Annotated in this window: 50 protein-coding genes (1 of these 50 running past the window's edge); 34 read left to right on the top strand and 16 right to left on the bottom strand. The window is 59.0% G+C overall.

The window, feature by feature from the left end:
- Positions 1 to 152: 152 nt before the first annotated feature.
- The 9 genes from HGA39_07535 to HGA39_07575 form a co-directional block, all read right to left on the bottom strand.
- A complete protein-coding gene (locus HGA39_07535) occupies positions 153 to 764 on the bottom strand; it encodes an HAD-IA family hydrolase (GenBank protein NTW29193.1) in 612 nt (203 codons plus the stop codon).
- A gap of 74 nt (positions 765 to 838) precedes the next feature.
- Positions 839 to 3,460 (bottom strand): DNA gyrase subunit A, encoded by a 2,622-nt coding sequence (gene gyrA / locus HGA39_07540; GenBank protein ID NTW29194.1) that lies wholly within the window; start codon positions 3,458 to 3,460, stop codon positions 839 to 841.
- Complete coding sequence (locus HGA39_07545; GenBank protein NTW29195.1) at positions 3,461 to 3,712, bottom strand: hypothetical protein; 252 nt, start codon at positions 3,710 to 3,712, stop codon at positions 3,461 to 3,463.
- 243 nt (positions 3,713 to 3,955) lie between these two features.
- Positions 3,956 to 5,866: a DNA topoisomerase (ATP-hydrolyzing) subunit B gene (gene gyrB, locus HGA39_07550; protein ID NTW29196.1), complete on the bottom strand. Its 1,911-nt coding sequence runs from the start codon at positions 5,864 to 5,866 to the stop codon at positions 3,956 to 3,958.
- A 119-nt stretch (positions 5,867 to 5,985) separates the two neighbouring features.
- The gene (locus HGA39_07555) at positions 5,986 to 6,534 is read right to left on the bottom strand and encodes a DUF721 domain-containing protein (GenBank protein ID NTW29197.1); all 549 of its coding nucleotides are present in this window, start codon (positions 6,532 to 6,534) and stop codon (positions 5,986 to 5,988) included.
- Complete coding sequence (gene recF / locus HGA39_07560) at positions 6,531 to 7,619, bottom strand: DNA replication/repair protein RecF (GenBank protein ID NTW29198.1); 1,089 nt, start codon at positions 7,617 to 7,619, stop codon at positions 6,531 to 6,533. The genes HGA39_07555 and recF overlap by 4 nt, the downstream gene beginning before the upstream one ends.
- A 6-nt stretch (positions 7,620 to 7,625) precedes the next feature.
- A complete protein-coding gene (gene dnaN, locus HGA39_07565) occupies positions 7,626 to 8,723 on the bottom strand; it encodes a DNA polymerase III subunit beta (GenBank protein ID NTW29199.1) in 1,098 nt (365 codons plus the stop codon).
- Between the two features lie 230 nt (positions 8,724 to 8,953).
- A complete protein-coding gene (gene dnaA, locus HGA39_07570) occupies positions 8,954 to 10,336 on the bottom strand; it encodes a chromosomal replication initiator protein DnaA (GenBank protein NTW29200.1) in 1,383 nt (460 codons plus the stop codon).
- A gap of 24 nt (positions 10,337 to 10,360) precedes the next feature.
- On the bottom strand, positions 10,361 to 11,212 hold the full coding sequence (locus HGA39_07575; protein NTW29201.1) for a histidine kinase: 852 nt from the start codon (positions 11,210 to 11,212) through the stop codon (positions 10,361 to 10,363).
- 775 nt (positions 11,213 to 11,987) lie between these two features.
- Between HGA39_07575 and rpmH the strand changes: the two genes are divergently transcribed.
- The 11 genes from rpmH (at position 11,988) to HGA39_07630 (ending at position 24,100) form a co-directional block, all read left to right on the top strand.
- The gene (gene rpmH, locus HGA39_07580; protein NTW29202.1) at positions 11,988 to 12,122 is read left to right on the top strand and encodes a 50S ribosomal protein L34; all 135 of its coding nucleotides are present in this window, start codon (positions 11,988 to 11,990) and stop codon (positions 12,120 to 12,122) included.
- 27 nt (positions 12,123 to 12,149) lie between these two features.
- On the top strand, positions 12,150 to 12,482 hold the full coding sequence (gene rnpA, locus HGA39_07585; protein ID NTW29203.1) for a ribonuclease P protein component: 333 nt from the start codon (positions 12,150 to 12,152) through the stop codon (positions 12,480 to 12,482).
- A gap of 17 nt (positions 12,483 to 12,499) precedes the next feature.
- Positions 12,500 to 12,721, top strand: coding sequence for a membrane protein insertion efficiency factor YidD (gene yidD / locus HGA39_07590; GenBank protein NTW29204.1), 222 nt, complete (start codon positions 12,500 to 12,502; stop codon positions 12,719 to 12,721).
- A 115-nt stretch (positions 12,722 to 12,836) separates the two neighbouring features.
- Entirely contained in the window at positions 12,837 to 13,565 is a 729-nt protein-coding gene (locus HGA39_07595) for a YidC/Oxa1 family membrane protein insertase (protein NTW29205.1), read from the top strand.
- Between the two features lie 38 nt (positions 13,566 to 13,603).
- Positions 13,604 to 14,350: a KH domain-containing protein gene (locus HGA39_07600; protein ID NTW29206.1), complete on the top strand. Its 747-nt coding sequence runs from the start codon at positions 13,604 to 13,606 to the stop codon at positions 14,348 to 14,350.
- A 725-nt stretch (positions 14,351 to 15,075) separates the two neighbouring features.
- Positions 15,076 to 15,795: a 16S rRNA (guanine(527)-N(7))-methyltransferase RsmG gene (gene rsmG / locus HGA39_07605; GenBank protein ID NTW29207.1), complete on the top strand. Its 720-nt coding sequence runs from the start codon at positions 15,076 to 15,078 to the stop codon at positions 15,793 to 15,795.
- A gap of 71 nt (positions 15,796 to 15,866) precedes the next feature.
- Positions 15,867 to 16,664 (top strand): ParA family protein, encoded by a 798-nt coding sequence (locus tag HGA39_07610; GenBank protein NTW29208.1) that lies wholly within the window; start codon positions 15,867 to 15,869, stop codon positions 16,662 to 16,664.
- On the top strand, positions 16,651 to 17,538 hold the full coding sequence (locus HGA39_07615) for a ParB/RepB/Spo0J family partition protein (protein NTW29209.1): 888 nt from the start codon (positions 16,651 to 16,653) through the stop codon (positions 17,536 to 17,538). The genes HGA39_07610 and HGA39_07615 overlap by 14 nt, the downstream gene beginning before the upstream one ends.
- An 8-nt stretch (positions 17,539 to 17,546) precedes the next feature.
- The gene (locus tag HGA39_07620) at positions 17,547 to 17,828 is read left to right on the top strand and encodes a YtxH domain-containing protein (GenBank protein ID NTW29210.1); all 282 of its coding nucleotides are present in this window, start codon (positions 17,547 to 17,549) and stop codon (positions 17,826 to 17,828) included.
- A 9-nt stretch (positions 17,829 to 17,837) separates the two neighbouring features.
- Positions 17,838 to 20,696, top strand: a complete 2,859-nt coding sequence (locus HGA39_07625) for a hypothetical protein (protein NTW29211.1) — start codon at positions 17,838 to 17,840, stop codon at positions 20,694 to 20,696.
- Positions 20,657 to 24,100, top strand: coding sequence for a UvrD-helicase domain-containing protein (locus tag HGA39_07630; protein NTW29212.1), 3,444 nt, complete (start codon positions 20,657 to 20,659; stop codon positions 24,098 to 24,100). The genes HGA39_07625 and HGA39_07630 overlap by 40 nt, the downstream gene beginning before the upstream one ends.
- Here HGA39_07630 and rlmN read toward each other — a convergent pair.
- Both rlmN and HGA39_07640 read right to left on the bottom strand, forming a co-directional pair.
- The gene (rlmN, locus tag HGA39_07635) at positions 24,094 to 25,155 is read right to left on the bottom strand and encodes a 23S rRNA (adenine(2503)-C(2))-methyltransferase RlmN (GenBank protein ID NTW29213.1); all 1,062 of its coding nucleotides are present in this window, start codon (positions 25,153 to 25,155) and stop codon (positions 24,094 to 24,096) included. The two genes, HGA39_07630 and rlmN, sit on opposite strands and share 7 nt — an antisense overlap.
- Positions 25,156 to 25,158: 3 nt before the next feature.
- Positions 25,159 to 25,668, bottom strand: coding sequence for a rubrerythrin (locus tag HGA39_07640; GenBank protein NTW29214.1), 510 nt, complete (start codon positions 25,666 to 25,668; stop codon positions 25,159 to 25,161).
- A gap of 147 nt (positions 25,669 to 25,815) precedes the next feature.
- Here HGA39_07640 and HGA39_07645 point away from each other — a divergent pair, with 147 nt between their 5' ends.
- The 3 genes from HGA39_07645 (at position 25,816) to HGA39_07655 (ending at position 29,515) form a co-directional block, all read left to right on the top strand.
- A complete protein-coding gene (locus tag HGA39_07645) occupies positions 25,816 to 26,421 on the top strand; it encodes a hypothetical protein (GenBank protein NTW29215.1) in 606 nt (201 codons plus the stop codon).
- A 60-nt stretch (positions 26,422 to 26,481) separates the two neighbouring features.
- On the top strand, positions 26,482 to 27,387 hold the full coding sequence (locus tag HGA39_07650) for a D-alanine--D-alanine ligase (GenBank protein NTW29216.1): 906 nt from the start codon (positions 26,482 to 26,484) through the stop codon (positions 27,385 to 27,387).
- A 124-nt stretch (positions 27,388 to 27,511) separates the two neighbouring features.
- Complete coding sequence (locus HGA39_07655) at positions 27,512 to 29,515, top strand: PAS domain-containing protein (protein ID NTW29217.1); 2,004 nt, start codon at positions 27,512 to 27,514, stop codon at positions 29,513 to 29,515.
- Between the two features lie 22 nt (positions 29,516 to 29,537).
- On the opposite strand, the gene HGA39_07660 is transcribed toward HGA39_07655, so the two are convergent.
- Both HGA39_07660 and HGA39_07665 read right to left on the bottom strand, forming a co-directional pair.
- Positions 29,538 to 30,266: a HAMP domain-containing histidine kinase gene (locus HGA39_07660; GenBank protein NTW29218.1), complete on the bottom strand. Its 729-nt coding sequence runs from the start codon at positions 30,264 to 30,266 to the stop codon at positions 29,538 to 29,540.
- Entirely contained in the window at positions 30,263 to 33,025 is a 2,763-nt protein-coding gene (locus HGA39_07665; protein ID NTW29219.1) for a cation-translocating P-type ATPase, read from the bottom strand. Before HGA39_07665 ends, HGA39_07660 begins: the two co-directional genes overlap by 4 nt.
- A 222-nt stretch (positions 33,026 to 33,247) precedes the next feature.
- Here HGA39_07665 and HGA39_07670 point away from each other — a divergent pair, with 222 nt between their 5' ends.
- The 8 genes from HGA39_07670 to HGA39_07705 all read left to right on the top strand — a co-directional run bounded on the left by HGA39_07670 (position 33,248) and on the right by HGA39_07705 (position 42,064).
- Entirely contained in the window at positions 33,248 to 36,622 is a 3,375-nt protein-coding gene (locus HGA39_07670; protein ID NTW29220.1) for an N-6 DNA methylase, read from the top strand.
- A gap of 129 nt (positions 36,623 to 36,751) precedes the next feature.
- Positions 36,752 to 38,185: a hypothetical protein gene (locus HGA39_07675; protein NTW29221.1), complete on the top strand. Its 1,434-nt coding sequence runs from the start codon at positions 36,752 to 36,754 to the stop codon at positions 38,183 to 38,185.
- Positions 38,185 to 39,054 carry a DNA adenine methylase gene (locus HGA39_07680; protein NTW29222.1) on the top strand — a complete coding sequence of 290 codons (870 nt, stop codon included), beginning with the start codon at positions 38,185 to 38,187 and terminating at the stop codon, positions 39,052 to 39,054. Before HGA39_07675 ends, HGA39_07680 begins: the two co-directional genes overlap by 1 nt.
- 161 nt (positions 39,055 to 39,215) lie before the next feature.
- The gene (locus tag HGA39_07685) at positions 39,216 to 39,458 is read left to right on the top strand and encodes an AbrB/MazE/SpoVT family DNA-binding domain-containing protein (protein ID NTW29223.1); all 243 of its coding nucleotides are present in this window, start codon (positions 39,216 to 39,218) and stop codon (positions 39,456 to 39,458) included.
- Between the two features lies 1 nt (position 39,459).
- The gene (gene mazF, locus HGA39_07690; protein ID NTW29224.1) at positions 39,460 to 39,795 is read left to right on the top strand and encodes an endoribonuclease MazF; all 336 of its coding nucleotides are present in this window, start codon (positions 39,460 to 39,462) and stop codon (positions 39,793 to 39,795) included.
- A gap of 411 nt (positions 39,796 to 40,206) precedes the next feature.
- Positions 40,207 to 41,337, top strand: coding sequence for a GNAT family N-acetyltransferase (locus tag HGA39_07695; protein ID NTW29225.1), 1,131 nt, complete (start codon positions 40,207 to 40,209; stop codon positions 41,335 to 41,337).
- The gene (locus HGA39_07700) at positions 41,304 to 41,771 is read left to right on the top strand and encodes an ASCH domain-containing protein (protein NTW29226.1); all 468 of its coding nucleotides are present in this window, start codon (positions 41,304 to 41,306) and stop codon (positions 41,769 to 41,771) included. The genes HGA39_07695 and HGA39_07700 overlap by 34 nt, the downstream gene beginning before the upstream one ends.
- Positions 41,772 to 41,782: 11 nt before the next feature.
- On the top strand, positions 41,783 to 42,064 hold the full coding sequence (locus tag HGA39_07705; GenBank protein NTW29227.1) for a virulence RhuM family protein: 282 nt from the start codon (positions 41,783 to 41,785) through the stop codon (positions 42,062 to 42,064).
- Between the two features lie 68 nt (positions 42,065 to 42,132).
- Here the strand turns inward: HGA39_07705 and HGA39_07710 are convergent, their stop codons facing one another.
- Entirely contained in the window at positions 42,133 to 42,669 is a 537-nt protein-coding gene (locus HGA39_07710; protein ID NTW29228.1) for a hypothetical protein, read from the bottom strand.
- A gap of 190 nt (positions 42,670 to 42,859) precedes the next feature.
- Between HGA39_07710 and HGA39_07715 the strand changes: the two genes are divergently transcribed.
- From HGA39_07715 to HGA39_07735, 5 genes are all read left to right on the top strand, one after another.
- A complete protein-coding gene (locus tag HGA39_07715; GenBank protein NTW29229.1) occupies positions 42,860 to 43,378 on the top strand; it encodes a hypothetical protein in 519 nt (172 codons plus the stop codon).
- Positions 43,379 to 43,429: 51 nt separating this feature from the next.
- Positions 43,430 to 43,858 (top strand): putative toxin-antitoxin system toxin component, PIN family, encoded by a 429-nt coding sequence (locus tag HGA39_07720; GenBank protein ID NTW29230.1) that lies wholly within the window; start codon positions 43,430 to 43,432, stop codon positions 43,856 to 43,858.
- Positions 43,855 to 44,121, top strand: a complete 267-nt coding sequence (locus tag HGA39_07725; GenBank protein ID NTW29231.1) for a toxin-antitoxin system HicB family antitoxin — start codon at positions 43,855 to 43,857, stop codon at positions 44,119 to 44,121. The genes HGA39_07720 and HGA39_07725 overlap by 4 nt, the downstream gene beginning before the upstream one ends.
- A gap of 68 nt (positions 44,122 to 44,189) precedes the next feature.
- Entirely contained in the window at positions 44,190 to 44,693 is a 504-nt protein-coding gene (locus HGA39_07730) for a flavodoxin (protein NTW29232.1), read from the top strand.
- A gap of 29 nt (positions 44,694 to 44,722) precedes the next feature.
- Positions 44,723 to 45,742: a M48 family metalloprotease gene (locus tag HGA39_07735; protein NTW29233.1), complete on the top strand. Its 1,020-nt coding sequence runs from the start codon at positions 44,723 to 44,725 to the stop codon at positions 45,740 to 45,742.
- 17 nt (positions 45,743 to 45,759) lie between these two features.
- On the opposite strand, the gene HGA39_07740 is transcribed toward HGA39_07735, so the two are convergent.
- Together HGA39_07740 and sdaAA are read right to left on the bottom strand one after the other, a co-directional pair.
- The gene (locus HGA39_07740; protein NTW29234.1) at positions 45,760 to 46,170 is read right to left on the bottom strand and encodes a DUF1801 domain-containing protein; all 411 of its coding nucleotides are present in this window, start codon (positions 46,168 to 46,170) and stop codon (positions 45,760 to 45,762) included.
- A 49-nt stretch (positions 46,171 to 46,219) separates the two neighbouring features.
- On the bottom strand, positions 46,220 to 47,083 hold the full coding sequence (gene sdaAA, locus HGA39_07745; protein NTW29235.1) for an L-serine ammonia-lyase, iron-sulfur-dependent, subunit alpha: 864 nt from the start codon (positions 47,081 to 47,083) through the stop codon (positions 46,220 to 46,222).
- Positions 47,084 to 47,390: 307 nt separating this feature from the next.
- Here sdaAA and HGA39_07750 point away from each other — a divergent pair, with 307 nt between their 5' ends.
- From HGA39_07750 to HGA39_07780, 7 genes are all read left to right on the top strand, one after another.
- Entirely contained in the window at positions 47,391 to 47,582 is a 192-nt protein-coding gene (locus HGA39_07750) for a ferrous iron transport protein A (protein ID NTW29236.1), read from the top strand.
- Positions 47,583 to 47,592: 10 nt separating this feature from the next.
- Positions 47,593 to 49,458 (top strand): ferrous iron transport protein B, encoded by a 1,866-nt coding sequence (gene feoB / locus HGA39_07755; protein NTW29237.1) that lies wholly within the window; start codon positions 47,593 to 47,595, stop codon positions 49,456 to 49,458.
- Between the two features lie 378 nt (positions 49,459 to 49,836).
- Positions 49,837 to 51,318 (top strand): helix-turn-helix transcriptional regulator, encoded by a 1,482-nt coding sequence (locus HGA39_07760; protein ID NTW29238.1) that lies wholly within the window; start codon positions 49,837 to 49,839, stop codon positions 51,316 to 51,318.
- A 608-nt stretch (positions 51,319 to 51,926) separates the two neighbouring features.
- Positions 51,927 to 54,185 (top strand): molybdopterin-dependent oxidoreductase, encoded by a 2,259-nt coding sequence (locus HGA39_07765; GenBank protein NTW29239.1) that lies wholly within the window; start codon positions 51,927 to 51,929, stop codon positions 54,183 to 54,185.
- Positions 54,186 to 54,200: 15 nt separating this feature from the next.
- Positions 54,201 to 54,533, top strand: coding sequence for an oxidoreductase (locus HGA39_07770; protein NTW29240.1), 333 nt, complete (start codon positions 54,201 to 54,203; stop codon positions 54,531 to 54,533).
- Between the two features lie 338 nt (positions 54,534 to 54,871).
- Entirely contained in the window at positions 54,872 to 56,299 is a 1,428-nt protein-coding gene (locus tag HGA39_07775; GenBank protein ID NTW29241.1) for a hypothetical protein, read from the top strand.
- 463 nt (positions 56,300 to 56,762) lie between these two features.
- Positions 56,763 to 57,671, top strand: partial view of a molybdopterin-dependent oxidoreductase gene (locus tag HGA39_07780; GenBank protein ID NTW29242.1) — the beginning only. 1,464 nt of this gene lie beyond the right edge of the window; the window shows 909 of its 2,373 coding nt (coding positions 1–909); the start codon lies at positions 56,763 to 56,765; the stop codon falls past the right edge of the window.

The following is a 57,671-nucleotide window of genomic DNA, read 5'->3' on the forward strand; positions in this document are numbered from 1 at the left end:
AGAGACGAGGGTCCCGGCTGTGGTGGAGCGCACGATCAGCCAGGTGGCGACGCCTGCGAGTACGAGGACGACGGCAAGGGCGATGATGGTCTTGGATCTCTTCGACACGGTATGAGATACCTCCTCGGCACGTGATGACGTGCTCCAAGTTGTTACCCGAGAACGCGGTACTTCTTCCCGTTTCCCCCGAGAAGATCGGCAAGATCGCCGATAGCTTGAATAGCATAGTCCGGTTCGGGCTCCAACACACGTTCAGGGAAAGGTCCCCAGAGGGCCGCAACCGTAAGCATACCCGCAGCTTTGCCTGCCGACATGTCGTGAGGGCTGTCCCCCACATAGACGCAGCACCGCGGGTCAACGCCGAGGCGCATTGCCGCCAGCAGAACCGGCTCCGCCCCGGGCTTGTGAGTACTGGTGTCCTCGAACCCCACCACCGTCTCAAAGAAGTGTCCCAGCGCGAAATGGTCGATCCCGCGCCATGCGCCCGGCACACTCTTCGAAGTCACCACGCCCAGCCGATATCCCGCAGCCCGCAGCGCCTCAAGAGCGTCTTCGGTGCCTGGGAACTCGCGAATGAGCTCGTCGTGCACGGTAGCGTTGTGCTCGCGGTAGATGGCTGCCAGCTCCTCCGAACGACCCGGCGCGTACTCCTCCATCTGCTGCCCAAGCGGTATCCCGACGTTGTGCTTCAGCATGTGATCCGGTAATGCCTCGCCCAGAACCACGGCTGTCGCGTACCGGGCTGAGGCCAGAATAAGATCCATCGTGTCAACGAGTGTGCCGTCGAGGTCGAAGAAGACCGCCTCGACGGCAGCCACCCGCTGCAAGATTTCCGCGTCTATTCGTCCGCCTCCGTGGCTTCCGCGTCCTCGGCGTCCTCGAACTCCTCGGCAGCCAGCTCTTCGGCTTCCATCTCGAGGTCGTCCATCGGCTCCTCGTCGACGACATCCTCTTTCTCTGTGTCCAGAAGCGAGCCTTGGCCCTCGGCTACGGGGCGTACCTTCGGCTTCTTGGCGGTACCGCCGCTAACGCGCGCTATGGCCGAGACTCTGTCCGACTCAGAGACGTTCATGACCTTGACGCCCTGCGTCGACCTGCCCAGCTTGCTGATGTCGTCGGCCTTGACGCGGATTACCACGCCTTCCTCAGAGATGAGCATCAATTCGTGCTGCGGCGAGACGATCTTCATGCCGGCGAGCTTGCCCTTCTTGGAAGTCACCTGGATCGTCTTGACTCCCTGGCCTCCGCGATGGTGCTCGGGATACTCGTCGACGGGAGTGCGCTTCCCGTATCCGTGCTCCGTCACCACAAAGAGCTCGGCTCCCGCCGGCGCGATCTCCATACCCAGCATGGCTTCGCCGTCGGCGATCGCCATCCCTTTGACGCCTGTTGTGTCGCGGCCCATCGCCCTAGCTTCGGCCTCGTTCCACTTGATCGCCTTACCGGCCGAGGAGACCATGATGACCTTCTCGCCGGTCTTAACGCGACGCACCGAGATGAGCTCGTCGTCGTCGCGCAGGTTGATTGCGATCATGCCGTCACGACGCGAGCGGTCGTAGGCTCCGATCGCGGTCTTCTTCACCATGCCGTGTTTGGTTGCGAACATCAGGTGCTCGTCACCCGCGAACGACTTCGTGTTGATGACGGCCGCGATCTTCTCCTTCTGCTCGAACGGCAGCAGGTTGACCACTGCGGTACCGCGCGCATGCCGAGACCCGACCGGCAGCTCGTGGACCTTCATGCGGTAGACCTTGCCCTTGGTCGAGAAGATGAGCACGTAGTCGTGAGTGCTGGCGATGAAAAGGTGCTCAACGAAGTCGTTGTCCTTCAGATTGACACCCTGAAGTCCCTTGCCGCCGCGCTTCTGTTGGCGATACGTGCCCACGGGAAGGCGCTTGATGTAGCCGGTCTTCGTGATCGTGACGACCATGTCTTCCTCGGCGATGAGATCTTCGACGTCGAGGTCCTTGGCCGCGCTGGTGATGACGGTGCGGCGCTTGTCGGCAAACTTCTGGCGAAGCTCAGTGAGCTCGTCCTTGATGATCTGCATGACCAGTTTGATGTCGCCGAGCACGCGCAAGTACCAGTCGATCTTGCCGAGAAGCTCGGTGAGCTCGTCCTCGATCTTGTGGCGCTCAAGGCCGGTGAGGCGGCGCAGGCGCATCTCGAGGATCGCGTCGGTCTGAATCTCGGAGAGACCAAACCTCTCGATCAGGCGGGCTTTTGCCTCGGCATCATCGTTGCTCGAGCGGATGATCGAAATGACCTCGTCGATGTTGTCGAGCGCGATGATGAGGCCCTGCAAGATGTGGGCGCGTTCCTCGGCCTTGCGCAGCTCGTAGCGCGTCCGCCTGATGATGACGTCCTTCTGGTGCTCTATATAGTAGAAAAGCATTTCCTTGAGCGTGAGTGTCCGAGGGACACCATCGACCAGGGAGAGCATGATCACGCCGAAGCCCTGTTGAAGCTGTGTGTGCTTGTAAAGCTTGTTCAGCACGACCTGAGGGATGCAGTCGCGCTTGAGCTCGATGACCACACGCATTCCCTTGCGGTCCGACTCGTCGCGCAGGTCGCTGATCTCGGTCAGCTTCTTCTCGCGGACCAACTCGGCGATCTTCGAGACCATCTTGCTCTTGTTCACCTGGTAGGGGATCTCGGTGATGATGATGCGGGTGCGTCCCGTCGAGGTCTGCTCGATGTGCGCTTTGCCGCGGATGGACAGCGAGCCGCGACCTGTCTCGTACGCCGAGCGGATCCCCTCGCGGCCCATGATGACGCCGGCAGTCGGAAAGTCCGGGCCCGGCAACACCGTCATCAACTCGTCGAGCGTGGCCTCCGGGTTGTCGATCAGCATCAGCGCCGCATCGATCGTCTCACCCAGATTGTGCGGCGGAATGTTGGTGGCCATGCCGACCGCAATACCCGCCGAGCCGTTCACCAGCAGGTTAGGAAACCGGCTCGGCAGAACGAGCGGTTCTGTCAGCGACTCGTCGTAGTTGGGGCCGAAATCGACCGTCTCCTTGTCGAGATCGCGCAGCAGCTCCATCGCAAGCCTGTGGAGCCGCGACTCCGTGTATCGCATGGCTGCCGCGGAGTCGCCGTCGACGGAACCAAAGTTGCCGTGGCCATCAACAAGCGGCGCCCTCATCGCGAACGGCTGAGCCATGCGAACCATCGTGTCGTATACCGCGGAGTCTCCGTGAGGATGGTATTTACCGATGACTTCACCGACGGTCCACGCGGACTTCTTGTATGCACGCGTCGGCGTGAGCCCAGACTCATTCATCGCATACAGAATGCGGCGGTGTACCGGCTTCAACCCGTCACGCACGTCAGGAAGCGCGCGCGAGACGATAACGCTCATGGAATACTCCAGGAAGGACTTCCGTAGCTCCGTCTGGATTTCGATCGGCAGCGTTGTGGTTCCGCTTGTGTCGATCGTTCCGTCTTCGTCTGCCACTTAGAGCACCCCTCGCTGTCGTAGAGTTCTATGACCTATCTTGACTCCGGCGCCGAGAAACCCGAGACCGGTCAGAAGCAGCACGAGCGCTGTGATCGTGCCCATGATGCCGCCTCCGGATTTAGCGATTGCCGCAGTCCCCCATATGGAGCAAAGCAGCCCTACCACTACAATAACGCCCGCCGCGGCAAGGTTCATTTTCCAGAGGCTCTTGTTCTCTGAAGGCTCTTGAGCCTTCAGTTGTGCCAGCATTTCTTCAACCTGCCGATCTTCAACACCCACGCCGGTTGTGGTACCCGTTCCTTCAGCCTGAGCTCTCTCTTCTGAAGGAGATCCCTCCTCGGCCGCTTGCTCTACTTCTTTCTCAGTGTTAGCGGAGGAGGCTTCCTTCTCCCAGGGTGGAGGCTCAAACCGCCGCGTTTCTCGGCGTTCAACCGGCTTGAACCTGAACTCACCCTCCACCAAGATCGCTCCCGATCTTCTCTGCTGCGCACACTAAATGTCGAGGAACCTGACATCTTTGGCGTGCCTTTGAATAAACTCCTTACGTGGTTCGACCAGAGAACCCATAAGATCTGTGAACGCCTTCTCGGCTGCGAGCCCGTCGTCCATCGTGACCTGCAGAAGCGTTCTACTCGACGGGTCCATCGTGGTTTCCCACAACTGCTGGGGGTTCATCTCGCCGAGACCTTTGTATCGCTGGATTGAGGTCTTGGTGCCTTCTGGAAGCTTTGCGAGCACTTGCTGCATTTGGGCATCGTTGTAGGCATATTCATGCTTCTTACCAAAGCTGACCTTGTACAGCGGAGGTTGAGCAATATATATGTAGCCCTGATCTATCATCTGCGGCATGAAGCGGTAGAAGAACGTGAGGATCAGGCACCTGATATGTGCCCCGTCTACATCGGCGTCGGTCATGATGATCGCCTTGTGATACCTCGCCGAAGTGATATCAAACTCTTCGCCGATGTTCGTCCCGATCGCCGTGATCATTGCTTGGATTTCTTCCGATGACAGCGCCCGGCTCAAGCCAGCCCTCTCGACGTTCAGAATCTTGCCTCTCAGCGGTAGAATCGCCTGGAACGACCGATCGCGAGCCTGCTTTGCCGAGCCGCCGGCCGAGTCCCCCTCGACGAAATAGATCTCTGCGAAAGCGGCGTCTTTGATTGAGCAGTCCGCAAGCTTTCCGGGGAGAGTTGAGGACTCGAGAAGACCTTTGCGACGAGTCAGTTCACGTGCTTTTCGCGCAGCGGCGCGCGCTTTGGCTGCCTGAGTTGATTTTGTCACGATCTGCCGAGCAGGTCCCGGATGTTCTTCGAGGTACTCGGCCAGTCCTTGCGTGACGACGGATTGTACAAGCCCACGCATTTCGGTATTGCCGAGTTTAGTCTTGGTTTGACCCTCGAATTGCGGATCCCGAAGTTTCACTGAGATGATCGCGGCCAGGCCTTCCCGGATGTCTTCTCCTGAGAGATTGTCGTCCTTCTCTTTCAGGATGCCCTGGCGCCGAGCGTACTCATTGATGGTTCGTGTGAGAGCGTTCTTGAACCCATCGAGGTGAGTTCCGCCCTCATGGGTGTTGATGTTATTGGCAAACGCCAGCACTGAGTCCGAGTAGCCGGTGTTCCACTGCAGAGATACCTCAACCTGGCCCTCGGGGCTTTCGGCCTCAAAATAGATCGGGCGCGCATGAAGCGTCTCCTTGTTCTCATTGAGGTACTTCACGAAGTCGACAATGCCACCCGCATAGCGGAACTCCTCTCGCCTCGGTTCAAGCTCGCGCTCGTCTGTGAGGGAGATCTTGAGGTTCTTGTTGAGAAACGCGGTTTCTCTGAACCTGGTCGCAAGGGTGTCATAGTCGTAGACGGTGGTTTCGAAGATCTTTGAGTCAGCCCAGAAGGTGATCGTGGTCCCAGTGATCTTCGTCTTGGCTCCCTGCTTGAGCGCTTCCATGGGTTTGCCGTGGTCATAACTCTGTGTCCAGATGAACCCGTCGCGCTTCACTTCAACATCAAGACGTGAAGATAGAGCGTTGACCACCGAGACGCCGACTCCATGGAGTCCACCTGAGACTTTGTATCCTTCGCCGCCGAACTTGCCACCAGCGTGAAGAATCGTGAGAACGACCTCGAGCGCCGGCTTTTTGAGTTTTGGGTGCTTGTCTACCGGAATTCCTCGGCCGTTGTCTACGACACTGATCGCGTTGTCGACGTGTATCACCACATCGATGGTCGTGCAGTACCCGGCCAGAGCTTCGTCGACTGAGTTATCGACAACTTCATAGACTAGATGGTGAAGGCCTTTCGGACCTGTGGATCCGATGTACATCCCGGGACGTTTGCGAACGGCTTCGAGACCTTCCAACACCTGGATATCTTTACCTGAATATGTAGGATCAACAGACACAAATGGCTCCTTTGTCGGCCATATACGTCAAATCTGCGCCAATAAGGGCAGACGACATCTAGTGGTTGCCTTTCGGATTGTACCACAACCTCTAGTGGTGAAAGGCTAATAGAGGCGCCTTAGACGCCTTCTGAGGGCTTCTGAGGGCAGTTCTGTACCCGTATACCCTTTTTCCACTCAAGATCTTTTACCGCGGCCCTTATCGCCGCCTCTCGGAGTCCGTTGTCAAGTATCATTGAGGTGGATGAGATGACATCCTCCATCTCTTTATCTGAGAGAGAAACCGAGACAGTTTGGTCTGGGGCGTAGAACTCCTCGAGTTCAAATTCTTCCTTAGTGATCCGGCGTGCTAGCGCAACGCTCTTTGAGACACTGAAGCGCACTTCTCTTACGAGTTCCTGAGCAAGATCTGAATTTACACCGCATCTGTATCCTTCAGCCATAGATGAGAGTTCATTGGCCCAGACCGGACTGTCGACGTAGACAATCAGAGTTCCTTCACGTAAATGGGCACCCGTTGTGTGGCTTGACACCATCGGCCCGGCCACCCTCTCCCATGAAGCCATCACTCGTGCCGACGAATATGCCCCGCCGCTCTTCCGGTCGAGTTTATGGACCAAACTGTCTAGCGCAGAGGATAGTCTCGTCTGCTTACCTGTCCTTTTCACGGGAGGCTGATCACTTCCGCCCTTTGTATCAGGCTTTCATCAAAATAGCCCAAGTTTGTGGTTGTAATGAACGTCTGTACTTCCTTAATTGATTCAGTCAGGGCGTACCTACGTTGCTCATCGAGTTCAGACATAACGTCGTCAAGAAGAAGAATAGGTGGTTGTGAGGTAATTTCTTTAATTGCCATCACTTCAGCAAGTTTCCAGGACAAAGCAATGGTTCTCTGTTGACCTTGTGATGCAAAAACACGAGCGTCTCGCCCGTTTAATGTGAAAATAATCTCATCGCGATGAGGCCCAACAAGACTCATACCTCGTGACTTTTCCTCAGAAACCCTTCTTGATATTTCATTTCTTATTTGCTCTTCCTGATCTATCTTTGAACTGTTTTCGATATCTTTTAGCCATGCTCTCTGATAGAAGGCCTGCAAATCTTCTCCTACAGTGAGAGAAGTGTAGATTTCTGTCATATGGGCGACTATCCGATCAAACAGCCGTTTTCGATGACCGGAAAAGGCTGCCCCTTTTTCAATTAGTTGGTTTGTCCAAACTGCTAGTACTTCTGCTTGAGTCGACGGATCTCGTAGTAAGAGATTCCTTTGTCTGACAATTCGCTCATATTCAACTCTTCTAGCGCGATAGGTTATTGAAAGTTGATCTCCAACCCCATCCAGTGTTTCTCTGCGTTTATCCGCAGAATCTTTGACCATCTTTAGGTCGTCCGGCGTGAAAACTACACATGGAATGATGCCAGCCACATCTATAGTTCGGCGACGCTTCTTTCCATTTATGTAGTACTCCTTCCTTCTTGATTCCCTGACCTCCATTCGGATATCTAGTGACCGCCCCCCACCCTCAGCCTTCATCTCGGCAAGAGCATAGGTTTCTCCCCACCGAATAAGCTCATTTCCTTGAGGCTTTCTGAATGATTCGGCAGCGGTAAGTAACTGAAGGGATTCAATGATATTGGTCTTACCTGCCGCGTTTGGCCCCGTGAGTAGAGTTATATCTGTCCCGGGAACTATCTGAAACTCCGAATAGCTCCGAAAATTCTTCAGGAGAAGATGTCTTAAAACGAGAGACATTACTGTCTAGTTCAAACGCACAGGCATCAGAAGATAGAGAAAACCTTCATCTCCTACAGTCTTGATAATACCTGGCTTTAGCGGGCTCTGAAGCTCTATACGAAGATTCTGTGTTCCTGCCGAGTTAAGCCCATCAATAAGAAACGTATGATTGAAAGCGATATCTATATCATTACCTTCTATTTTCACCATAATATCTTCAGATGCATCACCTATATCTTGACTTGCTGATGATAGTGATAGTGTCTGATCTTCACTGTTTATTGTGAACTTTATAGGTGTATTATGTAGAGCCATTAGTGATACTCTTCTTACAGCAGATATTATTTCTTCGCTTGAAACAACTATTGCTGTGTTTGATTCTTTAGGAATTAGTTGCCTATAATTTATGAAGTTTCCTTCCACAACTCTTGTGATGAATGTTGTGTTTGAGAAGTCAAATACTATTTGATTCTCAGAAACACCGATTTTGATATCTTCTGAAGAGGTGACCATGCGGGTCACTTCTTCTAGAGCTTTTCCGGGCACTACAACTTGAATATCTCCTGCCGGCTGTACTAGAGACATCTCACTGACAGCTAACCTATAAGAGTCTGTCGCCACCATCCGAACAGTGGAGCCTTCAACCACAAAAAGTATTCCCGTAAGAACAGCTCTTGTCTCATCTCTACTTACAGCTCTTGATACTTGTCTCACCATGAGTGAGAGAATAGATGAAGGAAGAATGATGCTTTTTTCCACAGGAACAGCGGGAAACTTAGGAAAATCGGCCGAATTTAGAGTTCTCACAGTGAATGAAGAGTGTTGACAGCGTACTAAGGCTACCTCCCCTTCAGTTTCGATGGTTACTGCAGCTTCAGGAAGATTTCTGACTATATCCATCAGAAGTTTGCCAGGAAGAACGACTTTTCCTTCCTTTTCGATCAAGGCCGGAGAGGATCGGCGAACTGATACTTCGAGATCGGTCGATTGTAGTGTTATCTCTTCGCCATGAGTGGTTATGAGAATTCCTGAGAGAATAGGCAGGGTGGATCGGGCAGACATCCCCTTACTTACGACCGAGAGAGTTTCAAGGAGTTCGCTTCGGGCGACTGTAAACTTCACTATTAATCCCTTCTTTAAATATCTAGTAGTAACAGTAATAAGTGCTGTGGATATGTGTATAAAGGTAGTTAGTGCTGGTCAGAAAGGGCGTTCCCATCTCTTGAGTCTTGTGGAACAAAAAAGAACATAGTGTCCTATTTCAAACAGAGTCTCTTTATCCACTGATCATAATCTCTTTTCCACCAGCTATCCCGGGCTTTATCCCCAGAAGGCTTCCAAGGAAACCCTCCTCAACTCTTATGTTTGATCGAGTTTGTAAGCTGTTGTACCTGGTTGTAGGCATCTCTTTGTTCACTCATAAGCTTCTGTATTTTAGCTGTTGCATGCATGACGGTAGTGTGATCGCGTCCACCAAACTCGTCCCCAATCTTTGGTAAAGAAAGATCAGTCAGCTCCCTAGAGAGATACATAGCCATCTGTCGTGGATATACGATCGACTGGGATCTCTTACTACCAATTAGGTCGGTTGAAGACACACTGAAGAAACGACAAACCTCACGCTGAATAGTAGTCACAGATATTGGCCGAACGGAACGCTCGGGGAAAACATCTTTAAGCACGTCTTTAACCATCACTAAATCGACAATAGGTCGTTTAGAGAGATCACGGAAGGCGCCGATGCGGATCATAGCTCCCTCCATCTCTCGAATATTTGGCGAAGCAATCTCTGCAATATAGGCAAGGACGTCCTGCTGGACAGGAATATGTTGAGACTCCGCATATTGTCTGAGAATGGCAAGACGCGTCTCAAAGTTCGGAGGCTGAATATCAGCCGGTAGGCCCATAGCGAAGCGGCTCTGATAACGCTCCTCCATATTAATGTCTTTTGGGGGACGATCAGATGCGAGAATAATCGCCTTCCCTCGGCGCTGTAATTCATTGAAGGTATTGAAGAACTGCTCCTGCATCCCCTCCTTCTTTTCGAGGAATTGGATGTCATCAATAAGGAGAACATCTGTAGTTCGATATTTCTGCCGAAATCCGTCAATCCTCTTAGCTCTCAAGGAGTCAACATAGTCATTAGTAAATTGCTCTGAAGTGACGTAGAGGACCTTCTTATGAGGGAAGTTCTGTGTCACATAATTCCCAATAGCTTGAAGGAGATGGGTTTTTCCTAGTCCCGGGCCTCCCCAAATAAACAAAGGATTGTATTTGAGCCCCGGCTGTTCAGCGACTGCAAGAGCTGCATTCCGAGCAAAACTATTGGATTCCCCAACCACAAACGAATCAAAGGTGTACTTAGCATCAAAATCAGGAGTGGTCCTCGAGGGGTGAGCTACGTATGGTGGCTCTGGCTCGAAGTCATCATCCTTCGCAGTCTCCTCTTCTAGTTGTCGTTCCAGAGTGGAAGCAGTCTTATCAACAATAAAGCGGACAGTCATATCCATACCGATTACCTGATGAAGTGCCGCTCCAAGACGCTGGGAATAGCGCTCTTCAAGCCAGGTCCGAGCAAAGTCGTTTTGCACACCGACAATGAAGTACCCATCGTCAGTCAGTTCGATCGGAGTCGTGTGTTCAAACCATGTCTTAAAGCTTGGCGTGTTGAGCTCTTCTCGCACAATCTCCAGCACTTCAGTCCAGATCGCAGAAATATTAGTAGTAGTCGACATATGTGGGTCTTTTCTATTGGAGTTCTATCGGCCGGTCAGTTCATCTATATAAGAGAGTCCTTGGGTGGTTAACGCTCGCTTACCCCCATCCGAAGAGATCAAACCAATCTCTTCAAGGAAAGCGAGATCGCGGTAGGCAGTGGATATCCCCACACGCAGCTCTTTAGCCACCAAGCTCGGACCGGCCAAACCGGATTCCAAGACGAGGGCGAGCACGTTCTTCTGACGTGTGGAAAGCCTGGGATTTACGTTTAGTCCCACGAGTTGAGACTGGCAGGGTTCGTCCGCAGGAGTCCCATTGGTATCTTCGTGCGAGAAGACCTGTTTATCGGTGGAAGAAACTTGAGGAGCCGCGGTTCGAATAGTCACCACTGATCCGGATCCGAGATTATCTTCAATAATCAAAGAGCCGCCAGAGAAACTTAAATAGTCCGAGACAATCGGTAGGCCGGATCCGACGCCCCTAATGTACTGTTTCATCGCGCCTCGTGCGGTCGTAAATCCAGGTAGAACAGCCCTTTGTTTGTCTGAGATGCCTGGACCCTGATCAGCGAAACGCACAGTCCTTCCCGAATCCAGAATTGAAACCACAGGCTCCGCAAAATTCGCGTGAATGAAGTTCTCGGTTACTTCACGTATGACTGTATAAGGAATCGTGCTGCCCTGTTCGCGGGCTAGTTCATAGACGCGCGAAGCCAGGGCTTCAATGTACTCATTAACGGAAGTCGGACAGATTTCCTCAACCCTCGGAGCTGCTCCAGCGGCGTCATACACAGCGATCAAGGCCCGTCCGTGAACACAGGAGATAGAAGATGAGTCGCGCATCTCTTCAGTAATAATGGGAGGTTCTGTTTGTTGCGTATAAAACGGTTTCATATCCCCCCACTTTCCAAGATCGATCAATCATCCACATTTCTTTCCACAAGCACATGGGCGCTTCAAGAGCCTCATCAAGCGCCTGTTTTCTCATAATGAGTGGGTCTTTCCACCACCAACCCACCACGCTGACCGCTTCCGACAAGGTCTTTTCTCGTTTGTCCACACGACTTTCCACATATGGGGATAACTTTGAACGAACCATTGCGAAGAATCGCGATATAGCTGCTCAAAAGAGGCGTTTACGGTCAGTGATTCTTGGGGGTCTGTGGAAAGTGCATTAGTGAATCAAAGATGCAGACAATGAAAGGATCAAGCCGCTGGAACATTCGCTGCGAAAAAGATGACCTAGAACAAGCGTCCTAAGCAAACGGCCAGTATTCCAGATAAACGGTCGAAATATGATGCCAGAAGGGGCAATTTCAAGGGAAGTAAGCTGTCTCTGGTGCGTATGTAGAACGTCGCTGATAATAACAAAGGCGTTAGGGCGCAACAACGAGCGGGTCATGGTTTTCCACAGCTTCCACAAGCTTGTATCCTGCGTTTTCCACAGTATCCACAGATGCGAGAGCTATTCCCTGTACACGAAACAGGACCAGATATTCGGCAGTTTACGGACGACTGAATCAGGGAACCCCCAACCGGCCATCGCGGCCTAATGAGAATAGGAAATATGTGCCTTCACGAAGGGATCAACCCTAGTTGACACCGACATGGAGGCATACGTATAATCGTCCGACTTTGCTCCAGAATAGGAGCGAACCAAGGAGGAACCATGAAGAGAACTTACCAGCCCAACAATCGGAAGCGTGCCAAGAGCCATGGCTTCCGTGCACGTATGGCAACTGCGGCCGGACGTCTGGTTCTTGCCGCGCGCAGGCGCAAGGGACGCAAAGACCTCTGCGTCTAGGATGTCGTCCATTCGGGAGGCGATGAGATGAACATCATCAAGTCCTCGCGAGAGATAGAAATGGTCTTTCGGGCCGCAAGAAGAGGAGCCCACCCAATACTGGTAGCTCTCGTCATCAATACACCCAAAGGACGCGGCCCACAGGGCCGCGTTGCGTTTGTTGCCGGCAAGAAACTTGGTGGTGCGGTACAGCGAAACAGAGCCAAGCGAGTCGTAAGAGAGGCAACTCGTCGAGTTGGAGGTCCTTGGGCTGGCTTTGACGTCGTCTTGATTTCGAGAGAGAAGACGGGGGACTCATCTCCTCGGGCACTCGACTCCGCGCTCAAGGTCGTTCTCGGTAAGACCGGGGTTATCACGTGAAATCTGTCGGGATAAGGATTCTTTCCCTCCCCCGCTTGGGATTGATTCTCCTTATTAGAATCTATCAGAAGTTCATCTCTCCAGCGTTTCCCCCGTCGTGTAGATTCAGCCCGACGTGTTCCACATATGCGCTAACATCTATTGAGCGTTATGGTGTGTTCAAAGGCGGGTGGCTTGCGCTAAGACGGATCGGGCGCTGTCATCCATGGAATCCTGGCGGTTATGACCCTGTTCCATAGAGCAGGCCGTAGACAAAGATAGGGAGGCTCCCTTTCCGTGAACCTCTGGACGGGTTTTCAGCAGTGGATCTTCGAAGCGCTGAAGTGGATTCAGCTGCTTGTAGGTGACTGGGGGTTGGCTATTCTGCTGCTCACAGTTGCAATTCGAGTGTTACTGCTTCCTCTTACCGCAAAACAGACGAAGTCGATGCTCGAGCTTCAGCGTATTCAACCCAAAATCAAAGAACTGCAGGAGAAGTACAAGAACGACAAAGAGAAGCTGCAAGAAGAGACGCTTACATTCTACAAAGAGAACAAGGTCAATCCGTTCGGGGGATGTCTTCCGGTTCTTCTCCAGTCCCCCATTCTATTCGCCCTGTATGGAGTTCTCGCAGGAGGAACCGGGGGCACTAAGCCCGGATTGATGATCCAATATTTCCAAGATACGAATCAAGTCGGACACTTCTACTCCATTTTGCCAGATCTTTCCATTACCCCCCAAGCCGCCTGGGGATCAGGCTTCTTGGGCGCGATCCCCTACGTTCTTGCCGTCATAATATTCGGAGTCAGCATATGGCTGCCCCAGGCATTGATGCCGGGAGACAAGCAACAGAAGTCCCTTGGCGCCGTTATGGCGGTGGTTATGCTCGCCTTTGGCTGGAGCACCCCTGCCGGCGTTCTTCTGTACTGGGACATCTCAAGCATCTGGGGTATCGCTCAGCAGCAACTGATCATGGTGATGGCCAAGAAACGGGCTGCGGCCGAAGATGCAGTGGTTGCGGCAAAGAAGGCTGAAGAGGCCGAGGAGAGAAGAGCCACTTTGGCCGCCAAGAAAGCATCCAACAAAAAGACGCGAAAGCAGTAAGTTCGCGCTGCCAAGAGCTATTTGAATGGAGAGAGGCCATGCGGCAGGAGTGTATCAAGGAGGCGTCCAGCGTTGCCGAAGCTTTGGACGCTGCGCTCGAGGAATTGGGAGTACAACAAGACACTGTTGAGTATGAGGTACTGAAAGAGCCGAGCAGGGGGGTGCTCCAGGAAGATAAGGCAGCTCAAGTTCGAGTCTGGATTCGTGCGTCCTATTTGCAGGCCATTGAGGCGGAAAGAGAGAAGGCGAACGATCCAGAGAGCGTCGATGAAAAGGTTCCGGTTGAGCTGCATGCGGTTCAAGAGGAGGAACTGAGCGACGAGGAGCTCGATCTCGTTGCCGATACTGCTGTGGAAACACTGCGAACGACCTTAGGTTACTTCGGCATCACGGAATGCACTATTGAAGAGTACGAAGGGGATGAAAGGGAAATCATCCTTGATGTTGTCGGCGGTGGAGATCTGTCGATGTTGATTGGCCGACATGGGCGGACACTGGATGCGCTTCAGGTTCTCGTTTCGGCAATCACAAATCGTAAGTTGGGGTTCAGGTACCCGGTTGTTATGGATGTCGAAGGTTATCGGCATCGTAGGCGCCAGAAGGTCGAAGAGACGGCGCGTCATGCTGCAGAGCGTGCTGCAAAGCAGCGGCGTCCAGTAAAACTGCGTCCGATGACTCCATACGAAAGGCGTATCGTTCATGTTGTGCTAAGAAACGACCAGCGGGTTCGGACCGAAAGTGAGGGCGTTGAGCCGTTCCGTCTCGTAGTCGTAAGACCTCGTTAGGGGCATAACGCCAAGATTCAAGGGGAGCGCCTAGGCGCTCCCCTTTTTGGTTGCGTGGCTCAGACAATTCTACGCGACAGGCGGTTACTTAAGACTTAGGGTCGATAACTGGTCGCTGTGCTGATTTGTACTTAGGGATCGGGTGAGTCTTCAGCTCATGCGTAGCCAGGTAGAACCTGTGGGCGCACTTCCCGTGAGTTGTTCTGTTTGTCTCCTATCTGGCGTGATGTTTGAGCAGAGGCGAGTCAGAGCCATTTCCGTCGTTCTAGCTTCCCTCGGCGAGAACCGCAAGACAATCCTGAAGCGCGGACCCTGGGCAATGGGGTCAGCTCGACCGAGAACAAGCATCCGCTGTATTCAACTACCATCTGACGATGATATTCCCTCCGTTCTCATTACCGGGGCTCGCGCGTTCTGGAAGTCGTCAGCGGGCACCAAAAGGGGCGCGATCCTGCGTGGCTTCAGGGACGTTCGTACTTCGGGCGGCTAGAGACCCCTTAGCGTGCTTCGTTTGCGGAAATGCTCTAGCAGTGGCCAATGCGCAGGTGCTAGGTTTTTCTTGTCGCCGCCAAAGACCTACGGGTCAAGGGTTTCTGTCAGCTTGTCCAGGAATTGGACGTGGAGAGTGGTTGCGGCACGATCTGGACGTTTCACGTGAAACATCAACGCGTGAGGTTCACTGGATGGTACAATCGCCCGAACAAGTTCGGAGGTGGATGTTTCACGTGAAACAAATCGACAGACGAGCAATTGCCGAAGCCTTGGCAAGAATTGGCCTTTCAACAACGGGGGACAAGACGCTATTGCTTGCGCAGCACCTCGCACTCGTGCTCGAAGCGAACGAGAGGCTCAATCTAACGCGCATCACAACTGAGGAGGAAGCTCTCCGACTTCACATCGTCGACTCCTTGGTGCCCATGCCTGAGCTAACAGACGCGCCCGCGGGAATGATCGTGGACGTCGGCACGGGAGCGGGATACCCGGGAATTCCGCTTGCTATCATTTCTGGCAGGCAGTCAGTCTTGTTGGACTCAGTCAAGAAGAAAGCTGCGGCTGTACAGGGCATGGTCGACAGGCTGAGCCTGTCTGAGGCAGTGCAAGTAGTTGCTGAACGAGCGGAAGAGCACGCCTTCAAGAATTCAGGCGTGTACGCAGTTGTAGTCGCGCGCGCGGTCAGCTCCTTACCTGCACTTGTGGAACTAGCCTCGCCGTTGCTCTCTGCGGGAGGACACCTGATTGCGCTGAAGGGCGCTCTTCTAGAGGAGGAGATCGCCCGAGGGCAGCTGGCCGGGAATCTCGTCGGAATGGCAGAGAAGTCAAGGCGCACGATAGCGCTTCCCGGTGGAGGGGAAGTTCGCACGGTCATAGTGTTCGAGAAGTCTACAGAAGCCAAGATCGCCCTTCCTCGGCGGTCCGGTCTAGCGCAGCGTGCTCCCCTCGCATAAATGCTCACGACTATCACGCGAACACTCGCTGGGCTATAATCCGCATCGATGCACATCGGAGGGCAGGAGGGGTGGATTTGGATCCTCTAAGGGAGCCCCGTTCGGGTTCCGCAAGGGTCTTGGCCGTCGTCAACCAGAAGGGCGGCGTCGGAAAGAGTACAACCGCGGTGAATCTCTCGGCCGCCCTGGGGGCTTCGGGACACAAGACTCTCCTTGTTGACCTTGATCCGCAAGGGAATGCGACTTCGGGATTCGGACTGAACAAGAATCAGCGAGATCTGTGCATTTACGACGCATTGTTGGGCGACGTGGACATCGCGAGCATCATCGAGCCGGTTGAAGTCGAACATGTGTTCGTGATTCCTGCAACAATTCAGTTGGCAGGTGCCGAGATCGAACTGGTGTCTGCCATGAGCCGCGAGAACAAGCTCAAGGCCATACTGCGTTCGGTAAGGGACGAGTTTGAGTTTGTGATAATTGACTGCCCTCCGTCACTCGGACTTCTGACCATCAACGCACTTACCGCGGCCGATGGTCTCCTCATTCCAATTCAGTGTGAGTACTACGCGCTCGAAGGTCTGTCAAAGCTTCTCGACAGCGTTCGCCTGGTCAAGACCCACCTGAACCCTGACCTAGAGGTGTTTGGTGTTCTCATGACCATGTATGACCCTCGGACCCGGCTTGCCCAGCAGGTCGTCGAAGAAGTCAGGGACTTCTTTGAAGACAAGGTGTTCCGAACTCTCATCCCTCGTTCGGTTCGTCTTTCGGAAGCGCCAAGCTTTGGGAAGCCGGTAACCCTGTACGATCCAAACGGCAAAGGTGCGGTGGCCTACACAGAGCTTGCAAAGGAAGTGGTTGAACGTGTCTAAGCGAGGGTTGGGTCGTGGTCTCTCGGCGCTGATTCCTAGTGCTTCGCAAGAATCGCCGACAAACGGCGAAATACATGAGCTTCCGATCGCAATGATCTCCCCAAATCCGGGACAGCCGCGTACTGACATTGCTGATGAGGGTATTTCCGAGCTGGCGGACTCGATCGGCAAAGTGGGATTGCTGCAGCCAATCATCGTACGGCCCTTTGGGGAGGGCTACCAGATTATTGCCGGGGAGAGAAGGTGGCGCGCTGCTCGGCAGCTGGGCCTCGAAGTGGTTCCCGTGCGGGTTCTCTCGAAGAATGAGACCGAGTCTTTAGAGATTGCGCTCATTGAGAATCTTCAGAGGCAGGACTTGAATGCCATTGAAGAGGCGCGGGGCTACAAGAAGCTTCTGAGCGAGTACCGTATGACACAGGCCGAGTTGGCTGATCGCGTTTCAAAGTCTCGCTCGGCAATTACCAACGCGCTGAGGCTGCTCGACCTGCCCGAGGAAGTCCAAGAACTTGTCTACGAGTGCAAGATGTCGGCGGGTCATGCGCGCGCGGTACTGTCGGTTCCTGATGAGGAGACCAGACTCAAGCTTTCCCACAGGATCATCTTCGACGGTCTGTCAGTGCGTGAAGCCGAGAATCTTGCTCGGCTGTTTGCGGCAGGCCAAGTCGATCGGCAACCACGACCTGTGGCTCCCAAATCCTTTAAACTCGTCGCCCGTACGTTGCGTCGTCAACTGGGAACAAATGTCAGAGTCAAGCTGACCAAAGACAAAGGGAAGATAGAGATCGATTTCCAAGGGGAAGATGATCTCAGCCGAATAGTAGCCATCCTGACTGCGGGTGAACCCGTCAGCGTATCCGGGAGCGCGGAAGAGTGAAACAGAAACTGGAATATCTTGCCATTGGGCTTGTTATTGGAGCAGCCGCGGGTTACGTCGCAGGGCTCCTGTTTGCACCCAGTAGCGGGAATAAGACCCGCCAGAAGCTCGCCGTTGAGGCGCGTCGCGCTGCAGAGGTGGCGCGCTCAGTGGCGGACAAGGCAGAATCGGCCGCAGAGGTTCTCGGCGGGCGAGTCGACCACTACTTGGGGCGCGAAGAGGAAGTGGCGTGGCGCAAGGTCCGCGAGATCCGCGAAGGCGTTCAGCGCTACACGCAGACCCAGGCCTAGCGCGGGAGCATGTCGCCGCTCAAGTGCGTTACCGGTCGCGCGAACGCCGGCAAGACCGGGGTGGCGTACTCCTACGTTCGGGAGGCCCTTCGTGAAGGAAGGGCTCCTATTCTGCTGCTGCCCGCTGATCCGGATGTGGAGCGCGCCGCAAGGGAGATATCGAAGGATTTTCCGCTCGGGGTAAGGATAGTGACCTTTGAGCAGCACATCCGACAGGCGTGGGAGGAGTTCGGGGACGGTCGCAGGATCGCGAATTCGGCGCACCGGGAGATGCTGCTTCGGCAGGTTGCCGATCAGATCCCCGAGATCACGTCGGGAATGGTTAGGCTCGCGGGGCGATGCGTGGACAAACTCGCCGGGCAAACGGGGTTCGCTTGGCGACAGGCGCAGCCGGCTCAAGACGAAACGTCGTCATCACTACTCCTTGAGACACTGATCGAGGCGTACGCTCGCCAACTCGAAAGTCATAGCATGATCGAGCAATCTGAGGCCGCCCATGTGTTGGCGCGCAGAGAAGATCAAGCTGCCGGCCCGATCGTCGCGCATCGATTCACGGACCTTACCGCCTCCCAAGAAGCGTACCTTGTCGGCCGCGCCCTTCGCGGGGCGGATGTGGTCGTGACGCTGACTTGGGAAGAAGGCTTCGCTGCGACCCAAGCGCTGGATGGTCTCGTTGACAGATTGGTCGAGGCGGGCGCGACTCTCGAGAAGGTTGAAGAGAGTGACGAGTTTGGCTCGGCGACGGAGCTTGTTGCGGTGAGTGCGAACCTGTTCGGCTCTTCGGCGCGTATCAAGAGCACGGGGGCGGTGCGTTTGTCGACGGCCCAAGGCCCGCGTGCGGAGGCACAGCGCATAGCAGAGGAAGTTGGCCGGGTGCTCGCGGATGACGAGCTTCAGCCCGAGCAGATCGCCGTGGTATTCCGGGATCCCGCGCGGCACTACTCGCAACTCAAGCAGGCGTTCGCAGATGCCGGGGTGGCCGCCGACTTCGACGTGCGCATGCCGTTGAGAACTGGGGCTTATGGCCATGCGCTTGTCAGCCTGCTTTCGTTCGCCGTTTCGCGGGAGCGAGAGCGCTTGCTGGCGTTTCTGAAGTCGGGGTATTCCGGGCTTGATTTCGATCTAGCTGCCAGCTTGGAGACACGCTGGAGGAAGACTGGCGAGAGCGATGCTCGGCGGCTGGTGCGAGACATCGGCCGAGTGTCGCCGGACACTCAACGCATCGCTGAGGCGGCGATTGTGTGCGCCGGGAAAGCTGTGGACGGCACAAGTGTGGCCTCTTGGAGAGATCTGTTCCTCGGGGTGTTCCGGCTTGCGGGGACTCGGAGCGGGCTCGTCCTGGCATCCGATTCCGAACGCGACGCCCGGACGTTTGCGACAGCGCTGCGAACGCTCGGTGACCTATGCGACGCTCAGCCGATTTCCCTGAAGGCGGGGGAGATGCTAGCCATTATTGAACGGCTGGAGCTGCCTGTAGGAGAGGTTGAGCGACCGGGGCGCGTACAAGTCGTGAGCGTGGCGAGGGTAAGGTCGAGGCGATTTGAGGCAGTGATTCTCGGCGGGCTGGAGGCGGGGGAGTTCCCGGCGCGCTTCGCGGAAGACATGTTGCCCGGCGGCGCGGTCGCTCACGCGCTGGAAATCTTCGGCGGTGCTGGTGGGGACGAACGGTCCGGATCGATGTATGACCGGCTGTTCTTCTACCAGACGGTGACCCGAGCCAGGCGTCGGCTGGTCCTCAGCTCCTGCACGACTGATTCGGACGGCGAGCCGGTGCAGACCTCATCGCTTCTCGAGGAGTTGCTCGATCTCTACCGAACGGCGGATGGCATCACTACATTGGAGTGTACACATCGGGCCCTCGCCGAAATGCCTGATCACGGGCGAGAGGCGACCGGCGAGCGCGAGACCCTGCGAACTCAAGCATTCCTCGGAGAGTGGCAGGCTCCGCGGGTCGCAGCCGCCGTGGGCCGCGCACACGGCACAGAAGAGTGCATCGAACTACCGGAATCTGCCGCGGTGCTCGCTGCGAGGGATGTGTTCTCGGCAAGCGAGATCGAAGCCTACATGGCGTGCCCATACCGATGGTTTCGCGAGCGAGTGCTGAGGCCCGATCAAGTGGACCGGCAATTTGGCGCCGCCGAGCAGGGCGAGTTTGCGCATGCCGTGCTGGCGACGTTCTACCGACTCCTGCCGGAGGCGACAGGTGCGAAGAGAGTCACGCCATCGACCCTGCGCAGAGCCGAGGATGTCATATCCGAAGCGTATCGTCGGGTTGAGCAACTGAGTCCCCCTGTCGCAAGTCTGCAGGAGCGGCTGGAGCGCCAAGAGACTCTGAGATGGATCCGACGCATTGTGGAGGAAGATGCTCAGATCTTGTCGGGCTTTGAGCCCACGTATGTTGAGTGGGAGTTCCTAGAAAAGCCGATTGATGTTGGAGGCTTTCTACTGAGAGGCCGGATAGACCGGATCGATGTTGACGGGGAGAGGAGAGCAATCGTCACCGACTACAAGCGTTCGGGCGGCTCCACAGCCGCAGATATCCTAAACAAGGGGAAGGTGCAGTTGCCACTCTACCTGCATGCCGTATCGGCCGGACTCGGACTGGATGTGGTCGGCGGGCTGTTTCGCGGCCTGAGGTCTCCAGGAACCAGGGGACTTCTGGTGGCCGGAGCCGTGGATGACTTAGGGATCACGAAGACGGACGTCTTGACGCCCGAAGACTTCACGGCGCTGCTCGAGAGAGCGCTGATGCTCGCTCGTGAAGCGGTCGCCGGGATTCGGGCTGCACGGATTCCCTGTGAGCCCAGATCACCGAAAGCCTGCACGGGATGCGCGGTTGCCGACTGCACCTTCGCGGGGCGGTCCTAGTGGCGGCCGACCTCACGCCTGCCCAACGTGGCGCCGTTGAGGCCATCAGCGGGGACTTGGCGATCAGCGCGGGGGCGGGATCAGGCAAGACGACCGTGTTGGCGCGCAGATTCGCACAAGGGCTCAGCCCCAAAGGAGGAGCTGACTGGTCTCCATCCGCCATCGATCAGATCCTGACCATCACGTTCACAACGAAAGCGGCTGGCGAAATCGCCGAGCGCGTCAGGCGGGTGGTCAACGAGGAAATCTCGCCTGAGGTCGGAAGGCGGATGGATGATGCGTGGATATCGACCATCCACACGCTTTGCAGCAGGCTGGTGCGTCGGCACGCCTTAGAGTGCCGTGTGGACCCCGATTTCTCTCAGGCCGACGAACTCGAGTCGGCATTGATGACGGCCGAGGCATTCGAGTCTGTCGCGGCACGCTTGTACTCCGCCGACCAGGATGTCGCGGGGGTCTTCCGCGAGTACTCATTCGAAGAGGTTCGTGCCGGAGTGCTCGCGCTGCATGACAACATCAGGGCGATGGGGCTCGATCCCTGCGACGTTGTGGCGCCGACGGGCGAAGAGGTGCTCGGCGAGGCGGTGGCCAGCGTGATCGGATGTGCGCAGACGCTCGCGCAACTGTCGGCCGAGTGTGGCTCGGCGGCTGCGGCAAGAAACGGGGCATGTGCTGCGGACTATGCCGATTCACTGTGGGGATGTGCTCGGGGTGACGACGCCGACTGTGGTCGGCTCGAGGAGATTGTAGCCGCGTTCCAAACGAAGAAGGTGGGGGACGATCGTGCGAAGGAAGCCGCAGGCCACCTTCGTTTGGCGAACGCAGAGCTGAGTCTCATCTTACTGGGAATCAGGGAGCGAGGCCTCCTTCTGGGATTTGAGAAGCTGGTGCGGGAGTTCGCCGCTTCATATGTGGCCGTAAAGGGGGATCGAGGATTCCTCGATTTTGATGACCTGCAAGAACGTGCCGCGCAGTTGTTCGAGAGCCATCCTCGGATTGCGGAGCGGTACCGCAAGCACTTCCGAATGATCATGGTCGACGAGTTTCAGGACACGAACGACCTGCAGATGCGCGTTCTCGGCCACCTGCGCAATGACAACTTCTGCGTGGTGGGCGACGAACGTCAGTCGATCTATGGCTTTCGTTATGCGGATGTGGGCATTTTTGAGCGGGTCAGGAGGCTGACCGACAACAAAGCGGAACTCAGGGACAACTTCCGATCTCATCCCGACGTGCTCGCTTTTGTGAACGGGGCCTTCTCGGAAACCGAGTTGTTCGGAAGCTCGTTCATGAAGCTGAGCGCGGGGCGTAAGGCTGAGGAGCCGGATTCGGCGCTCGCCGGCGGGACGCGGGTCCGCTGCATTCTGATCGATACGTCCGTGTGCGAGAAGATCGAGGTGGGTCGCAAGAGTGAAGCCGAGAGCATCGCCGCGGAGGTGGAGCGACTTGTCTCGGCGGGAACGAGGGCCCAAGATATCGCGGTCCTGCTTCGGAATGCGACCAGCGCATCGCTGTATGCCTCTGCGATTGAGGCTCGGGGACTGCCGGTCTGGGTCAGCGCCGGGCAGGGGTTCTTCGACACGCGAGAGGTTGAAGAAGCCCTCGCGCTGCTGAGAGTCATCGCGCTGCCGTTCGACGACGATGCGCTCGTGTCGGTTCTCGCGGGTCGCCTGGTCGGCGCATCAGACGACGCGCTCCTGGCACTGAGGACTACTGCAGGCTCGCGTGGCAGGCTCTACGACGCGCTGAAGGCGCAGGCATCGGCAGGTGAGCCTGACGGGTGGCTGTCGGAGGAGGATTCCGCCGCGCTGGCTCACGCGTATCGCGCGATCGAGGTTCTGCGGAACGCCCAAACCGGCATGCGGCTCGGCGAGTTCGTCACGTATGCCTGCGAAGCGTTCGACTACGATATCGCGCTGTTCTCGGCGGGGGCCGAAGGCGTCCGGGCTTGGGCGAACATCCAGAAACTCGCACGCTTTGCCGAGGCGTTTGAGGCTGCGGAGTCATCCGACGTCGGAGCGTTTGTGGAGAGCATGCGCTTGCGGAGCCGTGAGGCCTCGCGCGAGAGCACGGCGGCTATCGAGACTGGAACCCAGTCCGTGCGGATTATGACAATCCACAGCTCGAAAGGTCTTGAGTTCCCGGTCGTATTCGTCGCTGACCTCGGTACCCAAACGGTCCGTGCGGCGAAAACATTTCTGGTGGGCGCACGTGAGATCGGGGGAGTCCGACGGCCCGTGGTGGGCGTGAAGCTTCCGGATGGGACGGGCAAGACGAAAGGAACGCTTGAGCACTTTCGGCTTGCCGAGGAGCTGCGCGAGCGTGAGATCGAGGAGCAGAAGCGCTGCCTCTATGTCGCGTGCACAAGGGCGCGTGAGATGCTTGTGCTCTCCGGAGCCTCAAACCTCCTGAAGGAGCCCAGCGGGGACCACCTGATCGACTGGGTGCGCATGGCACTCGGGGATACGACCGAGAGCGGCATGGTAACAGTAGGCTCGGTCGAGGTTGCTGTTGATGTGGTCACCCCGCCCGCCGCCGAGATGCAGCCGACGGTTGACCTGCAGGCTGAACCAGAGTCACGACTTCGAGTTCAGCAGGCGCAGGCGCGGGTGCCTCATGCGCCAATCGATCTTGCCCGCGGCCGGCAGGACGAACCGGTCCGTCGGAGAAGGACGGTCTCATATACGGCGCTGCATCAGTTCGAGACGTGTCCCTACTCCGTCTACGTGCAGTCGATCCTTGGGCTCAAGGAGCCGGCGGGACTCTCCGGCCCATCTGCGGCTCGATTTGGCTCGGCGGTCCACGGGGTGCTGCAGACAGCAAACGCGTCAGGGCCAGGAGCCGAGTCGCTCGACGCCGCAATCAGGCGCTACGAACTCGATGGAGTAGAAGCGGAGCGGTTGGTGGCGGCCATCGCCGCGTTTCTCGGCAGCCCGGTGGCTGAGAGGGCGTATGCGGGGGAGCGCGTGGATCGCGAGCAACCGCTGCGTGTGTGCCTCGGCGAGGCAGATCTGGTGGGCAGCGTTGATCTGATCTCATGGCGGGGGAGCAGTGCGTTTGTCGTGGACTACAAGACGGGCAAGGCGCCCGACGGGGCCCCAGAAAGACGTGCGGGATACAGGCTCCAAGCGTCGTGCTATGCCTTGGCGGCGTTGCGGGCTGGGGCAACCGACGTCGAGGTCGTCTTCACCTTTGTTGAGCATGAAGCCCAGACGCTCTCCTTCTACTTCGATTCACGGGATGCAGAAGAGATCGAGAGGGACCTCAAGGAGCGGATTGCTGCTCTCGCTGAGGGAGAATATCCGCACAGGGATTCGTTCTCGGCCGAGGCGTGCCATGGGTGCTTCGCGCTGGGCGGGCTGTGCCCAGTCGACGACCCACGCCCAAAGGATGGACGCTACTGAGCGACGGGTCCGTCAGCCTTGTCTCGCTGACGTAGCTGGCCGCAGGCGGCATCGATGTCGGTACCGCGCTCGGTGCGCACGGAAGCCGCGATCCCGGCAGCCTCTAAGCCGCGCATGAAAGCATCGATACGCCCGGTGCTTGAGCGCACGAAGCCGCTTTCGGTGACGGGGTTCACGGGGATGACGTTCACATGAATAAGCAGCCCGCTGCAGAAGGCGATGAGTGAGCCGAGCTCGGCGTCGGTGTCGTTGACGCAGTCGATGAGCGCGAACTCGAGGGACGGGCGTCGGCCGCTGGTGGCCGCGTAGGCCGCAAGCGCCTCATGCAGGGAAACGAGCGTCACCCCGCGGACTCCCGGCATCAGCCGGTCGCGCGTCGCTTGGACCGCTGAGTGGAGAGAAACCGCCAGCGTGAACTGCTCCGGCTCATGTGCGAAGCGATCGATGCCGTTGATGAGGCCGCACGTCGAGACGGTGAGGTGGCGGGCACCGATGTTGAGCGTCTGCGGCGCGTTCATGAACCGCAGGGCTCCCAATACGGCATCGTAGTTCGCAAACGGTTCGCCTTGGCCCATGGCCACCGCATTGGTCACTCGGCGACCGAAGTCCTGGGCTACGACGCGCACCTGATCGACCATCTCGCCACAGCCGAGGCTTCGGGTAAGTCCACCGGCTCCCGTTGCACAGAAGGTACATCCCATCGCACAGCCGGCCTGGGTTGAGAAGCAGACGGTGAGCCGGTCGCCTGCCGGCAGCCCGACGGTCTCTACGGTGGCTCCGTCGCCAAGATCGACCAGATACTTGCGCGTGCCGTCGGCCGACACTTGGTGCTGGACGATCTTGGCGCACGGGAGCGTCAGCCGACCCGAGAGTTTCTCCCTCAGGCCGGCTGACAAATCCGTCATCTCGGCAAACGAACTCACTCCTCGGCCATACAACCAGCGTTCGATCTGACCAGCTCTGAAGTGCGGTTCGCCCAGATCAGCGAGCAGCGCCTGCAGACCGGGGCGGTCGAAGTCTTTGATACTGCCGATAGAGCCGGTGTCGAGCGTCATCCGCTACTTGCCGAGTTCTTCGAGCGCCGCCACGTATCCGGCCTTGTGCTCTCCTTCGTAGCGCCCTACCGCGCGGAAGTACGACGCGATATCCAGATAGCCTTCTGCCTCGGCAATCTCGGCGAACTCGGGGTACATCTCAAGTGTCTCGTAACCTTCGCCTTCTGCGGCGGCCTTGAGGTTGTCAGCGGTGGTGCCGAATCCGCCCATATAGGCGAGGTGGCCCAGTGCGTGGGCGGTCTCCTCCTTCATCGCCCGGTTGAAGGCTGCAACCGCAGAGGCGGGTGCTCCCTCAAGCTCGGCGATACGGCTCCACAGCTTGTAGCGGCGGTTGGCCTGAGACTCGCCGGCAAACGCGGCTTTCAGGTTCTCAAGCGTCTTCGTGCCGGTCAGGTCGCCGGGTCCCGCATACTCCTTGAATGCGCTCTGCGGGGCTCCGCAGACAGGGCACTTCTCGGGGGCCGGACCGACGTGGAAGTAGCCACATCCGGCGCACCGATATGTCTGAACCATGGGGTCTCCTTTCGACTAATTGCTGCTCACCACTCTACGGCATGTCAGTGACATGTGAACGTGTTGGTACCCGTTTGCTGCACGATGTAGCGGATGCGTGCGATGATGCCCCCAGAGATTTCGCAGCGAGGAGTTTTCGGAGGGGCTATGACGGACGTCGCGGAGGAAACAGAACCTGTGGGGGAGATCGCTACCGAAGAGCCTGTTGCGGTCGAGACGACCGTCCCTGAGACGGTGGCGCCCGAAGTCGCGCCCGAAGAAGTCGCGCCCGAGGCCGAGGTCGAAGTCGTGCCTGAAGTCGAGGTCCCGGCGGAGATCTCTTCACTGGTTGAGGCGCTCGAAACCGACGCGCAACCCGGAGCCGGAGCTGCTTGGGCGGGGTTTGAGTCCGACTCGGCCGATCCGGTTCGGCGCAGTGTCCCGACGTGGCCGTTCCTCGTCTACCTCCTTGTGTGGCTGGTGTTGGCCGGCGTCGCGGTCTGGCAGTTCGTACAGGTGCCGCTTGGCGAGGCGGTCTACAATTCCTCTCTCTACCCGATTTCTCTCATCATAGGGACGGCAATGGTCGCATCAGGACCCGTGCTCATGCTGTTTGTCTGGGTTGTCTCGGCGGCTTGGGGCCGGGCGGGCAACTGGGGCAGCAAGTTACTTTCGTCGCTCATCAAAGGCGCCGCAGCCACATTTGTTGGGGCTGTCCTTTGGTATCTCGCGCTCGTCCTTGTCGACGTGATACGTTTGGGAAGACCGTTCTAGCAAGGTCGAAAGGGAACCGCCGTGCCGATTCATCCTGAAGACATCCGCGTGGCCGTGCTTATGGGTGGCCGTTCGGCCGAGCGCGCCGTATCGCTTTCCAGCGGTGCGCAAGTCTCGGCGGCGCTGACCAGCGCGGGCTTCGACGTGGTCGAGATCGACACCGGCGATGACGAGTTCGTGGTAGCACTCGCGGGCGCGGGAGCCGATGTCGCGTTCATCTGCCTGCATGGGCGTCTGGGTGAAGACGGGACCGTGCAAGGGCTGTGCGAACTGCTCGAGCTGCCGTATGTGGGTTCGGGAGTACTTGCGAGCGCGCTGGCGATCGACAAGGTGAAGAGCAAGCTGTTCTTCGAGGTTGCCGGGCTGGCATCGCCGGAGTATGCGGTTCTGGAGCGCGGCGAGCTGTTCGAGGTGGACGCGCTCGTGGCGGCGCTCGGCGCCAAGACGGTCGTCAAGCCGGCGAACGAGGGCTCCTCGGTGGGCATGACCATCGTGCACCAGGCCGGCGAACTTGCCGAGGCGATCGAGACGGCGTTTCGCTACGACCGGTTTGTGCTTGTCGAGCGATTCATCGCGGGGGCCGAGGTCACCGTGGCGGTTATCGGCAACGAGGATCTCGTCGCCCTGCCTACGCTTGAGATCGTTCCTACGAACGAGTTTTACGACTACGACTCGAAGTACGTCCCCGGCATGAGTAGGCACATCATCCCTGCACGCGTGAGTGAGGATGCGCGCCAAGAATGTCAGCGGCTCGCAATCGAAGCGCACAAGGTACTTGGATGCCGCGGCATTTCGCGCGCCGACACCATCGTTGAGGAAGACGGCTCCGTGTGGCTGTTGGAGGTCAACACGATTCCGGGGATGACTGCGACCTCGCTTGTGCCTGACGCCGCGCGCGCGGCGGGGATCGAGTTCCCCGAGCTGTGCCGGATGCTGGTCGAGTTCGCGCTCGAGCCGACGCGTTAGTTCCAGAAACGATACCCGCGTCCAGCGGAGCCACGATCAGCTAGACATTCTCCTTCAGCCTCTTCCGTCTTGTGCCGATAATCCTAACGAATACCGCGCAAGATGACTTGGCTGGAGATCGCCGGTGACATACACGGCTTCCGTGAGTAGCAAAGTAGCCCAGCACGTCATCGATACTATTAGCGGTCCCGTGTGCGCGGTTGATCCCGATTATCGGTACATCGCTTTCAACACGGTGTTTTCGGAAGCCATGCTGGATCGGTACGGGACTCATGTCTGCCTCGGAGGAGATGCGCTTCAAGGCATCACCGATGAATCGGATCAGGCAAGAGCTGGGGAGGACTTCAACCGGGTTCTTGCTGGGGAGGCGTTCTTCGGCCCCGCTTGGTGGGAGGACTCCTCCTTCACTCAGGGAGCCGGCCTGAGATTCACGCCGATGCGCGGCAAGGACGTTGTCTCCGGTGTCCTGGTCACTGCGATCAACGCCGCCGACAGCGCCGAGGTCGCCGCCATCAAGGAAGCCTTATCCTCCATCATCGATTCCGCCGATGATGCCGTCATCACCGAGACACTCGAAGGTATCGTCATTGGCGTGAACGCGTCAGCCGAGCGGATGTTTGGCTACGCTGCCAAAGAGGCCATCGGTAGGCCTGCACCCGAGATCATGTTTCCTGGATGCGTCGACGATGTCGCCGCGCTTCTCGCTCGCGTAGCGGGAGGCGAAAGCGACGAGCATCTGGAGACAGTCTGTGTGCACAAAGGCGGCGGCCTCATCGAAGTCCTCCTGACGGCCTCACCGATCTATAGCGAGGCGGGCGAGGTTGTCGCTGCTTCGATTGTGGCGCGCGATATCACAGCACGCCGAAGCGTCATGCGAGATCTGGAAGCCGTGCATGAGGATGCGGTGCGGCAAGAGGATGAGCTGAGAAGTGCCAACGCGATCCTCCAAAATGAGGTCTCTCGGCGTGCGCTGTCCGAGGAGAGACTCGAAAAGGCGCTTCGCGCGCTAAGGACTCTCAGCGCAAGCAACAGGAACCTGATCCACGCCGACAATGAACAGGCGTTGCTGCAATCTGTGTGCGATATCGCCGCGGAAGACGGCGGCTACCGAATGGCCTGGGTGGGCTACGTGGAGCACGACTTGGAAAGGACAGTCAGGCCGGTTGCGTTCAGCGGAGTCGAGAAAGGCTACCTAGATAGCACGCGTATCACGTGGGGGGACGGCCCAAACGGCCAAGGGCCGACCGGAAGATCGATTCGGGAGAAGCGCTCCGTGCTTGCATCTGACCTCAGCACAGAGCCCGGTTTCGGCCCATGGAAGGCCTCGGCCGCTGCGCGTGGCTTCCGCTCGTCGATCAGCCTGCCGCTTTTTGACCGTCAGGGCTCAGTCTTCGGCGCACTCGGAATCTACAGTCAGGACGTTGACTCATTTGACTCCGAGGAGACTCTTCTTCTCGAGGAACTTTCGTCAGACCTCGCATTTGGTATCGAGGCGATCAGGACGCGTGCCCAACGCACGGAAGCTGAGCGCAAGGTCGCGGAAAGCCATGCGGCACTCAAACACCTCCTGCGCGGGATGGTCGAGATGATGGGCAAGATCGTCGAGACTCGCGACCCCTACACGGAAGGGCACGAGCGTAGAGTTGCGGTGGTAGCGAGGAGTATTGCCGAAGACATGCGGCTGCCAGAGAAAGATGTGCAGGCGATTGAGATTGCAGCGCTCATCCACGATATCGGCAAACTGCGCGTGCCCGCTGAGATCCTGATGAAGCCGGGCTTGCTCACGCCACTCGAACGAGGCTTCATCGAGGAACACGCTCGTGCCGGATTTGAGATCCTGAAAGGGGTCGCTTTCCCCAAAGACGTGGCTCAATTCGTTCTTCAGCATCACGAACGCATGGACGGATCCGGCTACCCGGATCACTTGAGCGGAGAGTCGATCCTGCTGGGCGCCCGAGTGATCGCGGTGGCCGATGTGGCGGAAGCGATGTCTTCGCATCGGCCGTATCGACCTGCACTGGGCGTCGAAGAGGCGATGGTTGAGATTGCCACTCACCCGGAACTCTACGACAAGAAAGTCGTGGAAAGCTGTCTTTCGCTGTATGAGGCCGGGCATCTCGGCCTGTGACGGTGTGCGCGACGGTGGCGGTCTAGTCCGCCACAGGTAGTTCCACGTGCACGATCGTGCCGCCGCCTTCTCGGCTTTGGATCCGCACGTCTCCCGCATGTGCCTCTACGACGTCGCGGACTACCGCAAGGCCGAGTCCGGTTCCCGGAAGCGACTCATCGCGCTTCAGCCGCTCGAACGGCTCGAAGATGCGTTCGCGCTCATCGGCAGGGATGCCCGCGCCGCGATCGGCGACCTCGATGACTGCGACGGGCGTGCCATCGCTCGCGATGCCGGGAGCTACGAGGATCTCGACGACCGAATCGGCAGGAGAGTACTTCAGCGCGTTGCCGACGAGGTTACCGAACACGCGCGCCAGTGCATGAGCGTCGCCGGGAACGGAGAGGCTCTCGGCGTTCTGGGCACAGACAGTGACTTTGCGGCCAGCAGCCGAACCCTGGTCGGCGGCGATCTGCTCGGCGAGCTCGGGGATGAGGACTCGCTCGTCGGGAGCTTCCTGGCGGCTGCGAGGGGGACGGCCGGCCATGGCGTCGGAGCACATGCCGTTCGCACGCTCGATCGCACGCTCGATGCCGCGCAGGGCTGCTCGGCGCTCGACCTTGCCGAGCGGGTGGCCGAGAAGCCCGGTGTAGCCCGAGATGACCGTGAGCGTTCCGCGCAGCTCGTGCACGAAGAGTGAGAGCTCGGCGCGTGAAAGGGCGCATTCGCTCTCGGGCGCAGCGGGTGCATGGCTCTCGTGCTTCTGGCTCATCGTGCCGTCCTCCTTCGGCGGTTTGGCGCGCGGCGGGCCGTGGCAAGCTTAGCCACATCGATCACCGCAACCGCCAGTATGGCAGCGCCGGCCACTCCCGCCCACTGTGCGAGCGAAAGCGGCGCCGTATGGAAGAGACGCTGGAACGGCGGCGGGTAGATCACGAGTGCCTGCAGGGCCATGGAGCCGAGCAGGCTCAACGACAGCCAGCGGTTCTCGAGGGAGCGCGGATGCCACACGGTCGTGCGCTCACTGCGGAAGCCGAATGCATGCAGCAGCTGCATGAGCACGAGTGCGGTGAAGAGCACCGTGCGATTGGCGTCGGGTGAGGCGCCTGACATGAACGGCGCGACGCCGTAGTAGAGGGTGAGCGCCGAAGCGGCCATGACAAGCCCCTGCCACGCGATGGTGAGCTGGTTTTTGCGGGACAGGATCGACTCGCCCGGGTCGCGTGGCGCGCGGCCCATGACGTCGGGGTCTTTGGGGTCTACGCCGAGGGCGAGGGCGGGCAGTCCGTCGGTCACGAGGTTGATCCAGAGGATCTGGAGCGGCAGAAGGGCCGCCGCGGGCGAGAACAGAGCCGTGAGGAAGACGACCAGCACTTCGCTGACGTTGCACGAGAGCAGGAAGAGGATCACCTTGCGCAGGTTGTCGAAGACCGCGCGGCCCTGTTCGATCGCGTGGACGATGGTGGCGAAGTTGTCATCGGCAAGGACCATGTCGGCGGCTTCGCGTGCGACATCGGTGCCGACAAGGCCCATCGCCACGCCGATGTCGGCGCGCTTGAGGGCGGGGGCGTCGTTCACGCCATCGCCCGTCATCGCGACGATATGGCCGTGGCGCTTGAGTGCGTCGACGATGCGCAGCTTGTGCGCCGGGTTCACGCGCGCATAGACGCGGATGCTTTCCACGGCTGCGTAGAGGTCGTCATCGCTCATCGCCTCGAGTTCCGGCCCGGAGACGACGCGGTCGGTGTCGAGCAGGCCGATCTCGGAAGCGATCGCGCGAGCGGTGAGCGCGTGGTCGCCGGTCACCATCGCGACTTGGATGCCGGCGCTGTGGCACTCGGCGATGGCGGCGGGCACCTCAGCGCGCGGCGGATCCGTCAGGCCGAGGATGCCGACGTAGGTGAGGTCGCGTTCGAGGGCCTCGGCGGTGACTTCGATGGGCTCGGCGCTGTCGGGCAGGGCGCGCATCGCGAACGCCAGCGTGCGGAAGCCGGACGCGGCCAGCTCGGCGTTGAGGGCGCGGATCTCGGCGTGCAGATCCTCAGTGATCGGGACGATCCGGCCGCGCATCAGCGCGTGCGTGCACAGCGCCAGCACGACGTCGGCGCCGCCTTTCATCAGTGCCACGCGGCTGCCGTCGACCTCGTGCACGGTGGTCATGCGCTTGCGCTCCGAGTCGAACGGCACCTCGGCGATGCGCGGCGGCTGCAGATGGTCGGGCGCGAGCTGTTGGGCGGCCACGAGCAGTGCGGTTTCCGTCGGGTCGCCGACAAGCTCGCCGGCTGCGGTGATGTGGGCGTCGTTGTTGGCGGCTGCGATTTCGAGCAGCAGCGCGAGGTCGTCGAGATCGAGATCGAGATCCTCGACGAGGGGTTCGAGACTTGCGTCGGCGGCGACTGCGGCTACGTCCGTGCCCACGACGATGCGGCGTACCGACATCTCGTTGCGCGTGAGCGTACCGGTCTTGTCCGAGCAGATGAACGACGTCGAGCCCAGCGTCTCGACCGCGTGGAGCTTGCGCACGATGGCATGGTGCTCGGCCATGCGGCGCACGCCGAGCGAGAGTGCGACGGTCACGATCGCGGGCAGCCCCTCGGGGATCGCGGCGACCGCGAGCGAGATGGTGACCAGCAGCCCCGCGGTGAGCGCCGAGCGAAACGCCGGGTCGCCGAACGCCGAGGCAAGCCCAGACTCGCTGAGGCTGCGCCACGCGACGATGGCCTCTTCGACGAAGACGACGGCCGCGATGGCCAGCACGATCAGCGCGATGCGCTTGCCGACGGTGTTGAGCGTCTTCTGGAGCGGCGTGGACTCGTCCTCAGTCTGCGCGAGGAGGTTGGCGATGGCCCCCATCTCGGTCGAGTTGCCGGTGCTGGTCACGACGAGGCGCCCGCGCCCAACCGTGACGGCGGTGCCGGCGAACACCGTGCCGAGCCGGTCGCCGAGCGCCGCATCCGGCGCCGAGAGGTACTCGGCGTCCTTGCTGGACGGCTGGCTTTCACCGGTGAGGGCGGACTCGCCGATGCGCAGCGCGACCGCCTCGAGCAGTCGGCCGTCGGCGGGAACCTTGTCGCCGGCTTCGAGCAGCACGATGTCGCCGGGGACGAGCTCCTCGGCGGGGAGCTGACGTTCGACGCCGTCGCGGATGACGGTCGCGGCAGGCGCCGAGAGCTCCTGGAGGGCTTCGAGCGCGTGTTGCGCACGGTATTCCTGGACGAAGCCGAGAACCCCGTTGAGCAGCAGGATCGCAAGGATGGCGATCGACTCGGCGACCTGGCCCTCGAAGGCGGCGATGACCACCGCGACGACGAGGACGTAGATCATGAAGTCTTGGTACTGGCTCAGGAAGAGACGCCATGCGGGTGTGCGGGCCTTGCCGGAGAGGCGGTTGGGGCCGACGGTGGAGAGCCGCTGCTGCGCCTCGGCGTTGGTGAGGCCGGCCACAGGATCCGTGCCGAGCGTGCCGGCGGCCTCGGATGCAGGCAGCGTGTGCCAGGCGGGCGACGTGGTATCGGTGGCGGCTGGTGACATTAGTATGATCGCTTTCCCCTCGACTACGGAGATGCTAGCACTGCGCGGGGGAAATGCGCGTGAGAAAGTACCGCAGACTCCAGCAGGCGCTCGGGGCGGGGTAGCCCCGCTGTCACGCCCTCCTGCTATTCTGATCCCTACAGCACTTCGCGACCGCATAGGGGAGGACGCGTGCCAGATCCAGTCGAGGCCTACTTCGCCGAGCTGCGCGACATTCGCGCGATGGGCGGCGCCGTCGCCGAGATCAGCTACTACCCGGCGATCCGCCAGTTGCTCGACGAGGTGGGCAGGCACCTCAAGCCGAAAGTCCGCGCCATCATGCAGTTGCGCAACGCCGGCGCAGGCAATCCCGACGGCGGGCTGTTCACCCAGAACCAGTGGAAACTCGTCGAGGGCTCACCCGACCCGCTCTCCGGCCAGATTCCTGCGCGCGGCGCGATCGAGGTCAAAGGCACCGCCGAGGAGATCTCCAACATCGCCGCTTCCGAGCAGGTCGCGCGCTACGTCGAACGCTACGGCATCGTGCTGGTCACGAACCTGCGCGACTTCGTCCTCGTGGGCAAGGACGCCGGCGGTGTCGTGTGCGAACTCGAGTCCTGCCGACTCTCGGCGAATGAGGCCTCCTTCTGGGGACGCGCGCAGCAACCGCGCACGTTCGCCGAGCAAGCCGGCGAAGGCCTCACGGAGTTCCTCCGCCGAGTTCTTCTCCACAGCGCGCCGCTGTCCGACCCCAAGGACCTCGCGTGGTTCCTCGCGAGCTACGCGCGTACGGCGCGTCTGCGCCTTGAACACCGTCACGAGCTGCCCGCGCTCGATCAGCTGCGAAGCCAGCTTGAGGAGTCGCTGGGCCTGAAGTTCGAGGGCGAGAAGGGCGATCACTTCTTCCGCTCGACACTCGTGCAGACTCTCTTCTACGGGATGTTCGCCGCTTGGGTCCTGTGGGCGCGAGATCGCGATCACTCCAAGAAGATCGACTGGAGTGATCGCTTCCAGTGGGAGACGGCCACAGCCACGCTGCACGTGCCGATGGTCTACGAACTCTTCCGCCAGTTCGCCGACATTCGCCAGCTTGGTGCCTTGGGCATCGCCGAGGTTCTCGAGTGGGCCGAGGAGATCCTCTGGCGTGTCGACCGCGCCGCCTTCTTCGCCCGCTTCAAAGAAGACCATGCCGTCCAGTATTTCTACGAGCCGTTCCTCGAAGCATTCGACCCCCAGCTGCGCAAGGAGATGGGCGTGTGGTACACGCCCGACGAAGTGGTCAAGTACATGGTCGCCCGTGTGGATTGGGCGCTTCGCGAAGAACTCGGCATCGCCGACGGCTTGGCCGATGAGAGCGTCGTGGTGCTCGACCCCTGCTGCGGAACTGGTGCCTTTCTGGTCGAGGTTCTGCGCAAGATCGACGAGACGCTCACAGCCAAAGGGGCCGACGCGCTCACTCGCCAAGACGTGAAACGCGCCGCCATGCACCGTGTCATCGGCTTCGAGATCATGCCCGCGCCCTACGTGATCGCGCACCTGCAAATGGGGATTCTCCTCGCTGAGCTGGGCGTACCGCTTCGCGACGCCGATCAGCGCGCGGCGATCTACCTGACGAATGCGCTTACGGGTTGGGGCGACGGTCAGGCAGCTCCGCCGAAGGACAAGCGCGTGGGCGAGGGGCAGATGCACAGCACGCTGCTCTTCCCCGAGTTCGCCGAGGAACGCGATGCAGCAAACAGGATCAAGCGGGAAGAGCAGATCTTGGTGGTGATCGGGAACCCGCCGTACAACATCTACGCTGGAATGGCGGTTGATGAAGAGCGCGAACTTTCGGATTCGTACCGAACGACTAAGCGGGTGGCGAAGCCGCAAGGTCGAGGGCTCAACGATCTGTTCGTCAGGTTCTTTCGGTTGGCCGAGAGACAGATTGCCGAGAGAAATGCGCGGGGTTTGGTGTGTTTGATCTCGAACAATGCATGGCTCGATGCGCTTTCCTACACGGGGATGCGAGAACGGTATCTCGAGCAGTTCGACTCCATCTGGATTGACAACCTGAACGGGGACAAGTACAAAACCGGTAAGGTCACCCCAGACGGCGCTCCCGATCCGAGTATTTTCTCCACGCCGAAGAATCGTGAAGGCATTCAGGTTGGAACTGCGATTGCGTTGCTGGCTAGGAAAGGGGTATTGCATGACGGTCAACCTTTGGTGCAATACCGCGACCTTTGGGGCAGCGACAAACTTCACAAGCTTGATGACGCAGTTGGGACGACCGGACCAGAGTACCTGACGCTCGAACCCTCCGTCGATCTTGGGCTGACGCTCCTACCCCAATTCGCGAATGCGGAGTACTTCACGTGGCCGCGGCTACCCGAGCTGATGCCGACTTTCTATTCCGGTGTCATCACGGCGCGTGACGAGGCACTTGTCGACATTGACCGCGCCAGGCTCGAGTCACGGATGCGCCTGTACTTCTCCGACGTGTCCGAAGCGGAGGTAGCCAGAGTCGCTCCCAGCCTCTTGGTGAAGAACGAGACCTACGACCCACCCGTCGTCAGACGAGTCCTACAACAACGCGGCTTCCGTTCGGACTGCGTCCTCCCATATGCCTACCGGCCCTTCGATATCCGATGGCTGTACTGGGAGGACGAGACCGCCTTGGTCATCCGGCCACGTCGCGAGTACAAAGCTGAGTTTGATGCGTCGAAGCTGTGGCTGGTGGCTGCGCAGCGATATCGGAAGTGTTACAGCCCTCCAATGGTCGGCTACAACGCATTCGCGTTTCACGTGATCGAGTCGGGTGCGAACGTGTTCCCAACCTCAGTCGCCGGCCAAGGGACCTTGATCGAGTCGGTGCAGCCGCTAGAGAACGTAAGCGGTCACACGGCAGTTTGGCTTACCGCGATCAGGCGAGAAGCCCAGGCCGAGTTGGTGATGCACTACGTCCTCGGTATTACCCATTCATCACAGTATGCTCGTGAGAACGCTCACGCGTTGGTGCAGGATTGGTCGAGAATACCGTTGGTCGCTGGTGCCGACGTTTTCGATCGAGTCGTCGCCACGGGCGCCGTTGTTGATAGGCTGCTCGACGTATCTGCACCGTTCAGTTCTCAACTTCGCTTTGGCACTCTGACAGGAACAAATGTGGTGCTTGATCCCTCGACGGATCTTGCCATAACGGCTCGCTGGGGGCACGCCGGTCAGGGCGGTATCACTATGCCCTCCACCGGCAAGCTCATCGAGCGCGACTACTGCACCGACGAGCGCGCTGTCATCGACGAGGCAGCTGAGTCACTCGGCATGTCAGGGGAACAGACGATCGCCCTTCTCGGCGAAACGTGCTTTGACGTATACCTCAATGACGTCGCGTATTGGCGTTGTGTGCCAGCCAGCGTGTGGCGCTACACGATCGGCGGCTACCAGGTCATCAAGAAGTGGCTGAGCTACCGCGAGCGCGCGCTGCTCGGGCGCGACCTCAAGCCCGAGGAGGCGCGCTACGTAACCGAGATGGTGCGCCGTATCGCCGCACTCGTGCTCATGCGGCCTGAGCTGGATGCGAACTATGAACGTGTGAAGTCCGATGTGTGGGAGTGGGGAAGGGGCAAGTCTGATTCTTGACATCCGCAGACTGTAGAATCATCTGTTGGCCAGAACAAGCAATGCTCTTAGGGTAGAGGCCCGTCCTGCCGGATGGTATTCTTGCGCACAGGGGATTCCGTATCCATGATCAGGAACTTAGGGGGGACAGTGGACACCAGCGATTGGGAGCGGCGCACATTTGACGTCCGTTCTGGCGTGAGGCTGGATCCCCGTAATGTTCGACTTGAGGAAACCACTGCCAAGGTTGAAGCGGACATCATGGAGGATCTTTTCGCGAACGAAGAGGCCCTCCGCCTTGTCGAGGGGATCTGCACTGTCGGATACCTGACGCACGAGGTTCCGGTAGTCGTCAAGCGTGACGGGGAGATCGTCGTCGTCGAAGGGAATCGTCGTGTCGCGGCACTGAAGGCGATCCAGAATCCCATGCTCGTGCCCGACTACAGTAATCGCATTGGTTCAATCTTGAAGCGGAATCCGGGTCACCCGAAGATCGCCAGCATAGAGGCGCTCGTTGCGCCGTCGCAGGATGCAGCGGATCAGCTGATCGCTGCTCTTCATACGGGCAATCTCAGACGGCCATGGACGCCGTCGCGTCAGGCCGCGTTCTTCCAAGCTCAGATCGACGGCGGGCGAACGTACGAGGAGCTTGTCGAGCGTTACCCCATGAGCGATGTCAGGAAGTTCGTATTCCGCGCGCAGCTGGTCAATCGTCTCAAGTCCGCGCACTTCGAGGATCCGGCACTTCAGGATTTTGTGGCATCCCCGCGGTTCAAAAAAGGCCTGTCCACTCTCTCCCGGATACACGATTCTAAGGAATTCAGAGAGCTGATGGGTCTGCAGATCCGGGACGACGGCAGCTTCACCACCTCGGTGGCTGAGGACCAGTTCGATGCAATCGCCGCCGTGGTAATCAGCGGTATTAAAGAAGGTAGTCTGAACACGCGAACATTGAACAAGGTGAAGGACAACCCTCGCTTCTCGCAGCTGATGCGGGATCTTCACGCGGCCATCGGCTCCAGTGGTGCCGAGGAAGGCAAGTCTCCGGGATCCTCCGGGATTCCAGGGGGCGAGGGACCGTCGAACGTCAATGCCCCGCCGCCCTCCAAACCGCCCACAACCGCCAAGCCTCCGCGGAAGGCTCTAGTCCACTGGTTGGATGTTGTTCGGGTCAAGGTGCCGCCTTCGTACGGCGAGGGTTTCAAGCAGTGCCTTGAGGAGCTTTCAACTACGGATGTCCAGCAACGACCGGCAACCGCTTTCCTTCTCATGCGTGCCGCACTCGAGAAGGGGATCAAGTCGTATGCGGAGGCGCAGTCGGTTGACATTCGGCCTTCGCACAATCAGCAGGGCTACGTGTACCTCAGCCATTGCCTCGAGTGGCTGTCGGACACAGCTAAGGCGAACGGAGACCGCTGGGTCGTGCAGGTGGTGTCCAATATGGACAAGCTGGTCTACTATGCGGTCTCGAAGGATAAGCTGAACGCTGTGAATCACAACCACAAGCTCTATGTGACGCCTGACGAGGCTGTGGAGATGTGGCGGTCGGTGGTCTCTCTGCTTGAGTATGTGGTCCAACAGTGATGCTCACCACGCACAAACGGCTCAACGTGTCCCCCATGCGCTACCCGGGCGGCAAAGGTGCTCTCTACTCGCGCTTGAGGCAGCTGATCCGTGACAGCGATCTTGCAGGATGTACATACGTCGAACCGTACGCGGGCGGAGCCGGCGCTGGTCTCAGCCTTTTGGTCACCGGTCAGGTCAAGCACGTCGTGATCAACGACCTCGATCCCGCTATTCACGCGTTTTGGAAGTACCTGACCACATCGCCGGACGCACTTGCTTCTCGAATCATGACGACCCCACTGACCGTCAAGGAGTGGCGTGAGCAGAAGCATATCTACGGCAGCGCCCGCTCAGATGAAGTTGAAGCACTGGGCTTCGCGACGTTCTACTTGAATCGTACGAACCGCTCGGGTGTCCTCAACGGGGGGCCAATCGGAGGCCACGATCAAACCGGCAACTACAAGATCGACGCTCGGTTCAACAGAGAGCAGCTGGTGGAGCGTGTGAATCGGCTTGCCCTGTATGCCAATGACATCACTGTGACTTCAAGCGACGGTGTCGACGTCATCAAGGAGTACTCGTCCGTGTCGGATGCTTTCATCTACGCTGATCCGCCGTACTTCGAGAAGGCCGGCTCGTTGTACATGAACGCGTTCACGATTCACGACCATGAGCGACTTGCCGCTGTGCTAAACGAGCGTGCGCAGTCGGCTTGGCTACTCACGTACGACAACTCGCCGCATGTCGTTCGCCTGTACCCAGACCGTCGGCGCGAGACCTTCGAGCTGTGCTACTCGGCCAACGGCGCTTCGCGAGCGCGCGAGGTCGCGGTGCTATCGGATGCTATGGCGGACATCCCTGACGGGTGGGCGCTTTCTCTCCAGTAGGCGCGTGTCGGTCTGCCTGCAAGTTTGAAGTGCAACATCTGCATTTCTGACGCCCACATCTACCGGGCTTGAACACCACGCTATCTGCTCTCGATGCTGGCATAAGCGCTGCCGCTCTCTGATGGTATACTCATTGTAGATACCGACGTAAGGAGGTTGCCGTGAAGACCAAAGTCCAGCGGTGGGGCAACAGCCTCGCCGTCAGAATTCCGAAGACGTTCGCCGAGGAAGTCGGCCTCAAGGAGGACTCTTCGGTTGAGATGCGACTCGTCAAAGGCGGTCTTCTTGTGGAGCCTTCGTCCATATGGTCACCCAGTCTCGATGAACTGCTCGATGGCGTGACAGAAGACAACCTGCATGACGAGGTCGATACCGGTCCGGCGCAGGCTTCGGAGGCTTGGTAGCATGCACTGGGTCCCGGAGCGCGGCGATATTGTTTGGATCACGATGCGCCCGAGTGTCGGGCACGAACAGATTGACCGCAGACCGGCGTTGGTCCTCTCGCCCGGCTCCTACAACCGCAAGGTCGGGCTCGCCATCATGTGTCCGATCACAAGCCAGGTGAAGGGTTATCCGTTCGAGGTGTCTATTACTGACGGATTGTCCGTGAGCGGCGCCGTTCTGTCGGACCAGGTCAAGAGCCTCGACTGGAGGGCGCGAGGCGCGGAGTTGGCTTGCAAGATGCCGCAAGAGGACGTAGAAGCGGTGCTCCGACGACTGGGCACGCTGGTCGGCACATGAATTAGAATCGAGATAGATCTGAGTAGGGCACTTGATCCATCTTCGGGGGTATCTCTATAGGAGGGCATCCTGCGCCTACTGATTGACACCAATGTACTGATTGCCTTGGAGCCCGTTGCACTCGGAGATCGTGAGCGTGGGTTGCCCAATGCTGCCGAACTCAGCCGACTTGCCTCCGGCCAAGGACATCAACTCTGTGTTCATCCCATTACTGCTGAGGATTTCGGGCGTGACAAAGATGGGGTTCGGGCTGAGCTCCGTGAACAGCTGATCGGCAAGTACGTGTCACTCGTCTCTCCGCCTACGATCACAGCGCATCTCGAGAATGTGGTCGGACGCGTCGAGATCGGCTCTCACGACTGGGTTGATCACGCGCTGCTCGCGGCAGTCGGCGGAGATGCCGTCGACTATTTGGTCACGGAAGACAAAGGCATACATGCCAAGGCGCGCCGCTTAGAACTCGACAACCGCGTGTTGACAGTTAACGAGGCGGTCTCGGTGCTCCGGGACCTCTATGATACGACTCCCGAGACTCCACCATTGGTGCGGGCGGTCACCTGCCATGAACTCGACTCGAACGATCCGATCTGGGAATCGTTTCGCGAAGAGTATGAAAGATTCGATGAATGGCTCTCAAACTGCAAGCGCAAGGGACGTCGGGCGTGGGTGGTCGAAGTCGGCACTCGATATGCAGGGGTTGCGATTGTCAAAGCCGACCAAGATCCTGCGGAATACGGATTGGCCGGGAAGACCATCAAGCTTTGCAGCCTCAAGGTCTGCGATGATTTCAACGGTAATCGTTATGGCGAGTTGCTCCTTCGGGCGGTGTTCGATTATGCATTTGGGAATTCGTTTGAGAACATCATTGTGACGGTCTTTCCCAATCACTGGCTGCTGATTGGCCTTCTCGAAGAGTTCGGTTTCAACCAACATTCCATCAACTCGGCAGGTGAGCAAGTGCGGCTCAAAAGGCTCACGCCAAGCCCGGCGGAGGTTCTTGAGCTCGATGGGCTGGAGTTTCACATCCAGTTCGGCCCACAGGCGGCGAAACTTGTCCCGGGACAGACCTACGTTGTTCCCATTCAGCCGAGGTTTCACCGCCAGTTGTTTCCAGAACTGGAGATGGCTGCCTTGGATGGTTGCCAGCCGTGTGGCAACAGTATGCGAAAGGCTTACTTGTCGCATTCGGGTATCCGCAGCATTGAGCCGGGAGCGGTACTGCTGTTCTATCGTTCCGACGACTGGAGAGCTGTTGATGTCATAGGCGTTGTGGAAAGTACGCTTCGATCGGCCAACCCCGACGACATCGCACGGTTCGTGGGGAAGAGCACGGTATTCGACTATCATTCGATTGAGCAACTCTGTACTCAAGGCGAATTGCTCGCAGTGCTATTTCGACAGGTAGTCGCTCTTAAGCCGTCTGGTCGTCTCATATATCGAGAACTTGTCAACAATGGAGTTCTCCGAGACGTCCCGCAGACCATCCAGGCAATTGCAGGAGGAGAAGCGTGGCTGACAGCAAAGATCCAGCGGTTGTACTGATGTCCATCAAGCCGCATTGGGCCGACGCCATCATGGGCGGGCGCAAGCGCGTTGAATTCCGACGTGTGCGTTTTGGGCGTGAGATCAGCCACGTCGTTGTCTATGCGACGAGTCCAGTGCAGCGGGTTGTGGGATATTTCGAAGTTGAAGACATAACCGAGGCAGAGCCGGCGGCGCTCTGGGAGCGGTTTGCCACGCTAGGGGACATCGGCGAAGCAGCGTTCATGGACTACTACGAAGGCAAAGGCGAGGGAGTTGCAATTCACGTCGGGAGAGTGTCCCCTCTCGTCGAGCCTGTGATGTTGACTGAGATAGTGCCAGGAGCAGTCGCCCCACAGAGCTACCTCTACGCGGATCCCGGCGTCATCTCTCAGTTGAGTAGACGTGCGTCTTGCTGTGGAATCCGCCCATCTGGTCTGATCGCATATACGTAGAATATCTCTCAGTGTCTGTGCCCACAGTGAATGAACATCTGAAGTCGCTCTATGTGGATGAAGAGATCGAGTCGGGAGCAACTCTTCGGGAATTCCGAATAGTTCAAATCGAGGGTTCGCGTTCGGTGACAAGGTCGGTCGACCACTACAATCTCGAGGCCATCTTCGCTGTGGGTATCGGGTGCGTTCGGCTCGCGGTACTGAGTCTTCGGCAGTGGGCGAGTGCGCGACTTTCGGAGTTGCTCACCAAGGGCTTCACGACGGATGACGAGCGCATCAAGGCTGGGCGTTAATCGCGCGGTGAGACATCTGAAGGGAATCAGCGACAAACCCAACGAGAGGTGATCGCCACGCAGAGTCCCTAGTAATTCGTCCCATAGGTTTTGTTGAAACGCGCGAGCTCTACGTCCTGCGCTTCCTTTGCGGTATCGGCAGTGACAGCGAGCTTCTCGGCCGTCTTGATCTTGGCGAGGTCAAGGTCGATCATGCCTTCGCCCATTGCCTTGAAGGCATCAGATCCCGCTGCGAGGGTCTTTAGCCACAGTGCGTGATAAGCCTTCAACTCCTCCGGCGGGACTATCGCCTCGGCGTCCTTGACGAGTTGTGGGTACTCATTCGAAGTCTTTACGAGCGTCGCGATTTGGGCTTCGGATGGTCCCGTGCCATTGTTGAGGAGCTTCGTGAAGTCAATGAAGACTTGCTGTGCCGCGATTTCTTTATCGTCTACGGTATCCCACTGAGCGAAGTACGCGCTGACCTGCTTCTTCCATGCATCGCTCCCAGGGCCGGTCTGCTGAGTGGCTGACCCCGAAGCGCCGGAAGACGTCGCTTTGGTCCCGCAACCGGCAACGCCGACAATCGCAAGAACGAGCAGCAACGCGAACGCGATTCTACGCATTGAAGTACCCCCCTGTGTTGTGATCCCGATTGAGCGACGTCCCGATCGCCAATGTTGTCCATTCTACACAAATGTGGTGAGGAATCGGCATGGCGAAGGCAATAGCCGGCAGTGAAAGCGGTACGCTAATGCCTGCGTTCATGCGTCAACGCTGGGCAGAACAGGGGGGACCGCGATGGGTGCGATGGTCATGTATGACAAGGGGCGGCGAGATCCTCGGCTTATCACGGTGCGTCGCGGCGGCACCCTTACGGACGCTGACCACCGGCTTCTTGCGGTGTGGGCCGCGGCCTGCGCGGAGCACGTACTGCATCTCTTCGAGCAGGTCCATCCTGAGGACGCGCGCCCGCGTCAGGCGATCGAGCAAGCACGCGCGTGGGCGCGTGGTGAGATCACGATGACTCAGGCGCGCACTGCGGCCTTCTCGGCACACGATGCAGCTAGAGAGGCGTCCGCGGCTGCAAAGGAAGCGGCTCGCGCGGCCGGCCACGCGGTGGCGGTGGCCCATATGGCAGACCACGAACTTGGGGCGGCCGCGTACGCCATCAGAGCCGTCCGTGCGGCGACGGATCCAGACGATCGCGAAGAAGCCGGTCGGGCAGAGTGTCGGTGGCAGCGAGCACAGCTTCCTTCCGAGATCCGAGACTTGGTGCTCGATGACGAACGGCTGCGTAACCAGAAGTGCTGGTCTCTCTTCGACGGACGTTAGGCGTAGGCAAGCAGTGTTGACTCGTTGGGTGGTATCGCCTATGATACCGACATGGCCACTCGAATCGTGATCGACACCAATGTGTTCGTCTCGGCTCTGCGATCGTCGCAAGGCGCTTCGCACCGGCTCTTGGCGCTCGTCGGCGGTTCGGAGTTCGAGATTGCTCTGTCCGTTCCGCTTGTGCTCGAATACGAGGACGTCGCCAAACGGATGTCGGACGCGATCGGGCTCTCACACGAGGACATTGATGACGTCATCGATTACCTGTGCGGCGTGGCGCATCTGCAGGAGATCCACCTCCTATGGCGACCTACCCTGCGGGACTCGCGCGACGACCACGTGCTCGAACTGGCCACAGAGGCGGGGTGCGAGGTGGTGGTCACCCACAACGTAAAAGATTTCGCCGGTTCGAAGCGTTTCGGTGTCACGGCGATCACGCCCGGTGAATTCTTGAGAAGGATAGGAGGTCCGTCAAAATGAGTACCATCAGTTTGCGACTCCCGGAGTCGCTCCACAAAAAGGCACGCGAACTCGCCAAGGCGGAGGACGTTTCGATCAACCAGCTCATTTCAACCGCACTGGCTGAGAAGATGGCGGCGCTCATGACTGTTGACTATCTTCAGGAGCGAGCTTCCCGTGGCGATCGCAGCAAGTTCGAGCGCGTTCTGGCCAAGGTGCAAGATGTCGAGCCGGATGTAGACGATGAGATCGTGAAGTCCAACAAAGGCAACTGCTGCATGTGACTGCCTGTCCGCGCGGATGACTGGGGAATCACCGACACAAGCGACATTCAAGAGGGAGGCGGGGTGTTATGGTTTCCGTTCTGGTTGCCTACGCGACCAAGTACGGCTCGACGCGCGAGGTAGCCGAAGCCGTCGCATCGAGACTGCACTCGCACGGAATCGAGACGTCCGTTCAAGCGGCGGGTGAGGTGCGTGATCTCGAGGGCTATTCTGCCGTGGTTCTCGGCACGGCGCTCTATTTCTTCCGCTGGCGCGGCGAGGCGCATCGGTTCATGAGACGTCATCACTCGGCACTGACCGCGATGCCGGTGGCGCTCTTTGGTCTCGGCCCCATCGAGGACACGCCTGAGCAGTTCGTCGGCGCACGCCAGCACCTGGACAAGGGGTTGGCGAAGCACCCTTGGCTGCATCCGGTCAGCATCGCTGTTTTCGGCGGGCGGGTTGAGCCGTCTTTGTTGCGCTTTCCGGACAACAACCCCGCGTTTCGCAGTATGGGATCACTTGACCTGCGTGACTTTGGCGCGGTGGACGACTGGGCGGATTCGCTCCTTGAGCCGCTTGGCCTTGCCTGAGCCCACCGAGACCTGCAAGGAGAACACAGATGCCGGCAGACCCGATCCGAGACCGCAGCGCGATGTTTGACAGGTTCGAGCCACTCCCAGAGCGGGCGCAGCGCAATCGCAAGCGTCTGCGGAACTTCTTGGTGGTATACGTCGCGCTGTCAAGCGTGTTGGTGGTGCTTGCCCTGCACGCAAGTGTCTTTCTGGTTCTGCTGTTCGGGGGGTATCAAGCTGGTGTGTCTGTTCTGCTCGGCTCGCTCTCATGGTTCATCGGGCGGTTTCCCGCCATCTTCTTCATGACATGGGCCGTGTGTGCGGTGCTCTTTGGGATCTTCTGTCTCAGGAGAGTGCGGCAAAGGGAGGCGGCGCTACTCGGGCGGTTGCGCGCCATCCCCGTTCCGACCGGATCGTATCCAGTGGCCAAGTCCGCACTTCACGATGCGGCGATCGTGAGCGGGATGCCCGTGCCGAGGCTTGCACTCATCCCCGACGGTTCAGTGAATGCCTTTGTGATTGCCTACACCCCCCAGACGGCATGGATCGGCGTCACCAATGGCCTCCTCGACCGTCTGTCTGAAAGCGAACTTCGCTGTGTATTCACTCACCTCATCGCTCGTGTGCGCGATGGGTCAGCACGGACCGCAACCGTTCTCGCTGAGCTTTTCGGTGCGGCATCTGAGGTGGGAAGCGCGGCAGATGGACTGCTGCAAGAGCGGGATGACAACCCCTCAGACGGGTCGCTGCTCTATCGCGCAATCAGGACGTGCTTCGGCATCACCTCATTCTTTGTCTTGGCCGGATACAGGCGAGCACAGGCGGTCAACGCGGAATGCGCCGACTCGGAGGGCATGCTTCTTGCCAAAGACCCCGAAGCGATGCTGGGTGCGCTCGAGAAGGTTCTTCCGGCAGACAATCGGCCCGGAAGCATATCGGAACCTCGGTTTCGGGATGACCTGTTTGGAGCACTCTTCTTCGCCTGGCCTGCGTTCAGCTTCAACGACGATCCCGAATTGGTCCGCATACAGCGGATGCGAGAGGTACTTGGCGCCGCAGGCGCATAAGAGGAATCCAGGACTTCTCAGCTCACAGCTTTCTTCACCAGCGCGCCGATCATCGTCTCTTCGGCTGCGGTCAACTCCGTCAGAGCGAACGCAACCGGCCACATGTGGCCCTCGTCAAGGTTCGCATCGTGCTGGAAGCCGAACGTCGCGTACCGCGTCTTGAACTTCTGTGCGCTTTGGAAGAAACAGATGACCTTGCCGTCCTTGGCGTACGCGGGCATCCCGTACCAGAGTTTCGGCGAGAGAATCGGCGCATTGGCTTTGATGATCGCATGGAGCCGCTCGGCCATGTCACGATCCGATCCCGACATCTCGGCGATGTTCGCAAGTACCTCGGCCTCGCCGTCAGCCTTGTTCGCACGCGGCCTGCGGCGAGCGGTCGGTTCCGTTGCGTTCTTCTTGGCCGTATCGGGTGCATCTTCGTTCATCTCAGGGGGTCTCCGTTCTCATTCCGGCGACAAGCGTTGCGTGGAGTTTCTACCCAGTCGCCAGCCCCGCAGCCATCTCGCGACCCTTGGGCGTTGCGGCTAGCCCGCCCTGCGCGGTCTCGCGTAGGCTCGGCGGAAGTGAGCGCCCCACCGACCCCATCGCATCGATGACCTGATCCAGCGGCACAGGGAACTCCACGCCGGCGAGCGCCATCTCGGTTGCCGCGAGCGCCACGGCCACACCGGTCGCGTTGCGGTACACGCACGGAACCTCAACCAGCCCGCCGATCGGGTCGCACACCAAGCCGAGCTGCCCCTGCAGCGCCAGTGCGGCTGCGTGCCCGGCCTGCTCGGTTGTTCCGCCCGAAAGCTGGACGGCCGCCGCAGCGGCCATCGCCGAGCCGGACCCGATCTCGGCCTGGCATCCGCCGGCCGCGCCCGAAAGCGTCGCGCGCGCTGCGATCACGGCGCCGATGCCCGCGGCCGCGAACAGCGCGTCGACGAGCGCGGCATCGTCTGCCCCGCACTGGGCGCCCACGTTCAGCACCACCGCCGGCAGCACGCCCGAGGCTCCTCCGGTGGGTGCGGCGACGATGCGTCCCATTGCGGCGTTGACTTCGCCGACCGCCAGTCCCGCCGCGATGGCGTCGCGCGCCATGCCGCCGAGCGGCCCCGCCCCCGACGCCGCGACCTTGGCGGCATCTCCTCCCACGAACCCCGAGCGCGACCGCGCGGAGCCTGAAAGCCCGGTCGCCACGGCCTCGCGCATCACGCCGAGCGTCTCGGCCATGCGGGCGTTGAGAGTGGCGGGATCCGCGCCGGTCTCGGCAGCTTCCCGCGCGAGCGCTGCCTTGCCGAGCGAACCGTGTTGGGCGCTGGCGATCAGCAGTTCCTGGAACGACGCGTAGGCCACGACGGCTCCCTTCGAGAGTACCAATGCGGTGCGCTTTCGCGTGCCTGCGGCGATTGTAGCGCGAAGAGGCTCTGGAGGGCGTCTCGGATCGAATCATTACTAAACATGTAAGATTTCGTTGACGGGTTGGCGAAGAGGGGAGTAGTATGCACGTAGAGATAGAATTAGCATAGGCTAAGTAACGAAGTTGGCGAAGTCGAACGAGTGGAAGGAGGAAGCCGTGAGCGACGCCACTACCAGCGCGGAGGTTCCGGTTCCCGCCATCTGCGAGTCGTGCACGCTGGACTGCGCGCGCAAGGGCGAGCGCATGGAGATCCTCTCAGTCGACGATCCTCACGCTCGAGTCCAAGCGCTGCGCCTCGGTATGGCCGAGGGCGCGTGCGTTCAATGTGTCACCCGTGTGCCCGCAGGTCCGCTTGTCATCCGCAGCGGCCGCCAGGAGATCGCTATCGGCCGCAAGCTCGCCGAGCGGATCAGCGTTCGCATGCTGGACGCATAGGCTGTCTCGCATGGCCGCCTCCAACGCCAGTTGCCACTCCGCCGGCGGGACACACGTTCGCGAGGGTGCCGAGGCCGTCGTCCTTGTCGGCAATCCCAACGTGGGCAAGTCGGTCGTCTTCAACGCATTGACGGGCACGTACGTGGACGTCAGCAACTTCCCGGGTACCACGGTCGAGCTGACGCGCGGGCGTCTCGGCGAGCATGATGTGGTGGATACCCCCGGCGTCTACGGCGTCTCGTCGTTCACCGATGAGGAGACCGTCGCGCGCGACATCATCTTGTCGGGCGATATCGTGGTCAACGTGGTCGATTCGGCGCATCTCGAACGCGACCTGTTCCTGACGCTGCAGCTGGCTGACATGGGCAAGCGCATGGTCGTCGCGCTCAACATGGCGGACGAAGCGCGCCATCAAGGAGTCGGCATCGACCGCGACCTGCTCGAGGACCTGCTCGGCGTGCCGGTTGTCGAGACCGTCGCTGTCGAAGGCGAGGGTATCGCCGAACTCAAGGCCGCCATTCCGCGAGCGCGTGTCGGCCATGCTGACCCGGAGCTTGCGCCAGTACTCGCCGAGACCGCCGAGCGCCTCGGCTGTTCGCGTGCTGAGGCGCTGCTGGTGCTGGAGGGCGACGAGGCGGTGAGCGAGCGTCTGGGCGCCGAGCCGGGCGGGGAGCGCGATGCGATCTACCTGCGCAGGCGCGCACGCGTCGACGACATGTGCGGCCACGTCGTCACCGAGTCGCTGCAGGGCGCGAGCTTCTCGGCGAAGCTATCGCACGCGATGATGCATCCGCTCACCGGCATTCCGATGCTGCTGGTGCTGCTGGGTGCGATCTACGTGGTGATCGGCAAGCTGGTGGCGGGGAATCTCGTCGGATTCCTGCAGGGCACGCTGATGGAAGGCCACTACATTCCTTGGGTGCAGGGGCTGGTCGGGCATCTTGCCGCGCCGAATTCTGCTGTCTTCGAGGTTCTGGCGGGGCAGTTTGGGCTGCTTACGATGGCGCCCTCAACGCTGCTCGGCGTGATACTGCCGCTGGTCACGGCCTTCTACCTGCTGCTTTCGCTTCTGGAGGACAGCGGATACCTTCTGAGAATCGCTACGCTCACGGACCGCATACTCGTTTCGATGGGCCTCAATGGCCGCGCGGTGATCCCGTTCATCCTCGGCCTCGGGTGCGTGACGATGGGCACGCTGTCCACGCGGGTTCTTGGCAGCAGGCGGGAGCGCTTCATCGCAACGGCGCTCATGGCGGTCACCGTGCCATGTTCGGCGCAACTCGCAATCGTCGCCGCACTCATGACCACGGCCGCGCCGATCTACACCGTTGCATACTTCGCCATCCTAGCCGCAGTGTTCATCGCGCTGGGCACGCTGCTGCACAAGCTCGTGCCCGGGCAGTCCAGCGATCTCCTGATCGACCTTCCTCCTCTTCGGTTGCCCCGCGTCGACAACATGCTGCGCAAGACCGGCATCAAGGCCTGGGGATTCATGCGCGAGGTGACGATGTTCTTCGCGGTGGGCACTCTGGTCCTCGGCCTGCTCAAGGTGACGGGCGCGCTCGGATGGATCACCACTGCGGCGGCACCACTGATGACGGGCTGGCTCGGGCTTCCGCGCGAGACGGCGACCGCATTCGTGATGGGCATGATCCGGCGCGACTTCGGCGCCGCTGGCTTCTTCTCGATGGACCTTACGAGCCCGCAACTCCTGGTCGCCATGGTCACGATCACGCTGTTCGTGCCATGCATCGCTTCGACCGTCGTGGTGCTCAAGGAGCGCGGTTGGCGCTACATGTTCGGACTGGTGGCGGGCTCAACGGGGTTCGCGGTACTTCTCGGCGGCGTGATCGCACACGTACTCAGGATCGCGTAGGGGAGGCGATGGGCGAGATGACGGTACAGGTGAAATGCCCAAAGTGCGGACTTAAGTCCGCAGAAGTACGTTGCCCGCGCTGCAATACGCTCAAGACGCGGGGCTGCGATGGGGTGTGCTCGGCATGCTTGACCGCGTGCGCGAAGGAGAAAAGCGTCGCTGACGGGAACTCCACGGCGTGAACTGCCTCCGAATGACCAGTGAGATGGTGGGGAAGAGTCAGATCGGCCGCACGTCGGCAGGTCGAACGATTCGCACGGCGCTGTACTTGCTCTAGGGCCCGTGTCGTATACTGTTTAGGCCGCCAACCTTCACATCAACTTGATGGATGGAGCCCCAGTTGTCTCTGCTGTCAGTCGCAATCCCTCTGAGTTGTCTATGAGCGACATGGCCGGTGCGATTTCCGATGCGCGTGCGACAGCAACGCGGAAAGAGGGCTCTCTTCTTGTCATTGGCCTAGTAGGATTCTCCTCATCTCTCACCTGGGTATTCCTCCTTCTCACTACCGCAGCGCCAACGGCCGTCCATTCCTGGTACGAATCGTGGTTCGTTCGCGTGATCATGATCGCCGGCGCAGCGATAGCGCTCTTTGTCTGCTGGCTTCTTGCGGAGTTCATCTCGCGCAGAAGCTGGTTCTTGCCGGTTGTCGGACTGTTGGCGTTGTCGAGTTGTTTGGTGTTGCTGTTCCCGTCCCTTGCCGACATTGCCCACGTCGTCTTCTTGGTGTGGGGACTTGCCGGCGCAGGAGGAGCTTGTGTGTTCCTCCTGTGGGGCGGGTTCTTCTCCGCACATGGGCGCAGCAGGGGTCTGCCTTACTTGGCCGGCAGCGTGTTGCTCGCGATGCTCCTCGCCTTGGGAATCTCGTTCCTTGGCCGATCGACCTCATTCGCACTTGCGACAATCCTCGAACTGCTCTCGATGGTAATCCTTGTGTCGTTGCAGAATCTCTGGCGTTCTTCGTCTCGCGAAGAGATCGAAAGCATCTCAGAGGCGGATGACCGTTCTGGTCCCTCATGGCAATCGGCATTGATGACAGGCGTGTTCGGTGTCGGCCTCAGCTTCTCGCTCTACTACCTTGTGGAACAAGCACTCCTCACCCCTCGTGTCATGTTCGCTTTGGGTGGTGCGGTGGGCCTCTCCTGCGTCGTCATACTGTTCGACGCGAGGAAGACCCATGTGATCACGAGAACCCTGCTGCTCAAACTCCTCGCGCCTTGTGTGGCCGTGGGCCTGTTCCCCATGCCGTTTCTGGGAGTGACAGGACGGGTTCTCTGCAACGCCTTTCTCCTCTTTGTGTTCATGACTCACGTGATCGTGAACCTCGGCGTGGCATCGAAGGAAGTCGGACTCACGGGACTTTCGCCTGTGCGGGTCTTCAGCATAAGTGGCGTGGCTGGGGCCTTTGGGATGATGGCCGGATGGCTACTGGGTTACGGGACCTTTCGCGTCGCCGATGGAGCGCTTGTCATCGCCGTGCCAATCGGGCTGATGTGCATGTTCATCCTCATCGCCGCCCTCATCGTGGAAGACCCGTACACCGACGGAGTGGCGCTTTCTTCGCCGCGGGGGGACTCGAGCGAGGAGCAGGACGCCGGTCCCTCAAGCTCGCGGGGAAAGAGTCTCTGGAAGCAGCGCTGTTCGATGGTCGCAGACCGCTACGGACTCTCGTCTCGCGAGAGTGAGGTGCTTTTCCTGCTGGCCAAGGGCCGTAATGCCGAGTACATCGAAAACAAGCTCTTCATCTCGAACCACACGGCGAAAGCCCACATATACAACATCTATCGGAAGACGGGTGTCCATTCGCGTCACGAGTTGATGGACCTGATCGAACGTTTCAACATCCCGAGAGAGCGAACCTGAGCAGGCTGCATTCCGCGCCACCGCTCTGCGCATTCTCAAACCCCTTGTACCCTCATTCGTCTTTCTTCAGGCGACAAACCGCAGTTCAGAGGCCCGACTAAGACTTGGTCACATAGGGCTCATCCCCAAGTCATATATCCGGGTCAATGTTGTCGGCGACATCGTTGCCTACACTCCTAGCAACAGCGGACCGCTAGCGCAGACGATGCCCCGTCCCGGCCAAAAGGCCTGGTGTGGTCGCTCTGCGGAAAGGAAGATGAGATGTGCTTTAGGCCAGCAGAAGCGGAATTGGGGCCGGTGCAGTGTCCGGGATGCGGGAAGAGGATCAACCGCATCGCGAGACAGCTGCCCAAAGAATGCCCATTCTGCGAGATTTCACTTGAGAGTCTACAAGAAGCCGCTCCCGGAACTCCCGGTGCTTCAGGAGCACCGAAGGCCCCCGGAGCACCGAAAGCACCAGTAGCGCCGAAGGCCCCCGGAGCACCGAAGGCTCCTTCGGCGTCTGAGTAGCCTTACGCCCCGCGACTGCTCCTCGGAATGACGTGGGGAGAGCCAGGAACCGGTTGTTCAAAGCAGATAAGAATCTGAGACAGAGAAGGGAGCATGTGATGTCGGAAAGGATCGTGGACTGTGGTGACGGTGTCATAAAGTTCCGTACCTGCGCGTGGTCGCCTCCAGGCGATCATCCGGTAGGGTGCGGCATGTACCTCCACGTGAAGGACGGCAAGGTCGTCAAGGTTGAGGGAGATCCGGAGCATCCCATCACAAACGGGAGACTGTGCGTTCGCTGCCTGACACTTCCCGAGTATATGTATCACAAGGACCGCATCATCTATCCGATGAAGCGCGCCCGCGAAGACCGCGGCAAAGACAAGTGGGAACGCATCACCTGGGATGAGGCCCTCGACATCATCGAGGAGCGCGTGAACCACATCAAGGCCGAGTGGGGCGCCGAGGCGATCGTGGCCTTCCAGGGCACCGGCCGCGAGGCAACCCTCTACAAGAGTCCTTTGGCGTATGCCGCTTTGGGAACTCCCAACTCGTGCTTCCCGATGAGTGGAGACTCCTGCTACGGACCTCGAGTCAGTGTTGCAGACTTCCTTCTGGGCGCCGGCTATCCCGAGCTGGACTACGCTGCGTACTTCCCGGATCGCTACGATCACCCGGGCTACGAAGTCCCCAAGTACATTCTCATGTGGGGCAAGGATCCGTTGTTCTCCAACCCCGACGGTTTCTTCGGCCACGCGATCATCGACCTGATGAAGCGCGGCACGAAGTTCATTACGGTCGACCCGCGTCTCACGTGGATCGGCGTCCGGGCCGAGTACCATCTGCAGCTACGTCCCGGCACCGATGCCGCACTTGGCCTCGGTATGCTGAACGTCATCATCTCTGAGGATCTCTACGATCACGATTTCGTCGAGAAGTGGTGCTACGGCTTCAAGGCATTGGCCGCGCGCGCTGCCGAGTATGACCTCGACACGGTTGAGAAGATCACCTGGGTTCCCAAAGAGACAATCGCAGCCGCCGCGCGGGCGTTTGCAACCAACTCGCCTTCTTCGGCGATGTGGGGTCTCGCAATCGACACGAACACCAACGGTGTGCAGGCGGGTCACGCTTTCCTCGCGCTGGTCGCTATCACCGGCAACTTCGATATCCCCGGTGGCGTGACGCTGGCAGTGCCGGCGAGCTTCATGGGCAAGTGGCGTTATGAGTGCGCCCAGCAGCTTCCTCCGGGCATGATCGAGAAGCAGATCACCGACCCCAAGTACGTCGGCTTCACTGCCGCTCATGTCATCGCGCACCCCGACTGCATTCTGGACACGTTGGAGACGGAGAAGCCTTATCCGCTCAAGATGGCATGGTTCTACTCGTCCAACTTGCTGGCCAACACATCAGCGGCTCAGCCGAAGCGTTGGTACGACGCCCTGAAGAGACTCGAGTTCAACGTCGTGAACGATCTCTTCATGACCCCCACGGCGATGGCGCTATGCGACCTCTTCCTGCCGATGTCCACCTTCGCCGAGCACGACGGTATCGTCCTGCCGCACTTCGGCCGTAACACCCACGCGGTCATGGCCATGAACAAGGCGGTCACCGTTGGTGAGTGCATCTCGGACCTTGAGCTCGACTTCCTGGTCGGCAAGCGTCTCAATCCCAAGGCATGGCCCTGGGAGACAGTCTCGGACTTCTTCACCGAGCAGATCAAGCCGTCGTTGGGAGTCACGTTCCCTGAGTTCCAGGACATCGGCGTCATCCAGCAGAAGTTCGAGTACAAGAAGTACGAGAAAGGCCTCCTGAGATCAGACGGTGAGCCAGGCTTCAACACGCCGACAGGAATGATCGAGCTCAAGTCGAGCTTGTACCCGGGTTGGGGCGAAGACGCGCTCCCGTATTTCGAGGAGCCTGTCTACAGCCAGATCAGCAAGCCCGAAGATGCCGAGAGGTACCCCCTGGTCATGACCACAGGCGGCAGGAACACGGCCTCCTTCCATTCGGAGCACCGTCAGATCGCGTCGCTTCGCGCCATCACACCCGATGCCATCGTTCAGATTCATCCCGATACGGCCGCCGCATACGGCATCGAAGAGGGCGACTGGGTGCTGATCGAGAATCAGCTCGGGTGCGGTATTGAGAAGGCCCATCTTTCGCCCATCGTCGATCCTCGCGTCGTTCACGCGGCGCACGGCTGGTGGTACCCGGAGCAGGAGGGCGAGGAGCCCAACCTCTTCGGTGTCTGGAAGTCGAGCATCAACAGCATGATCCCCCACAAGACCATCGGAAAGCTCGGCTTCGGCGCGCCCTACAAGAATGTGATGTGCCAAATCCGCAAGGTTGATAGTTTCGAGATCCCCGTCGAGGATTAGAGAAGGAGGTATCCTGTGAAAACCCATGGATTGCTGATCGACTACAAGTACTGCACTGGTTGCCATGCCTGTGAGGTGTCGTGCCGCAACGAACACGATATCCCCCTCGAAGAGTGGGGCATCCGGCTTACCCAAATGGGCCCCATGAAGCTCGGTGGCAAGTGGACATGGAACTATGTGCCTGTTCCGACCGACCTCTGTGACTTGTGCATTGACAGGACTGAGGCCGGGAAGCTGCCCGCATGCGTGCTTCATTGTCTGGGCAACTGTATGGAAGTTGTGCCTGTGGAGGAGATCTCTGCGAAGATGGCCGAGAAGGGCGATACGGTCGTCTGCTTCATCCCCTAGTCGCTGCTGAGTGCTCCAACTCGAACCGGTCGGGGGTTTGCCCCCGGCCGGTTTCCTGCTTGGATGATGAGGAGCCATACCGCTGAGTGAGAGTTGGCTATCCCCGGCGGACAGTCCACAGCAGGCTCCAAGGATCCAAGCGGGGCATGTGGGGCCGAGAAGGTTCGTGAGGCACGGTATTCGCTCATGCGAAAGACGCCTTCTCGGAGTCGTATCGCGCTGTCGCATCGAGGAGACCGATCCCCGTGAAGCCGATACGTAGGCACGTTGCCTAGGCAGTACAATCTTTATGTCATGCACTGAAGCCAGAGGGAACTTCTTTCGGTAACGGAGACCCAATGAGAGAACCCGTCAGTCCGCACGGTTCGTTCTTGACCGACTGGAAGTCCCTGACTGAGGTCGACAAGTGGTCGACGAACTTGCTTTTCAGCTTGGGCTTGATTGGATACTCTCTTTGCTCTACGTGGTCCCTCTTGCTGTATTACTCTCCCGCTCCAATAACTGCGACGGCATCAGGGCAGTCTCTGCAACAGCTGTGCCGTATCACGTTTCTCTCTTTTCTCACATTGACCTTTGTAGTGATATGGTTGCTCTCTAAAAGAATGACATCAAAGAAGAGAGCAACCATATTCTCCGTAATACCGTTTGCAATTGCTATCATAACATGCGCTATTCTACTTGTTCCTAAGGTGGGCGCACCATTTGTTATTATTGCATGGGGAATATCAGGCATAGGATACGCATGTTTAGTGCTCAATTGGGTGCACTTTCTCGGATCTATGGATCGTGGGCGTCTGGATCTGTATGCAATCACTACAACTATCATATCTGGTACGCTCTACATCATAGTTTCATATATGCAGTACACTCCTCTGATAATTGCGATCTCTGTTATAGCGATGCTCTCGGCATCCCTCTGCGGGTTTCTATCGGGGAAGCTTCCGGCAATACCGGTATCAAGAGATACTCCAAAGAAAGCTAGAGCGCTGATTGCAGGCAAACCGTTTTTGTCGTCACTGATCTACAGTATTGCAATGGGATTGGCAGGCAGTTCTGCTATCGGGTTCGTATCGGCATACGGCGCCTTGTTCATTGGGATGAGTATTGTCGCAGCGGGGTTCTTCATTGCATTTGCAAGCAGGAGATTCGGCAAGAACCTCAAGCCCTTAATGGCCAGATGGACCATTCCATTCATAACGCTCACGATACTGCCGATGCCGTTCGTAAACGCCCCAGGCAGGTTCGCATGTTCGTGCGTTCTTCTCGCGGCGTGCTTCTGCCGATCAATCGTGAATCGCCAAGCCCAAGTACTGGTCGTCAGTCGCTCAGGCTACTCGCTGGGGGCATTTTCTTACGGAAGACTTGCCAATGTCATTGGTGCGCTGATCGGCTGGGTTCTAGGGTACTTGGCGTTCTCCGGCGCTGCCAGAACCAATGAGATGGCAGTCGTGATCATCATCTCAACGGCTGCCCTATTCGTAGTATTCGGCACGTTCATCATCTCCGACTATTTTCCCGCGCAGCAGGAACCCAAGGACGGAAAAGGTCGCTGCGAGCAGATCGCGGAGCAATTCGGTCTGTCGGAAAGACAGCTCGAAGTGATGACGCTGCTTGCTAAGGGCAGGGACACGGAGTACATCACCGAGGCCTTGGTGCTGTCAAACCACACGGTCCGCACCCACATCTATGCAATCTACAAAAAGCTGAATGTGCACTCGAAGCAGGAGCTGCTCGACATCATCGAAGGGGAACAGGCGAAGGAGTAGGGACTCTTCGAGACGTCTGGTTTGGGCAGCGACTCTGCAACGTAGCAGCCCCGGTTGTGCCGAGGCGGGCAGCGCGCCCGGACGGCAGTGTGTGGCATATGGCCCCGCCTTCCACGCATCTGCGTGCATGCCGTACTCCGCTCCGTGATCACGCCCAGCAGACCCATCATCTCATTCTCATCTGACCATAAAACCGCAGGTCAGAGGCCTAAGTAATACTCTATCGCATAGGGTCATCAATCAAGTCATATATCCGGGGCAATGTCCCCGCGGTCGAAGCTGAGTAGGATCACGTCGGCGTCAGGAAGCAGTTCCTCGCGCTTTCTCGAAGTCAGGGCACAACGAGCGTTTCCGGAAGAGAAGACGCCAGTCGTTGTCTGTACGCATCGTCGGGAGAGGAGGCAAGGGCTGGCATCGCAAACGTGCGGCGTTCATCTGAGTGTAATTTCGAAAGGAGAGCGGAATGGCAGATTACAAGGAGTTTCTCGAGACTCTCAACCGTAAGGCTTATCACGAAGGCGAGTGGCGTTGGAAAGAGGGAGACCTCACCGTTACTCGCACGAACCACTGGTCACCCCCTGGCTGTCACAACGGCTGCGGCATTCTCCTCTTCACCGACGAGAACGAGAAGCTCGTCGGAATTGAAGGCGATCCGCTTGCGCCGTTCAACGGTGGGAAGCTTTGCATGCGCTGCCTCGACATGGTCGAAGCAGTCAACAACCCATCGCGCCTGAAGTACCCCATGCGTCGCGCCGGCGAGCGTGGCGAGAACAAGTGGGAGCGCATCTCTTGGGATGACGCAGTCGCCGAGATCGTAGAGAAGACGAATGCGGTCAAGAAGGAATACGGCTCGAACTCGATTGCGCTCGTGCATGGGACTGGCCGCAACATCGGCTGGCAGCTTCCGTACTTCGCCTCGGCCGGCCTCGAGACTCCGAACGTCTCGAACTTCGGCTTCACGGGTTTTGCCTGCTATCTGCCGCGCATGATCGGCGCTTCGGCAAAGATGGGCGAGATGACGATCATCGACGTCTCGGAGGGCCACGAGGATCGGTACGCGAGCGAGAAGTTCGTTGCACCCGAAGTCGTCATGGTCTGGGGCAACGAGCCGCTGAAGTCAAACGCCGACGGCTTCCTCGGACACTGGATTGTCCAGTGCATGCAGATGGGAACGAAGATCATCTCGATCGACCCTCGTCTGACGTGGCTTGGCTCGCGGGCCGAGTACTTCCTACAGGTTCGCCCCGGCACGGACGCGGCTCTGGGTATGGCGCTGCTCAACGTGATCATCACCGAGGACCTTGTCGATCATGAGTTCATCGACAACTGGTGCTTCGGCTACGAGCAGCTTGTCGAGTCCATCCAGGACAAG

The organism is Coriobacteriia bacterium (assembly GCA_013336165.1).
GTDB lineage: Bacteria > Actinomycetota > Coriobacteriia > Anaerosomatales > JAAXUF01 > JAAXUF01.

Excerpts from the sequence above, each read along its gene's own strand:
- rlmN (NTW29213.1), bottom strand. The coding sequence starts at position 25,155 with ATGACGCTCGACACCGGCTCTATCGGCAGTATCAAAGACTTCGACCGC.
- recF (NTW29198.1), bottom strand. The coding sequence starts at position 7,619 with ATGTCTCTCGTTTTAAGACATCTTCTCCTGAAGAATTTTCGGAGCTAT.
- dnaA (NTW29200.1), bottom strand. The coding sequence starts at position 10,336 with ATGTCGACTACTACTAATATTTCTGCGATCTGGACTGAAGTGCTGGAG.
- HGA39_07670 (NTW29220.1), top strand. The coding sequence starts at position 33,248 with ATGGGCGGCGCCGTCGCCGAGATCAGCTACTACCCGGCGATCCGCCAG.
- HGA39_07725 (NTW29231.1), top strand. The coding sequence starts at position 43,855 with ATGAGTACCATCAGTTTGCGACTCCCGGAGTCGCTCCACAAAAAGGCA.
- HGA39_07640 (NTW29214.1), bottom strand. The coding sequence starts at position 25,668 with ATGGTTCAGACATATCGGTGCGCCGGATGTGGCTACTTCCACGTCGGT.
- HGA39_07740 (NTW29234.1), bottom strand. The coding sequence starts at position 46,170 with ATGAACGAAGATGCACCCGATACGGCCAAGAAGAACGCAACGGAACCG.
- HGA39_07660 (NTW29218.1), bottom strand. The coding sequence starts at position 30,266 with ATGAGCCAGAAGCACGAGAGCCATGCACCCGCTGCGCCCGAGAGCGAA.
- HGA39_07645 (NTW29215.1), top strand. The coding sequence starts at position 25,816 with ATGACGGACGTCGCGGAGGAAACAGAACCTGTGGGGGAGATCGCTACC.
- HGA39_07720 (NTW29230.1), top strand. The coding sequence starts at position 43,430 with ATGGCCACTCGAATCGTGATCGACACCAATGTGTTCGTCTCGGCTCTG.
- HGA39_07650 (NTW29216.1), top strand. The coding sequence starts at position 26,482 with ATGGGTGGCCGTTCGGCCGAGCGCGCCGTATCGCTTTCCAGCGGTGCG.
- HGA39_07765 (NTW29239.1), top strand. The coding sequence starts at position 51,927 with ATGTCGGAAAGGATCGTGGACTGTGGTGACGGTGTCATAAAGTTCCGT.
- HGA39_07775 (NTW29241.1), top strand. The coding sequence starts at position 54,872 with ATGAGAGAACCCGTCAGTCCGCACGGTTCGTTCTTGACCGACTGGAAG.
- HGA39_07730 (NTW29232.1), top strand. The coding sequence starts at position 44,190 with ATGGTTTCCGTTCTGGTTGCCTACGCGACCAAGTACGGCTCGACGCGC.
- HGA39_07630 (NTW29212.1), top strand. The coding sequence starts at position 20,657 with ATGCGCGGTTGCCGACTGCACCTTCGCGGGGCGGTCCTAGTGGCGGCC.
- HGA39_07710 (NTW29228.1), bottom strand. The coding sequence starts at position 42,669 with ATGCGTAGAATCGCGTTCGCGTTGCTGCTCGTTCTTGCGATTGTCGGC.
- HGA39_07750 (NTW29236.1), top strand. The coding sequence starts at position 47,391 with ATGGAGATCCTCTCAGTCGACGATCCTCACGCTCGAGTCCAAGCGCTG.
- HGA39_07600 (NTW29206.1), top strand. The coding sequence starts at position 13,604 with ATGCGGCAGGAGTGTATCAAGGAGGCGTCCAGCGTTGCCGAAGCTTTG.
- HGA39_07665 (NTW29219.1), bottom strand. The coding sequence starts at position 33,025 with ATGTCACCAGCCGCCACCGATACCACGTCGCCCGCCTGGCACACGCTG.
- HGA39_07715 (NTW29229.1), top strand. The coding sequence starts at position 42,860 with ATGTATGACAAGGGGCGGCGAGATCCTCGGCTTATCACGGTGCGTCGC.
- HGA39_07680 (NTW29222.1), top strand. The coding sequence starts at position 38,185 with ATGCTCACCACGCACAAACGGCTCAACGTGTCCCCCATGCGCTACCCG.
- feoB (NTW29237.1), top strand. The coding sequence starts at position 47,593 with ATGGCCGCCTCCAACGCCAGTTGCCACTCCGCCGGCGGGACACACGTT.
- HGA39_07760 (NTW29238.1), top strand. The coding sequence starts at position 49,837 with ATGAGCGACATGGCCGGTGCGATTTCCGATGCGCGTGCGACAGCAACG.
- HGA39_07535 (NTW29193.1), bottom strand. The coding sequence starts at position 764 with ATGGATCTTATTCTGGCCTCAGCCCGGTACGCGACAGCCGTGGTTCTG.
- rpmH (NTW29202.1), top strand. The coding sequence starts at position 11,988 with ATGAAGAGAACTTACCAGCCCAACAATCGGAAGCGTGCCAAGAGCCAT.
- mazF (NTW29224.1), top strand. The coding sequence starts at position 39,460 with ATGCACTGGGTCCCGGAGCGCGGCGATATTGTTTGGATCACGATGCGC.
- HGA39_07625 (NTW29211.1), top strand. The coding sequence starts at position 17,838 with ATGTCGCCGCTCAAGTGCGTTACCGGTCGCGCGAACGCCGGCAAGACC.
- HGA39_07545 (NTW29195.1), bottom strand. The coding sequence starts at position 3,712 with ATGCTGGCACAACTGAAGGCTCAAGAGCCTTCAGAGAACAAGAGCCTC.
- HGA39_07575 (NTW29201.1), bottom strand. The coding sequence starts at position 11,212 with ATGAAACCGTTTTATACGCAACAAACAGAACCTCCCATTATTACTGAA.
- rnpA (NTW29203.1), top strand. The coding sequence starts at position 12,150 with ATGAACATCATCAAGTCCTCGCGAGAGATAGAAATGGTCTTTCGGGCC.
- HGA39_07735 (NTW29233.1), top strand. The coding sequence starts at position 44,723 with ATGCCGGCAGACCCGATCCGAGACCGCAGCGCGATGTTTGACAGGTTC.